This window comes from Paraburkholderia sp. BL18I3N2 (assembly GCF_003001875.1).
In the GTDB taxonomy this organism is placed as follows: domain Bacteria; phylum Pseudomonadota; class Gammaproteobacteria; order Burkholderiales; family Burkholderiaceae; genus Paraburkholderia; species Paraburkholderia phytofirmans.
The window spans coordinates 172,549-228,912 of record NZ_PVNC01000007.1 but is presented as its reverse complement, the minus strand read 5'-3'; the positions used below and the strand labels follow the sequence as shown (position 1 = coordinate 228,912).

Annotated in this window: 53 protein-coding genes and 2 tRNA genes (2 of these 55 cut by a window edge); 34 read left to right on the top strand and 21 right to left on the bottom strand. The window is 62.6% G+C overall.

The window, feature by feature from the left end; all coding sequences use genetic code 11:
- Positions 1-792 carry the final stretch of a methyl-accepting chemotaxis protein gene (locus tag B0G75_RS20840; RefSeq protein ID WP_106309615.1) on the top strand. The gene continues 882 nt to the left of window position 1, outside the view, so 792 of the gene's 1,674 nt are visible here — the last part of the coding sequence; its start codon lies beyond the left edge, outside the window; it ends in the stop codon at positions 790-792.
- A gap of 711 nt (positions 793-1,503) precedes the next feature.
- On the opposite strand, the gene B0G75_RS20830 is transcribed toward B0G75_RS20840, so the two are convergent.
- The 4 genes from B0G75_RS20830 to B0G75_RS20815 are packed head-to-tail and all read right to left on the bottom strand — an operon-like array spanning position 1,504 to position 6,544.
- A complete protein-coding gene (locus tag B0G75_RS20830) occupies positions 1,504-2,382 on the bottom strand; it encodes an HlyD family secretion protein (protein ID WP_012433768.1) in 879 nt (292 codons plus the stop codon).
- 13 nt (positions 2,383-2,395) lie between these two features.
- A complete protein-coding gene (locus B0G75_RS20825) occupies positions 2,396-2,596 on the bottom strand; it encodes a DUF1656 domain-containing protein (protein WP_012433767.1) in 201 nt (66 codons plus the stop codon).
- Positions 2,586-4,805, bottom strand: coding sequence for an FUSC family protein (locus B0G75_RS20820; RefSeq protein WP_106309612.1), 2,220 nt, complete (start codon positions 4,803-4,805; stop codon positions 2,586-2,588). The genes B0G75_RS20825 and B0G75_RS20820 overlap by 11 nt, the downstream gene beginning before the upstream one ends.
- Positions 4,806-4,807: 2 nt before the next feature.
- Positions 4,808-6,544: an efflux transporter outer membrane subunit gene (locus B0G75_RS20815; protein WP_106310066.1), complete on the bottom strand. Its 1,737-nt coding sequence runs from the start codon at positions 6,542-6,544 to the stop codon at positions 4,808-4,810.
- A gap of 155 nt (positions 6,545-6,699) precedes the next feature.
- On the opposite strand from B0G75_RS20815, the gene B0G75_RS20810 reads away from it, so the two are divergent.
- Both B0G75_RS20810 and B0G75_RS40740 read left to right on the top strand, forming a co-directional pair.
- Positions 6,700-7,638, top strand: coding sequence for a LysR family transcriptional regulator (locus tag B0G75_RS20810; RefSeq protein WP_106309609.1), 939 nt, complete (start codon positions 6,700-6,702; stop codon positions 7,636-7,638).
- A gap of 221 nt (positions 7,639-7,859) precedes the next feature.
- Positions 7,860-8,018 (top strand): hypothetical protein, encoded by a 159-nt coding sequence (locus tag B0G75_RS40740; RefSeq protein ID WP_181309316.1) that lies wholly within the window; start codon positions 7,860-7,862, stop codon positions 8,016-8,018.
- Positions 8,019-8,192: 174 nt separating this feature from the next.
- Here B0G75_RS40740 and B0G75_RS20805 read toward each other — a convergent pair whose 3' ends face one another.
- The 5 genes from B0G75_RS20805 to wrbA form a co-directional block, all read right to left on the bottom strand.
- Positions 8,193-8,915: an SOS response-associated peptidase gene (locus tag B0G75_RS20805; protein WP_106309606.1), complete on the bottom strand. Its 723-nt coding sequence runs from the start codon at positions 8,913-8,915 to the stop codon at positions 8,193-8,195.
- A gap of 145 nt (positions 8,916-9,060) precedes the next feature.
- Positions 9,061-9,867: a metallophosphoesterase gene (locus B0G75_RS20800; RefSeq protein ID WP_106310063.1), complete on the bottom strand. Its 807-nt coding sequence runs from the start codon at positions 9,865-9,867 to the stop codon at positions 9,061-9,063.
- 51 nt (positions 9,868-9,918) lie between these two features.
- Positions 9,919-11,337, bottom strand: a complete 1,419-nt coding sequence (locus tag B0G75_RS20795) for an FAD-binding oxidoreductase (RefSeq protein ID WP_106309603.1) — start codon at positions 11,335-11,337, stop codon at positions 9,919-9,921.
- A 54-nt stretch (positions 11,338-11,391) separates the two neighbouring features.
- On the bottom strand, positions 11,392-11,853 hold the full coding sequence (locus B0G75_RS20790) for a DUF2069 domain-containing protein (RefSeq protein WP_106309600.1): 462 nt from the start codon (positions 11,851-11,853) through the stop codon (positions 11,392-11,394).
- A 58-nt stretch (positions 11,854-11,911) separates the two neighbouring features.
- Positions 11,912-12,514, bottom strand: a complete 603-nt coding sequence (gene wrbA / locus B0G75_RS20785; RefSeq protein WP_106309597.1) for an NAD(P)H:quinone oxidoreductase — start codon at positions 12,512-12,514, stop codon at positions 11,912-11,914.
- 118 nt (positions 12,515-12,632) lie between these two features.
- On the opposite strand from wrbA, the gene B0G75_RS20780 reads away from it, so the two are divergent.
- On the top strand, positions 12,633-13,946 hold the full coding sequence (locus B0G75_RS20780; RefSeq protein WP_181309315.1) for a YihY family inner membrane protein: 1,314 nt from the start codon (positions 12,633-12,635) through the stop codon (positions 13,944-13,946).
- A 44-nt stretch (positions 13,947-13,990) separates the two neighbouring features.
- On the opposite strand, the gene B0G75_RS20775 is transcribed toward B0G75_RS20780, so the two are convergent.
- The 3 genes from B0G75_RS20775 to B0G75_RS20765 all read right to left on the bottom strand — a co-directional run bounded on the left by B0G75_RS20775 (position 13,991) and on the right by B0G75_RS20765 (position 16,672).
- A complete protein-coding gene (locus B0G75_RS20775) occupies positions 13,991-14,311 on the bottom strand; it encodes an Mpo1-like protein (protein WP_012433756.1) in 321 nt (106 codons plus the stop codon).
- 178 nt (positions 14,312-14,489) lie between these two features.
- Positions 14,490-15,323, bottom strand: a complete 834-nt coding sequence (locus B0G75_RS20770; protein ID WP_106309594.1) for an alpha/beta fold hydrolase — start codon at positions 15,321-15,323, stop codon at positions 14,490-14,492.
- Positions 15,320-16,672 (bottom strand): O-acetylhomoserine aminocarboxypropyltransferase, encoded by a 1,353-nt coding sequence (locus B0G75_RS20765; protein ID WP_106309591.1) that lies wholly within the window; start codon positions 16,670-16,672, stop codon positions 15,320-15,322. Before B0G75_RS20765 ends, B0G75_RS20770 begins: the two co-directional genes overlap by 4 nt.
- A gap of 240 nt (positions 16,673-16,912) precedes the next feature.
- On the opposite strand from B0G75_RS20765, the gene B0G75_RS20760 reads away from it, so the two are divergent.
- The 4 genes from B0G75_RS20760 (at position 16,913) to B0G75_RS20740 (ending at position 22,596) form a co-directional block, all read left to right on the top strand.
- Complete coding sequence (locus tag B0G75_RS20760) at positions 16,913-17,374, top strand: CBS domain-containing protein (protein WP_012433753.1); 462 nt, start codon at positions 16,913-16,915, stop codon at positions 17,372-17,374.
- A gap of 280 nt (positions 17,375-17,654) precedes the next feature.
- Entirely contained in the window at positions 17,655-19,592 is a 1,938-nt protein-coding gene (locus B0G75_RS20750) for an MFS transporter (protein ID WP_106309585.1), read from the top strand.
- 374 nt (positions 19,593-19,966) lie between these two features.
- Complete coding sequence (gene aroC, locus B0G75_RS20745; RefSeq protein WP_106309582.1) at positions 19,967-21,067, top strand: chorismate synthase; 1,101 nt, start codon at positions 19,967-19,969, stop codon at positions 21,065-21,067.
- A gap of 53 nt (positions 21,068-21,120) precedes the next feature.
- Positions 21,121-22,596 (top strand): tetratricopeptide repeat protein, encoded by a 1,476-nt coding sequence (locus B0G75_RS20740; RefSeq protein WP_106309579.1) that lies wholly within the window; start codon positions 21,121-21,123, stop codon positions 22,594-22,596.
- Between the two features lie 61 nt (positions 22,597-22,657).
- Here the strand turns inward: B0G75_RS20740 and B0G75_RS20735 are convergent, their stop codons facing one another.
- Positions 22,658-24,331, bottom strand: coding sequence for an electron transfer flavoprotein-ubiquinone oxidoreductase (locus B0G75_RS20735; RefSeq protein ID WP_106309575.1), 1,674 nt, complete (start codon positions 24,329-24,331; stop codon positions 22,658-22,660).
- Between the two features lie 187 nt (positions 24,332-24,518).
- On the opposite strand from B0G75_RS20735, the gene B0G75_RS20730 reads away from it, so the two are divergent.
- Both B0G75_RS20730 and B0G75_RS20725 read left to right on the top strand, forming a co-directional pair.
- Positions 24,519-25,295, top strand: coding sequence for an SDR family oxidoreductase (locus B0G75_RS20730; RefSeq protein WP_012433748.1), 777 nt, complete (start codon positions 24,519-24,521; stop codon positions 25,293-25,295).
- Positions 25,296-25,483: 188 nt separating this feature from the next.
- Entirely contained in the window at positions 25,484-25,915 is a 432-nt protein-coding gene (locus tag B0G75_RS20725; protein ID WP_041758509.1) for a thioesterase family protein, read from the top strand.
- Positions 25,916-26,058: 143 nt separating this feature from the next.
- Here the strand turns inward: B0G75_RS20725 and B0G75_RS20720 are convergent, their stop codons facing one another.
- The gene (locus tag B0G75_RS20720) at positions 26,059-26,604 is read right to left on the bottom strand and encodes a LuxR C-terminal-related transcriptional regulator (RefSeq protein ID WP_106309572.1); all 546 of its coding nucleotides are present in this window, start codon (positions 26,602-26,604) and stop codon (positions 26,059-26,061) included.
- A 243-nt stretch (positions 26,605-26,847) separates the two neighbouring features.
- Between B0G75_RS20720 and B0G75_RS20715 the strand changes: the two genes are divergently transcribed.
- The 17 genes from B0G75_RS20715 (at position 26,848) to B0G75_RS20630 (ending at position 42,021) form a co-directional block, all read left to right on the top strand.
- Entirely contained in the window at positions 26,848-27,552 is a 705-nt protein-coding gene (locus B0G75_RS20715) for a CoA transferase subunit A (protein ID WP_106309570.1), read from the top strand.
- Between the two features lie 2 nt (positions 27,553-27,554).
- A complete protein-coding gene (locus B0G75_RS20710; protein ID WP_106309567.1) occupies positions 27,555-28,196 on the top strand; it encodes a CoA transferase subunit B in 642 nt (213 codons plus the stop codon).
- Positions 28,197-28,484: 288 nt separating this feature from the next.
- A complete protein-coding gene (locus B0G75_RS20705) occupies positions 28,485-29,399 on the top strand; it encodes an alpha/beta fold hydrolase (RefSeq protein ID WP_106309564.1) in 915 nt (304 codons plus the stop codon).
- A gap of 83 nt (positions 29,400-29,482) precedes the next feature.
- Complete coding sequence (locus tag B0G75_RS20700; protein WP_106279733.1) at positions 29,483-29,836, top strand: RidA family protein; 354 nt, start codon at positions 29,483-29,485, stop codon at positions 29,834-29,836.
- Between the two features lie 58 nt (positions 29,837-29,894).
- A complete protein-coding gene (locus B0G75_RS20695; RefSeq protein WP_106309561.1) occupies positions 29,895-32,138 on the top strand; it encodes a bifunctional (p)ppGpp synthetase/guanosine-3',5'-bis(diphosphate) 3'-pyrophosphohydrolase in 2,244 nt (747 codons plus the stop codon).
- Positions 32,139-32,269: 131 nt separating this feature from the next.
- A tRNA-Val gene (locus tag B0G75_RS20690) sits at positions 32,270-32,346 on the top strand.
- A gap of 252 nt (positions 32,347-32,598) precedes the next feature.
- Complete coding sequence (thrS, locus tag B0G75_RS20680) at positions 32,599-34,506, top strand: threonine--tRNA ligase (RefSeq protein ID WP_106309558.1); 1,908 nt, start codon at positions 32,599-32,601, stop codon at positions 34,504-34,506.
- A 49-nt stretch (positions 34,507-34,555) separates the two neighbouring features.
- Positions 34,556-35,080, top strand: a complete 525-nt coding sequence (gene infC / locus B0G75_RS20675) for a translation initiation factor IF-3 (RefSeq protein WP_074263967.1) — start codon at positions 34,556-34,558, stop codon at positions 35,078-35,080.
- Between the two features lie 246 nt (positions 35,081-35,326).
- Positions 35,327-35,524 carry a 50S ribosomal protein L35 gene (gene rpmI, locus B0G75_RS20670; protein ID WP_012433738.1) on the top strand — a complete coding sequence of 66 codons (198 nt, stop codon included), beginning with the start codon at positions 35,327-35,329 and terminating at the stop codon, positions 35,522-35,524.
- A 29-nt stretch (positions 35,525-35,553) separates the two neighbouring features.
- Positions 35,554-35,913 (top strand): 50S ribosomal protein L20, encoded by a 360-nt coding sequence (gene rplT / locus B0G75_RS20665; RefSeq protein ID WP_006052502.1) that lies wholly within the window; start codon positions 35,554-35,556, stop codon positions 35,911-35,913.
- 158 nt (positions 35,914-36,071) lie between these two features.
- Positions 36,072-37,085: a phenylalanine--tRNA ligase subunit alpha gene (gene pheS / locus B0G75_RS20660; RefSeq protein WP_181309313.1), complete on the top strand. Its 1,014-nt coding sequence runs from the start codon at positions 36,072-36,074 to the stop codon at positions 37,083-37,085.
- A 162-nt stretch (positions 37,086-37,247) separates the two neighbouring features.
- Positions 37,248-39,683: a phenylalanine--tRNA ligase subunit beta gene (gene pheT, locus B0G75_RS20655; protein WP_106309555.1), complete on the top strand. Its 2,436-nt coding sequence runs from the start codon at positions 37,248-37,250 to the stop codon at positions 39,681-39,683.
- 69 nt (positions 39,684-39,752) lie between these two features.
- Positions 39,753-40,163, top strand: coding sequence for an integration host factor subunit alpha (locus B0G75_RS20650; RefSeq protein WP_012433735.1), 411 nt, complete (start codon positions 39,753-39,755; stop codon positions 40,161-40,163).
- Positions 40,164-40,209: 46 nt separating this feature from the next.
- Complete coding sequence (locus tag B0G75_RS20645) at positions 40,210-40,623, top strand: MerR family transcriptional regulator (protein ID WP_106309552.1); 414 nt, start codon at positions 40,210-40,212, stop codon at positions 40,621-40,623.
- Between the two features lie 63 nt (positions 40,624-40,686).
- A tRNA-Pro gene (locus B0G75_RS20640) sits at positions 40,687-40,763 on the top strand.
- 315 nt (positions 40,764-41,078) lie between these two features.
- Positions 41,079-41,246 carry a hypothetical protein gene (locus B0G75_RS20635; RefSeq protein ID WP_258194596.1) on the top strand — a complete coding sequence of 56 codons (168 nt, stop codon included), beginning with the start codon at positions 41,079-41,081 and terminating at the stop codon, positions 41,244-41,246.
- A gap of 202 nt (positions 41,247-41,448) precedes the next feature.
- On the top strand, positions 41,449-42,021 hold the full coding sequence (locus tag B0G75_RS20630; RefSeq protein WP_106310054.1) for a thioesterase family protein: 573 nt from the start codon (positions 41,449-41,451) through the stop codon (positions 42,019-42,021).
- Between the two features lie 44 nt (positions 42,022-42,065).
- On the opposite strand, the gene B0G75_RS20625 is transcribed toward B0G75_RS20630, so the two are convergent.
- On the bottom strand, positions 42,066-42,890 hold the full coding sequence (locus B0G75_RS20625; protein ID WP_106309550.1) for an IclR family transcriptional regulator: 825 nt from the start codon (positions 42,888-42,890) through the stop codon (positions 42,066-42,068).
- Between the two features lie 154 nt (positions 42,891-43,044).
- Here B0G75_RS20625 and B0G75_RS20620 point away from each other — a divergent pair, with 154 nt between their 5' ends.
- Genes B0G75_RS20620 through B0G75_RS20605 form a run of 4 tightly spaced genes read left to right on the top strand, consistent with a single transcriptional unit; the run spans position 43,045 to position 46,545 of the window.
- Positions 43,045-43,809, top strand: a complete 765-nt coding sequence (locus tag B0G75_RS20620; RefSeq protein WP_106309547.1) for an ABC transporter substrate-binding protein — start codon at positions 43,045-43,047, stop codon at positions 43,807-43,809.
- 29 nt (positions 43,810-43,838) lie between these two features.
- Positions 43,839-44,495: an amino acid ABC transporter permease gene (locus B0G75_RS20615; protein WP_012433729.1), complete on the top strand. Its 657-nt coding sequence runs from the start codon at positions 43,839-43,841 to the stop codon at positions 44,493-44,495.
- Positions 44,492-45,238, top strand: a complete 747-nt coding sequence (locus B0G75_RS20610) for an amino acid ABC transporter ATP-binding protein (RefSeq protein ID WP_106309545.1) — start codon at positions 44,492-44,494, stop codon at positions 45,236-45,238. The genes B0G75_RS20615 and B0G75_RS20610 overlap by 4 nt, the downstream gene beginning before the upstream one ends.
- A gap of 8 nt (positions 45,239-45,246) precedes the next feature.
- Entirely contained in the window at positions 45,247-46,545 is a 1,299-nt protein-coding gene (locus B0G75_RS20605; RefSeq protein WP_106309542.1) for an FAD-binding oxidoreductase, read from the top strand.
- A gap of 38 nt (positions 46,546-46,583) precedes the next feature.
- On the opposite strand, the gene B0G75_RS20600 is transcribed toward B0G75_RS20605, so the two are convergent.
- Positions 46,584-48,383, bottom strand: a complete 1,800-nt coding sequence (locus B0G75_RS20600; protein WP_106309538.1) for a cytochrome P450 — start codon at positions 48,381-48,383, stop codon at positions 46,584-46,586.
- A gap of 700 nt (positions 48,384-49,083) precedes the next feature.
- On the opposite strand from B0G75_RS20600, the gene bfr reads away from it, so the two are divergent.
- On the top strand, positions 49,084-49,560 hold the full coding sequence (gene bfr, locus B0G75_RS20590; RefSeq protein WP_012433725.1) for a bacterioferritin: 477 nt from the start codon (positions 49,084-49,086) through the stop codon (positions 49,558-49,560).
- 223 nt (positions 49,561-49,783) lie between these two features.
- Here the strand turns inward: bfr and B0G75_RS20585 are convergent, their stop codons facing one another.
- The 4 genes from B0G75_RS20585 to B0G75_RS20570 all read right to left on the bottom strand — a co-directional run bounded on the left by B0G75_RS20585 (position 49,784) and on the right by B0G75_RS20570 (position 54,883).
- A complete protein-coding gene (locus B0G75_RS20585) occupies positions 49,784-50,257 on the bottom strand; it encodes a MarR family winged helix-turn-helix transcriptional regulator (protein WP_106309532.1) in 474 nt (157 codons plus the stop codon).
- Between the two features lie 70 nt (positions 50,258-50,327).
- On the bottom strand, positions 50,328-51,455 hold the full coding sequence (locus B0G75_RS20580; protein ID WP_106309529.1) for an acyl-CoA dehydrogenase family protein: 1,128 nt from the start codon (positions 51,453-51,455) through the stop codon (positions 50,328-50,330).
- A gap of 12 nt (positions 51,456-51,467) precedes the next feature.
- Entirely contained in the window at positions 51,468-52,676 is a 1,209-nt protein-coding gene (locus tag B0G75_RS20575) for an acyl-CoA dehydrogenase family protein (RefSeq protein ID WP_106309527.1), read from the bottom strand.
- 86 nt (positions 52,677-52,762) lie between these two features.
- On the bottom strand, positions 52,763-54,883 hold the full coding sequence (locus B0G75_RS20570; protein WP_106309524.1) for a 3-hydroxyacyl-CoA dehydrogenase NAD-binding domain-containing protein: 2,121 nt from the start codon (positions 54,881-54,883) through the stop codon (positions 52,763-52,765).
- A gap of 141 nt (positions 54,884-55,024) precedes the next feature.
- Here B0G75_RS20570 and B0G75_RS20565 point away from each other — a divergent pair, with 141 nt between their 5' ends.
- Both B0G75_RS20565 and B0G75_RS20560 read left to right on the top strand, forming a co-directional pair.
- Positions 55,025-55,933, top strand: coding sequence for a LysR family transcriptional regulator (locus B0G75_RS20565; protein WP_106309521.1), 909 nt, complete (start codon positions 55,025-55,027; stop codon positions 55,931-55,933).
- 62 nt (positions 55,934-55,995) lie between these two features.
- Complete coding sequence (locus B0G75_RS20560) at positions 55,996-56,187, top strand: hypothetical protein (RefSeq protein ID WP_106310050.1); 192 nt, start codon at positions 55,996-55,998, stop codon at positions 56,185-56,187.
- A gap of 12 nt (positions 56,188-56,199) precedes the next feature.
- Here B0G75_RS20560 and B0G75_RS20555 read toward each other — a convergent pair whose 3' ends face one another.
- Positions 56,200-56,364, bottom strand: the 3' end of a protein-coding gene (locus tag B0G75_RS20555) for a LysR family transcriptional regulator (RefSeq protein WP_106309519.1). Its footprint extends 738 nt past the window's final position; only the last 165 of its 903 coding nucleotides appear in the window; the start codon falls outside the window, past its right edge; its stop codon occupies positions 56,200-56,202.

Genomic DNA, 56,364 nt, shown 5'->3' with positions numbered 1-56,364 from the left:
GCGCTGCACGACATGCAAAGTGGGCTCGCCACGACGGTCGCCGACATTGCGTCGAGCGCTGATGCGATTGCGACGGCGTCAGGTGAGATTTCGATGGGCAATCTGGACCTGTCGCAGCGCACCGAGCAGCAGGCAATGGCGCTCGAACGCACGGCGAGCAGCATGGAGCAGTTGACGTCGACGGTTCGCCAGAACGCCGATAACGCGAAGCAGGCGAGCACGCTGGCCAATAACGCGTCGGAGATCGCGGAGAAGGGCGGCGCCGTGGTGAGCCGCGTGGTCGCGACGATGAACGACATCAACGATAGCGCACGCAGTATCGGCGACATCATTGGCGTGATCGAAGGGATTGCGTTTCAGACCAATATTCTGGCGCTGAACGCGGCGGTCGAGGCTGCGCGAGCCGGCGAGGAAGGGCGCGGTTTTTCGGTGGTGGCCGCGGAAGTGCGTAATCTGGCACAGCGCAGTGCCGCTGCCGCGAAAGAGATCAAGGGGTTGATCAGCACGTCGGTGGAGCGCGTGAGCAATGGCTCGATTCTGGCTCAGGACGCCGGACAGACCATGGACGAAGTGGTCAAGGCGGTGAAGCGCGTGACCGACATCATGGGGGAGATTTCTGCGGCTTCTTCCGAGCAGAGTGCCGGGATCGAGGAGATTAATCTTGCCGTGACGCAGATGGACTCTGGGACGCAGCAGAATGCTGCGTTGGTGGAGGAGGCTACTGCGGCTGCCAGGTCGTTGGATGATCAGGCGCGGGGGTTGAAGGTGATGGTGGGGAAGTTTAGGTTGTGAAATTGGTTTTACCCTGACGGGTGGGTTTGTTCGGGATGCTTAGGGTGTTGGCCTTTCCTTGATTTGCTTGTGGTTTATTAGCGTTGCCCCTGTGCGGGGCGGCACCTACTTTCTTTGCCGCGGCAAAGAAAGTAGGCAAAGAAAGCCGCTTCACACCGTTAGCCTATAAGCGGCCCCCCCGCGCAGTCGCGGTAGTGGTGCATCTGGAATCGGTGCTCTCGCACACTCCGCGTCAGTGACAAAGGGCTCATTCTTCCCGCCTCGCGCTGCGCGCTCGTCGGAGCGGTCCGGCTGGAAAAGCAGCGGCTTTGTTCGGGTATAGGGGCGTCGGCTCCCTCGGCACTGGCAGATGTCAAACTCGGCTGCTCAATCTTCGACGTTGCCCTTAGGCGCTGTACGGTAGGCTTCCTAACTATTCAAAGTAAAAAACCGAGGGTTGGTTTGCCGAACGACCGCGACGGCGCGCGCAGCGCCGCCGGAAGAATGAGCCCTTTGTCACTGACGCGGAGTGTGCGAGAGCACTGATTCCAGATGCGCCACTACCGCGACTGCGCGGGGGACCCGCTTAAGAGTTAGCGGTTTGAGCCGCTTTCTCTTGCCTACTTCTCTTTGCGGCGGCAAAGAGAAGTAGGTGCCGCCCCGCACAGGGGCAACGCTAATAGACCACTAACAAAGCAAGGAAAGGCCAAAAACATTAGAAAACCAAACAATTCAACCAGCAACCTTCCCACCTGCAGGCATAACAACAACAGTACAAGTAATCCCAGCAGCAAGCACAACATCATCCGGCACGGAATCAATCCTAACCCTCACAGGAACGCGCTGCGCCAACCGAACCCAATTAAAAGTAGGATTCACATCAGCCAGCAACTCCCGGCTCTCAGGATTATCCCGATCATAAATCCCACGAGAAATACTCTCGACGTGCCCTTGCAAGGTACCACCACTCATCAACCGAACTTCAGCCTTATCCCCGACCCGAACATGAGGAAGCTTAGTCTCCTCAAAATACCCATAAACCCAGAACGAGTGACTATCGACAATCGCCAGCTTGGCGGCCCCAGCGGTCGCATAATCCCCCCGAAACACACTCAGATTAGTGACGTACCCATCAACCGGCGACACAACCCGCGTCCGCTCGAGATTCAACTTGGCCGCATCCAGAGCAGCCAAAGCCTGCTGATAAGAAGCCTCCGCAGCCGAAGCCGTATGAGTGGCATTCTCACGACTCTCTTTAGACACAACCAGAGCATCCATATCCGCGCGCCGCTGCGCATCATCGCGCTTCATCTGCAATTCGGCCTTTCGCGCCGCCACCGCAGCCTGCGCTTGCTCAACAGCAATCTGATAATGCGACGGATCGATCTGCATCAACAGATCGCCTTTCTTCACCAATTGATTGTCCTTCACAGGCAGATCGACAACCGCGCCAGAAACATCCGGCGCGACATTCACGATCTCGGCGCGCACGCGCCCATCGCGCGTCCACGGTTCGTCCATGTAATGAACCCACAGCACGCGTCCAATCAAAATCGCGACGATAAAAATAACGGCTGTCGCGACGAAGCCCACAAGATTTCGGATGGTCATGTTTCGACTCTGATCAACGATAAACGGCAAGACCCAGCACGCCGCACACACACACGAGCAAGCTGGCCCGGAACAAGGACGGATGCCACACCACGCGATACACGCCCGTATAGGCAATCACGCGGTCCAGCACCCAGGTAAGCGCGGCGCCCGCGATGAACAGCAGCACGATGGCCGGCACGTAGGCGTCGAAAACGGCGATATCACGTGGCATGAACAACTCCCTCTGACGCGTCGGCACGTCCGCTCATCAGCGGTTCAAGCGGCGATTGCGGATCGAGCAGCGCGGTACGAATGAAATGCAGTTGACTCAAAATGCGTTGCAGCCGATGCCGTTCTTCGCGCGGCGGCGTGAAAGTGGCCAGCATCTGCTGGACGGCGGCGATGGCATCGCCGGTCGCGGCGAGCGCGCGGTCGAAGCGGTCCTCACGCGGCCGCTCGAAGAGCGCGGCCAGTGCATCGCGCATCGAACGCAACGCGACGCGCCACGGCATCGACTTCGCATAGCGCGCGTCGGCGGGTAGCGCCGCCACTTCGCGGCGCAGGTCGATCATCGCGTTGCCCACTTCGAGCACCGAGAAGAGCCAGCGCAAGGTGTCGCGTTTCAACTCGGGCTCGTTCTGCGCGAGCGCGTTGATCTGGAACATCAGATCGCGCGCGCCGCTCTCGAAGCGCGACCTCACGCGGCGCAAGCCCGCGCGGCTCGCCAGCACGACCTGGCGGCGCAGGTCCACCAGCAGGCGGTTGCGCAGCCACGGCGTCGAAGGCGGCAGCAACACCGCGAACGCGATCGATGACACCAGCATGGATAGCACCAGCGCCAGCGCGTCGTTCATGAAGGCGCTCGGGTCGTAGTGAATCACGTTGTCCGGGCCGGCCAGGAAACAGAAGAAGATGCAATAGCCGACACCGTAGCCGGCGAGCGCGGGCCGCGTCGTCATGAACACGCCGAGCAGCAGGAACGGCGTGAGGGCGGCGCACAGCAGCGGAAAACCGTCGATGTGCGGAAACACGCCGTACACCGCGATCATGCCCATCGCGGTGGCGACCAGCGTGCCGCCGGCCATCTGGAATGCGGTGCGCTTCGGATTCGGTGACGACGACGCCAGCGCGCAAACCGCCGCGGCATTCAGCGTCAAGGTCGAACCGCTCGGCCACGCGGTCGCGATCCAGAATGCGCCGAGCGCCATCATCACGATGGCGGCGCGCACGCCCGCGACGCCCGCCGCGATCGCGTTCGTCTTCGGTTCGTAACGCTCGATCCAGCGCTCGCGCTCGTGCGTATCGACGGCGAGCGACGCGTACGTGGCCGCGTACGCATGCAGATCGTCGATGAAGCGGTACAGCAGTTCGGCGCCGGTGTCGAAGTCGAGCAGTGGCGCCTCGGGATACGCTTCCAGTTGCGCGCGTGTCGCGCGCACGCGTTTGGGCAACTCGGCTTTGTAGGCCTCGAGTTGCGCGGCGGCGTGCGCGGCGTCGGCGGCGCTCAGCACGGGTTCGCCAGACTTCGCGAGGAGCGGGGCGATTTCCTTGAAGTACGGTTCGAGCGCGTCGATCGCGGTGGCCGCGCCGCTCGTGTTCGTGTTGCGCAAGCGGTTCATCAACTGATGCAGCGCGTGAAAGCGCGTCGACGCGGTCATGAACTCGCTGTTCAGACGCGCGAGACGTCCGCCGCGCATGCGCGAATCCGGGCCTTCGAACACGGCCACGCTGCGCGCCGCTTCGAAACCGACGATGTCGGCGACAAAGCGCGCATTGGTCGCTTCGATCTGCGCGCGGTCGTTGCGGCCGGCGAGCGACGCCGACACATACTCGACGAACGCCGAGAACCGCGCGCGTACAGTGCCGCGCATCTGCAAGCCGGCGAACTGCGGAAACACGAGGCCGCTCACCGCGCCCGCGCAGACGATGCCGACCACCACTTCGGCCACCCGCGTGAGCGCGCTCAGAAACGCGCCGTCCGGATGTTGCGAAGCGGGAATGCCGATCAGCGCCGCGGTATAGCCGGCGAGCACGAAACCGTACGAGCGGAAGTTGCGGTTGCGCGCGGCGCCGGCGGTACAGATGCCGACCCAGATCGCCGTCGTGACGATGAACAGTTCGGGCTGCTGCGCGAACACGCCGATCAACGCGAGCATCACGACGAGGCCGACCAGCGTGCCGCAGATCCGGTAGAAGCTCTTCGCGAACACCATGCCGCTTTGCGGCTGCATCACGATGAACACGGTGGTCATCGCGGTGCGCGGCTGCGGCAGATCGAGCTTCATCGCAATGCCGAGCGCGAGGAAGCAGGCGGCGAGCGCTTTGAAGAGGTAGATCCACGTGAGGCCGTCATTGCGGGCCCAGTCGGCGGCGGCCGCGTAGAGCGCGGCGAACTTCGCTGTCAACGCCGACCGCGACGCGGAAGCAGGGGAGGTGGACATGATCAGCTTCCCGACTTAGCCGGCCGGGCTGCGGCATTAGTGCTCGCCGACGTATTTGCGGGTATTGATGCAGCGCGCGACTTCGCCGCCGTGTTCGCGGGTGTGGATCCAGCGCTCAGCTTCGCCGCCGTGTTCGCCGACATCGGTCCAGCGCTCGACTTGGCCGCCCCGTTCGCCGGCATCGAAGCAGCGCTGAAACCCGCAGCCGTGTTCGCAGGCAAAACGCCAACGGTCGAACCCGCCGCTTTCCCCTTCCCATGCGCCGGCAGCGTCTCATTCGCCTGCGGACCATTAGCCGGGTCGTCGAGTCCACCGCCCAACGCGGTGACCAGCGACGCATGCGCACCCAGCCGCTCGGCCTGAATCTTCGCGACGCCTTCCTGCGCGCGCAGCAACTGATTCTGCGCAATCAGCACGTTGAGGTAGTCAGTCAGGCCGCGCCGATATCCTTCGCGCGACAGATCGTAGTTCTTGCGGGCCGCCGCAACCGAACGGTCGGCATCGTCGGCCTGAGTGGCGAGCGAGCGGATCCGGATCACCTGATCGGATATGTCCTTGAGCGCGCCGACAATCGACTGGTTATATCTCTCGACGGCTTCGTCATAGCCCGCCGACGCCGCGCCGAGTTGCGAACGCAACCGTCCGCCATCGAGGATCGGCAGCGACAGCGCCGGCCCCGCGCTCCAGCTATGCGATGGATTCTTCAGGAACTGGAACAGCGGCCCCATTGCCGCATAACCGCCGATCGACGCCAGCAGGTTGATGTCCGGATAGAAATCGGCCTTGGCGACGTCGATGCCGCGCGCTTGCGCCGCGACGGTCCAGCGCGCCGCGACCACGTCCGGCCGATGGCCGATCAGGTCCGCGGGCAAGGCGCTCGGCAATCCGGCAGGCCCCATCTCGAGCGACAGGCTCGGACGCTGGATCGAATCGCCCGCGCCCGGACCTTTGCCGGCCAGCGCGGCCAGCTGATTGCGGCCGAGCGCGATCTTCTCTTCGATTTCGTCGATCTGGCGTTCGTATTCGGGCAGCGGCGTTTCGGCCTGGCTCACTTCGAGCTGCGTGCCGATGCCGCCTTTCAGACGCCGGTTGGCCAGATCCGCGATCTGCTGCTGTTGCTGCAAGGTGGCCTTGGCGATATCGAGCAGCGCGTAGTTCAGCGACATCTCGATGTACGTGCGCACCACGTTGCCTTCCAGTTCGAGCTGGGCGGCGCGCGCATCGGCCGAACTCGCGTGCGCGGCGTCGAGCGCGCGCTCGGCGGCATTCTTGTCCTTGCCCCAGATGTCGAGGTGATACGACAGGCCGAGCGTGCCGGTGTTGTTCCACGACTGCTCGCCGGCCAGCGGTCCAGGGCCGTAATAAAGATTGTCGGCCCACTTCTGGCGCTGGATCGACAGACTGCCGTTGACTTGCGGCGACAACGCCGAGCGGGCGACACCGGCCATCGACATGGCTTCGCGCACGCGCGCCTGGGCGGCGGCGAGGCTCGGGTTGCCCGCTTGCGCGTCTTCGATCCACTGGTTCAGTTGCGGATCGTTATAGGCGCGCCACCAGTCGACCGCGGGCCATTGGGCGTCCGCGTTGGCGGCGCGGATCGCGTTGCCCGCGTCGAGCGAAGCGGGCTCGATTCCGCTAGCCTGCGGTGCGACGCTTCCGGTATTTGCACAGCCGGCGATTGTTAATAGGATCGTAAGAACCGCGGCTGCGGCGATCCCTTTCTGTACCGGAGACTGCACGATTTCCTCCAAAATTGGCTATAGAAGCATGTGCGTCATTATATTTTTCGATTGATTGGGGAATAACCGGTAAAGATGCAAGGCATTCTTACGCGATATGAGACAATCGCCTTTGCGAATCGTGTAACAATCGCTTCCGATTACTAGGGATAGTTATGGATACGCTTCAAAACATGCGCGTATTTGTCCGTGTCGTCGAAGCGGGCAGCTTCACGGGTGCCGCGCAGCATCTGAATACGACCACGGCCTACGCGTCGCGCGCGGTGTCCGATCTGGAAGCGCATCTGCGCACGCGCCTGTTGAACCGCACCACGCGGCGCATCGCGTTGACCGAAGCCGGCGAGCGCTATCTGCAGCGCTGCGAGCAGATTCTCGCGTACGTCGATCAGGCGGAGGCCGAGGCGAGCGACGCCCACGCCCGCCCGTCCGGCAAGCTGAAGGTCCACGCCATGACCAGTTTTGGCCAGCACTACGTGGTGCCGGCCGTCGGCCGCTATCAGGAGCGTTACCCGGACGTGCAAATCGAACTGACGCTCGCGCAGCGCATGCCCGATCTGCTCGATGAAGGCTTCGACGTGTCGCTCACGCTCGCCACCGGTCTGCCGGATTCGGGGCTGGTGTCGCAGCGGCTCGGCAGCGCGTTCAGCATTGCTTGCGCGTCGCCGGCCTATCTGGAACGGCACGGCGTGCCGCAAACGCCGGCGGACCTTGCGCGCCACACGTGTCTGCAAATGGTCACGCCCGTCTTCCCGAGCGAAAAATGGATTTTCGACGGCCCGAACGGCGAGGAAACCATTGCTCTGGGCGCGACCACCTTCCAGGTGAACGTCGCCGAAGCCATGGCGGTGGCGGTGTCGAGCGGCATGGGCATCGGGCTGATTCCGATCTACTCGGCGATCAGCGGTTTGCGAAAGGGCGAACTCGTTTGGCTGCTGCCGGAATACACGTCGCAGGCAATGAATCTGTACGCGTTGTACCCGTCCCGGCAGTATCTGGATGCCAAGATCCGCACGTGGGTCGAGTTCCTGCGCGACGAATTGCCCGCCACGCTAGCCGCGGATCAGGCGGAACTGCGCGAGTTCGCGCGCACTTGATACCGCGCCGCGCGGGCGTTCCGGCGATGATCGGCGGTCTGCCGGGAAATGGCGCGAGCGCCTGTTACATGGCTGCCGCGTCGCAACATTTCCTTACTTCTGCCGCGCGGTCGATTTGCTAACGTGTCGCTTATGCGCTGCGGTCTTGCACCGGACGCGCTGAGTTCGCCGCCGTTCGGCAAATCGCAACAAAATCGCAACGACAGAAGGACGAGGGATTCATGGATACGCATCTGATGATCGGCGTGGCCGTCATGTTTGGCTTGATCGCGATTGCCGCGTCGCGCGATTTGCTGCGCCGGTTGCGCGATCAGCAGCCGCAACTGGTGCCGGTCAAGGTCGAGCGCCCGGATTTGCAGGGGCAGCGGCGCGATCGTTAAGGTTTGTCGTGGCGCCTCGCTAGGAGGCAGCCGGTTTGTTTGTCCTTGGGCTGACGGGTTGATGCGGGTTCGCGTCCGGCGCTGACGTTCCATGTGCGGCGATTGGGCGCTTCCGCCTTGGGGCGTCGCGGTTTGCCCTCCTGCCGCGCTCATATCCGGCGCTCAAATTCAGATTCAGTTCACTGGTGCGATCAGACCCGGCTCGTCGGTGAGCGTGCGGTCCACTTCGTGGCTCACTCTGTGCCAACGAAAGCGCGCGGCGGCGATGCCGGCGGTGCGCGTCAACTGCTCGAGTTCATCGAGCGGTAATTCAGGGTCCAGCCAGCGGCGCGCCGCGTCCGGCGCGAACGCCAGCGGACGGCGGTCGTGCACGTCGACGAGACCCGCGTCGGCGATGGCCGTCACGATTACCATCCCCATGCCTTCCGTTTGCGGTTCAGTGCCGCGCACGCTCGAAAGCGCCGCGAGATACATGGGCGCGTCGCTCTTCAGATGCACGAAGTAGGGTTGGCGGCCTGATGGCTCGTCCAGCCGGTCTTTACTGTCCGCGATGTTGGCCAGGGGCGCGGTTTCCATGCGCCACTCGAACCAGCCGTCTGCCGGCACCAATACCCTTCCGGTTTTCCACAAGTCCTTGAAGTAGCGCCCGTTCGGCGCGGCGTCGGCGCGCGCGTTGATCGTCTGCGGCAGATGCTGTTCGCGTGCCCAGTCAGGGCAATAACCCCAGTGGATCGCGTGCACCGTTTGATCCGGGTAGATGGCGAGCGGGTGAGTGCCGGGCGCGAGGTTGTAGCCGGGGCGGCGGTCGGCGGCATCGAAGAGCATGAGCGGGTCGGCGAGGCCGAGGTGCTCGGCGTAGAAATGCGGATCGCGGTACTGGCTGATTCGACCACACATGAGCGACCTCCGGGGACGACCGGCGTGGGTTTCGATAGCCGCGGCTGGATAACCGCGATTCGACAACCTCGATAGCGTAGTGCGTGCTGTGCGGGCGCGCTATTCAGATCGGCCCCAAGCCACCTCAAGCGACTTCAAGCCACCGCTATATCTCTACGACCTTATCCCACGCAAAAAGCGGATTCTCTAACCGGCCAGTGCGCCGGTCGAGATAGCCGCGCGGATTGCAGACCACACGCGTGCCGTTCACGCTGTAATCGAACGGCGTATGCGTATGCCCATGAATCCACAACGCGACAGGCGGGCCGACCAGGTCCGGCAAATGATTGACGAAGCCCGCCGACACGAGGTCTTCCGCATAGCGCTCGGCCAGACTCAGCCGATGCGGCGCATGATGCGTGACGACGATCGTCTTGCCGCCAAACGGCCTGGCGAGTTCGCTTTCGAGCCAGGCGCGCGCTCGCCGGTGCAGTGCGAGCGAGTCGTCGGGCGTGAAGTCGCGCGTTGCGTCGTGGGTGTCGTGCGGCCAGTTCGTCTGGATCAGTCCGCGGAAATCGAGCATCACCTTGCGCGACGCCTCGATCGAGTCGGCGAGCACGTCCGGGTCGTTTCCGTACAACGCGAAGTCAGTCCACAGGGTCGTGCCGAGCACGCGCCACCGGCCTTGCGGGTCGACCAGCGCGGCGTTGTTCAGCACGTGCACGTTCTCGACCTGCGCGGCCGCGTCGTAGAGCGCTGCGTCGAGCGCGCTGAACTCGCCGTCGTAGTATTCGTGATTGCCGGGCACGTAGACCACCGGCACGGCGCCGTCGAAAGTCTGCGCGGCCCAGCGCGGTCCGGCCGCGTGATTGTGGATGTCGCCGGCCAGCACGATCAGATCTGCCTGCGCATGCGGGATCAACTCGGGCTCGTCGTTCTCCAGATGCAGGTCGGACAGCACTCGAATCTTCACGACCACGACTCCTTGAAATGGCCTCCGCGGGGGAACGCGAAGCTTCAGACGCTAGCGTAGCACCTTGCCCGGATTCATCAGGTTCAGCGGATCGAGCGCACGCTTGACGGCACGCATCAACTGCACTTCGACGTCCTGCTTGTAGTGCATCGCCTCGTCGATCTTCAACTGGCCGAGCCCGTGTTCCGCGCTGATGCTGCCACGATGCCGGTGCACGCTGTCGTAGACGATCTGGTTGATCGGGCTCTGGTATTGCGTGAGGAACGCTTTCGCATCGACGCCCTCGGGCGCCTGCACGTTGTAGTGCAGATTGCCGTCGCCGAGATGGCCGAACGTCACCATGCGCGCGCCGGGCACGGCCTGCGCGATCGCCGCGTCGGTTTCCTCGATGAAGTGGCCGACACGCGAGATCGGCACCGCGATATCGTGCTTGATGTTCAGGCCTTCCTCGGCCTGGGCGAGCGGAATGTGTTCACGCAGATTCCAGAACGCCCGCGACTGGCTGAGATTTTCCGCCACCACCGCGTCTTGCACCAGGCCGCTTTCGAGCGCCGTTTCCATTAGGCGCTCGAACAGTTCGCGTGCGTGCTCCTCGCTTTCGCTGTCCGACAGTTCGAGCAGCACGACCTGCGCGTGCGGCTCGGCGAACGGATAGCGCATCTGCTCGAAATGCCGGCCGACCAACCGCAGGCAGAAATCGGACATCAATTCGAAACCGGTCAACAGCGGCCCGGCGACACGCTGCGTGAGCGACAAAAAGTCGAGCGCGGCATGCGGCGACGCGAGCGCGGCGAGCGCCGTGACGCGCGCGGCCGGTTGCGGATGGAGCTTGAGCACGGCGGCGGTAATGATGCCGAGCGTGCCTTCCGCGCCGATGAACAGGTCGCGCAGATCGTAGCCGGTGTTGTCCTTGCGCAGTCCGCGCAGGCCGTCCCACAGTTCGCCCTGCGGCGTGACGACCTCCAGCCCGAGACACAGCTCGCGCGCGTTGCCGTAGCGGAGCACGCCGGTGCCGCCCGCATTGGTGGCGAGATTGCCGCCTATCGTGCAGCTGCCTTCGGCGGCGAGGCTCAAGGGGAAGAGGCGGCCGGCCTCGTCGGCGTGCTTCTGCACCTCGGCGAGAATCACGCCGGCTTCGACCGTGATCGTATTGTTGTGCGGATCGATGTCGCGCACCCGGTTCAGACGCCGCAAGCTGATGACTGCCTGCGCGCCGCTTGCGTCCGGCGTGGCGCCGCCGGCGAGGCCCGTGTTGCCGCCTTGCGGAACCAGCGCGATGCGATGTTCGACGGCAAGCTTCACGAGTGCGGCGACTTCGTCAGGCGTGGCCGGGCAGAGCACCGCGCACGCCTCGCCGGTGTAGCGGCGGCGCCAGTCGGTCAGGTACAGGGCGGTGTCGTGCGGATCGGTCAGCACCTGCGCGGCGCCGATGGCGTCGCGGCAGGCGGCGAGGAAAGCGGTTTGGGTCATGTTGGTCGGTCAGCGTATTCGGGCGGAAATGTCGGGTGAGGCGGAGCGTTTTTGTCAGCGAGACGAATTGGCGTGGTCGGCGGGCTCGCTTCCGGCGTGATTCGCGGGCCGGGCTGAAGCCTGAATGGCAGCCTGCTTTGCCGCTCGTTTCGCCGCGCGTTTGAACGGCCCGACGTAGGCCAGCGTGCAGACGAAGAAGACCACGGAGAGCGCGGCTTCCAGCCAGCCGAGCCCTGCGCTCAGCCCGCGCTCGCTCCAGCCACGCACAATGCCCTCGGCAAAATACAGCAGGATCAGCATCGACGCCCATTGCAGCGTATATAGCCGTTGCCGCCAGACGCCGGGCAGGGCGAGCAGCAATGGTACAGCCTTGAGCACGAGCGCGGAACCGCCGGGACGCAGCGGCGCCAGCCACCATTCCCACACGATGGACAGGACGATCAGCGCAACCAGAGCAGTGGTGGCGCCGAGCGCGGCGGCGCGATTTCGTGGCACGGGCGCAGCGGCGGTGGTCATGGGGCCTGCGTTGCGGTGTCGGCGTTCGACGCGGCGGCCGGGTGCGCGTGCGGCTCGTTCACGGCCTTTCACTCATGGATGCCGCCGTGCGTGCAACGCGTGCGCCGAGCGCGATGGCGAGCGTCTTCTCGTCGGCGGAGATGCCGTGTTCGGCGCTGCCCGCGCGCGCGAAATGCGACGCGCCATACGGGGTGCCACCGGTTTGCGTGGTGCTCAGTGCGCTTTCCGTGTACGGAATGCCGACGATCAGCATGCCGTGATGCAGAAGCGGCAGCATCATGGAAAGCAGTGTGGACTCCTGGCCGCCGTGCAGACTTCCTGTGGACGTGAACACGCATGCGGGTTTGCCGGCGAGCGCGCCGGACAGCCACTGCGGCGTGGTGCCGTCGAGAAAGTATTTGAGCGACGCGGCCATGTTGCCGAAGCGGGTAGGCGAACCGAGCGCGAGACCGGCGCAATCTTCGAGGTCGCGCAGTTCGACGTAGGGCGGGCCCTCGGCGGGAATATCGGGCTGGGTCGCTTCGCAGACGGTGGAGACCGCCGGCACGGTACGCACGCGCGCCTGCATGCCGGGAACGCTGTCGACGCCGTGCGCGATCGCCAGCGCGAGCTCGCGCGTGGCGCCGTGACGGCTGTAATAGAGCACGAGAATGTCTTTCATAGGCCTCATCGGTGAACGGGTATTATAGGGGCTGGGTCCGCTCCACAGGCCGCCCATAGCCATTCGGCCAGGTCTCGCGCGGTCCTGTCATACCGGTGCATGCAGCAAGGAGGTGGGTTTGTTGTCCAGGGTGCGTTTCGATCTCGACACGCTCAAACGGCTCGCGCAATTTGCCGCGCAGCGCAGCAGCGAAGACCGCATTCCGCAGGTGGCCGGCAGCCTCACGTTCACCACCATGCTTTCGCTCGTGCCGCTCGCGACGGTCGCGTTCGCGTTGTTCACCGCGTTTCCGATCTTTGCTTCGTTCCAGATGTCGCTGCAGATTTTTCTTGCCGACCATCTGATGCCCGCGCAGCTCAACAGTCAGATTTTTAACTATCTGAATCAGTTTGCGTCGAAGGCGAAGGGCCTCACGACTATCGGCATGATCTTTCTGTTCGTCACCGCCGTGATGACCATGATGACGGTCGAATCCGCCTTCAATGTGATCTGGCGCGTGCGCAAAGCGCGGCCGATCGCGCAGCGCATTCTGGTGTATTGGGCAATCATCACGCTGGGCCCGATTCTGATCGGCGTCAGTTTGTCGATATCGTCGTATCTGTTCACGCAGTCCATGACCTTCACGGCGGCGCAGCGCATGACGCCCGTCATCGAGTGGGCGCTCACCGGCGCCGCGCTGCCGCTCACCGCGGTCGCCTTCACGATTCTCTACGTCTACCTGCCGAATTGCCGCGTGGAATGGCGCGACGCGGTGATTGGCGGCGTGACCGCGGCGATCGCCTTCGAACTGGCGAAGCGCGGCTTCGGCTATTACGTGCGGCGCATTCCGACCTACACCGCGGTGTACGGCGCATTCGCGGCGGTGCCGCTATTTCTGGTGTGGATGTACCTGTGCTGGTTCATCACGCTCGCGGGCGCGATGATCGCGTCCGCGTTGCCGGCCATTCGCATCGGCCAGTTTCACCGGCCCACCTTTGAAGGCAGCAATCTGTTCGACTCGCTCGAACTGCTCGCACGGCTCTCGGAAGCGCGTGAAGCAGGCAAGCGCGGCTACACCGTACCCGAACTTTCGCGGATGCTTCGGCGCGATATGGACACCACGATCAACCTGCTGCAAAAGCTCGAGGAGATCGAGTGGATCGCGCGCTTGCAGGAGGACGGCATGCGTCCGCATTTCCTGCTGCTGGCGAATCCGGCGCAAATCACAGTGGAGCGCCTGTTCGAACTGTTCGTGATCGACTGCGCGGAACTCGAGTATCAGCTCCAACTGGCGTCCACCCGCGTGGATGGCCAGATGCTGCTGGCGGCGCTGGAAAACGACAAGCTGAAAGTCACACTTGCCGCGTTGCTGGCGGCGCGCGCGGCCGCACGGGCGGCGCGTGCCGAGCAGAGCGAACCCGGCACGCCTTCCATGCCGCATCAGGCGGCTTGAGTCGCGCGGAGTGCTTACTGGCCGGCGCTGAAACTAGCGCCTCGCTATAGCGAAATCTTGCCGACGCAGATGTCCTTGAACATCACCCAGTCGCCCATCAGGCTGTAAAGCGGATGCCGGAAGGTAGCGGGCCGGTTCTTCTCGAAGAAGAAATGTCCGACCCAGGCAAAGCCGTATCCGCAGATCACGGCAGCGGGGAGCCATAGCCAGTCGCCGGTGGCGAGCGCCATGGCGAGACAGCCGATCACGCCGAGCGATCCGACGAAATGCAGCCGCCGCGAGACCGTGTTGCGATGCTCGCTCAGGTAGTACGGATAGAACTCCGCGAAACTCGCGAAGTGATCGGTGTGCGCGGTTTGAGCCATCACGGCCTCCGGATTGCGACGCTTCCCGATGCTTCGGTGTGCGCCAACATGCCAGGCACGCGCGCTCGAAACAGGACAGGCTTGATCCATTGTGCGGCTATCGGGCGACGCGCGCAACCTGGCCATTCGGCCGATGGCGCGCCGCTCTTCACGCCATTATCGTGACGGCTCGTGACGTTTATCGGGCCTCGCGAGGCGCTCTGGAAGCGAAGCTGAAGAGGGCGTCGAGCGTGGCGTCGGGCTGCTCGGACATGAGCGCGTGCCCGGCTTCGAGTGTGACCGTGTCGACCGGTACACCGGCTTGCGCCAAGGCGCCGGCAAGCGCTTTGGCGGCGCGCGGCGACGTCATCGCATCGCGTCGGCCGACGATCAGGCGTGCGGCGCAGCGCACCTGCGCGGCGCGGGCGAGGCCGTCCGCGTAGCTGTTGCAGGCGGCGAAGTCGGTGTGGAACAGGTTCGGCTCGCCGTTTGCCGAGACGCGTTCCATCAAGCGCTGGTTCATGCCGTGCAGCCAGAAGCCGGGGCCGGGGCAGGAGGGCTTGGCCGCGAAGGTCGAATGCGACCACTGATTGACCATGCCGATCGCTTCGGGCTCGCGGTGCAAGGCGGCGTCGAGCAGCGCGTCGGAGACGGCCATTGGAATCGCCGTGGCGAGCAGGGCGAGATGCGTTGCCCGCTCCGGATAGCGGCCGGCGAAATCGAGCGCGATCAGCGAGCCCATGCTGTGGCCGGCCACGAAGGCGCGTTGCACGCCGGCGGCGTCGAGCAGCGCTGCCAGCCAGTCGGCCATGGCCGGCACGGTGGTCAGCGCCGGGCCGCCGCTGCGGCAGTGACCGGGCAGATCCACGGCCAGCACGCTGAAGCCGTGATGCGCGAAGTAGCGGGTTTGCAGCGCCCAGACGCTGTGATCGTGCTCAGCGCCGTGGATGAATACGGCGGTCGGCAGGCTCGCATCGAACGCTTTGCCGCCGGTGTAGGCGTAGGCAGGTTTGCCTTGAACGGTCAGGATCATGCGGACTCCGGGCGAGGTTGGGCGGCCGCGCCGGCGGCGCCACCGTGCGGCGCGCTCGAAGCGCTCGCTTTCTGTGCAGCTTTCAACGCGCGCTTGAGGTCGTCGATCAGATCGTCGGGATCTTCGAGGCCGATCGAGAGGCGGATCGTACCTTCGGCGATGCCGGCCGCGGCGAGCGCGGCGGCGTCCATGCGAAAGTGCGTGGTCGATGCGGGATGGATCACCAGCGAGCGCGCGTCGCCCACGTTCGCGAGATGCGAGAACAGCGAGAGCGTCTCAATGAAACTGCGCCCGGCGGCGCGGTCGCCGCGCAGATTGAAGCTGAACACCGCGCCGGCGCCGCGCGGTAGCAGGCGCTTCGCAAGGGCGTGATCGGGGTGCGTCGGCAACTCCGGATAGGCAACGGATTCGACTGCCGCGTGACCGGCGAGGAATTCGACCACGCGGCGTGTGTTGGCGACGTGCCGTTCCATCCGCAGAGGCAGCGTTTCGACGCCTTGCAGCAGTTGCCACGCGGCCTGCGGATGCAGGCAGGCGCCGAAGTCGCGCAGGCCTTCGCGGCGTGCTCGCAGAAGGAACGGTGCGACGGTGCTTTCCTCGCTGAACACCATGCCGTGAAAGCCGTCGTAAGGCTCGGTGAATTCGGAGAAGCGCCCGGAGGCTTCGAAATCGAACGTGCCGCCGTCCACCAGCACGCCGCCGATCGTCGTTCCGTGGCCACCGAGGAATTTGGTGGCCGAGTGATAGACGAAGTCCGCGCCGTGTTCGAACGGTTTGAGCAGATAAGGCGTGGTGAAGGTCGAGTCGACCAGCAGCGGCACGTGGTGCTCGTGCGCGATCTGCGCCACGGCGGCGATATCGAGCACGTCGAGGCCCGGGTTGCCGAGCGTTTCGCCGAACAGCAGTCGTGTATTCGGGCGCAGCGCGGCGCGCCACGCGTCGAGGTCGCCGGGCTTGACGAAGGTCGTCTCGATACCGAAGCGCCGCAACGTGTAGTGCAGCAGATTGTGCGAGCCGCCGTACAACGCGCTGGAGGCGACGATATGCGAGCCCGCGCCCATCAGCGTGGCGATGGCAAGGTGTAAGGCCGCCTGGCCGCTTGCCGTGCCGATCGCGCCCGCGCCGTTTTCCAGCGCGGCGACGCGTTCCTCGAACACGGCCACGGTCGGGTTCGAGATGCGTGAATAGACGTGGCCGGCGCGCTCCATATTGAAGAGCGCCGCGGCGTGGTCCGAGTCGCGGAACGAAAACGAGGTAGTCTGGTAAATCGGCGTGGCGCGCGCGCCGGTTGTCGGGTCGGGAGCAGCGCCGGCGTGCAGCGCAAGCGTGTCGAAACGGTTGGCGGACATGCTGGACGGCGAGGCCACGGACGGCCTCGCGAAAGGTGAAAGTGGCGGCCATCCTATCACCGGCATGCGGCGCATCAAGCGCGGTTTTCCCGATGCACGTGCGCGCGCAAGCACGGCTTCGAACCTGCGAACGCCCGCTGCGCCTTGGTGGGCGGGCCGCTTTCCTTTTATGGGTCTTTCCGCTAGGATCGAAAGACATCGATGCATTACCAGCTTAGCGGGCACTACGGGAGACAGATCATGCGAGTCAGCGACATCCTCAAAGTCAAAGGCAACACCCTATTCACGGTCACGCCGGATACCACGCTGCACGACGCAGTCAACGCCATGGCCGAGCACGACATCGGCTCGCTGGTGGTGATGGAATATGGCGACCTCGTCGGCATGCTCACATTCCGCGAAATCATGTTGACGCTGAGCAAGAACGGCGGCAGCGTCGGCACGTCGACGATCCGCAAGGTAATGGACGACCATCCGCTCACCTGCACGCCGGAAACGGACGTCAACGAAGTCCGCCGCATGATGCTCGAACATCACGTGCGTTATCTGCCGGTGCTCGAAAGCCGTACGCTGATGGGCGTGATCTCGTTCTACGACGTCGCCAAGGCGGTGGTCGAAGAGCAGGGCTTCGAAAACCGCATGCTCAAGGCCTATATCCGCGACTGGCCGGAAGAACAGCAGGAACAGCAGCCGGCGCGTTAATGCGCGGCGATTCACTGCGACGCGCTAGCCGTTGCCGTGAGCGCGAAAAGGCAGTCAAGGCGCGCGCGAAAGCGTGCGCTTTTTTTGTGTCCGGCGCTGGGTTCGGCCTCATGTGGAGTCTTGTGTCCGGTTCGGCAGCCGGCTCGACGCCAGGGCCGGTGCTAGTCCGTCTGACGGGTTTGCAGTCTGGCACCGCGCGCCGCCCGGCGACTCGCCCGTACGCGACACCGCGCATCGCACTTTCTTACTTGTCGTTCTTTTAGCCTGCTTCCGGAACTCCATGAGCGATCGTCCGTTACCTGCTGCCCGCCGCGCCGCGCGTCAACACGAGGCGCACGAATCCCAGTTCCGGCTGCTCAGCCAGCGCCGTTTCGCACCGTTTTTCTGGACCCAGTTCCTCGGCGCGATGAACGACAACGTGTTCAAGATCGGCTTCACGTCGCTCGTCACGTACCAAGCGGCGCGCTTTTCCGGAGTCGATCCGAAAACGGCGGCGTTCCTGATCTCGGCTATCTTCATTCTGCCGTTCGTGCTGCTGTCGGCCACCTCCGGTCAGATCGCCGACAAGTACGACAAGGCGATGCTTACGCGCTTCGTCAAGAGCTTCGAAATCGTCGTGATGCTGATCGGCGGCGCGGGTTTCTGGCTGCATAGCGCGCCGCTTTTGTACCTATGCACGTTTCTGATGGGCGTGCATTCCACCGTGTTCGGGCCGGTCAAATACTCCTATTTGCCGCAGCATCTGTCGAAGGCGGAACTGGTCGGCGGCAACGGCATGGTTGAAATGGGCACCTTCGTGGCGATCCTGATCGGCACGATCGTCGGCGGCGTGGGCGCGGGTTTCGCCGAACATGGCGCGGTGGTGCTGGCTTGCGCGTGCGTCGCGATCGCGCTGGTGGGGCGCGTGGTGTCGAGCTTCGTGCCTGTGACGCCGGCGCCGCAGGCCGATCTGCGCATCAACTGGAATCCGGTCAGCGAGACGTGGCGCAACCTCAAACTGGCGCGCGAGAACCGCACCGTGTTTCTGAGCCTGCTTGGGATTTCCTGGCTGTGGTTCGTCGGCGCGATCTTCCTGTCGTCGTTTTTCACCTTCGCGAAGAATGTGCTGTCCGCCGATCCGGACGTCGTGACCGTGCTGCTCGGCACCTTTTCGATCGGCATCGGCCTCGGCTCGCTGATGTGCGAAAAGCTTTCGAAGCGGCGCATCGAAATCGGCCTCGTGCCGCTCGGTTCGATCGGCATAAGCGTATTCGCGATCGATCTGTTTTTCGCGAGCCACGCGTTGCCGCTGCCGGGACATCTGCTGAGCGTCGGCGAGTTCATTGTGCGGCCCGCGCACTGGCGCGTGCTCGCCGATCTGTTCCTGCTCGCCATGTTCGGCGGCCTCTACAGCGTGCCGTTGTATGCGTTGATCCAGAGCCGCAGCCAGCCGAGCCACCGTGCGCGCATCATCGCGGCGAACAATATTCTGAACTCGCTGTTCATGATCGTCTCGTCGCTGATGGCCGTGGCTCTGACCTCGGCGGGTTTCAGCATTCCGGCGATTTTCCTCGTCACCGCGTTGCTCAACATCGTGGTGGCGACCTACATCTACTCGCTGGTGCCGGAGTTTCTGCTGCGCTTCATCGCGTGGGTGCTGGTGCACACGTTCTATCGGATTCGCCTCGTGCATGCCGAGCGGATTCCGGAAGAGGGCGCGGCCGTGCTGGTCTGCAATCACGTGAGTTTCGTCGACGCGATCGTCATCATGGCCGAGAGCCCGCGGCCGATCCGTTTCGTGATGGACCACCAGATCTTCAAATCGCCGTTTGCCGGCTGGGTGTTCCGTCACGCCAAGGCGATTCCGATCGCGCCGGCGCATCAGGACCCCCAGGTGCTGACGCGCGCCTATGAGCGCTGCGCGCAGGCGCTTGCCGAGGGCGATCTGGTCTGCATCTTCCCGGAGGGCAAGCTGACCAGAACCGGCGACATGAATCCGTTCCGTCATGGCGTCACCGAGATCATCCGGCGCACACCGGCGCCAGTCATTCCCATGGCGCTGCGCGGCCTGTGGGGCAGCGTGTTTTCGCGCGCGGGCGACGCGCGCTGGCCGCGGCCGATCCAGAAGGGCGTCATGAGCCGTCTGACGCTGGCGGTAGGCGAGCCGATCGAACCGCAACTGGCGACGCCGGAGAAGTTGCAGCAACTCGTCACCGAGTTGCGCGGGGCGCGTAAGTAGCGCGGCCGCAGCTGCGAAGCCCGCGCGCGGCGTCACGGAAAACGAAAGATGCCCGCGCGGACGCCGGACAGGTGCAAGGTGCTGGAATGCCAGCGCCGCCTGAACGCCGATTGCTCGCGCAAGTAGCGCGCAATATCGGCGCAGAAATTTCTGACTTGCGATGTTTTGCGCGCCGCGCCGAGTGACCTGGGTAGAGGTGGCGATGCGAACAGTCCTACACGGCGCAGCGAACGTCCCGACAAGCCAGGTGATCCGGCGGGAAGCGCCTGCCGATGCACCCCTTGGCCGATGGGCCAACGCGACTGCGCGGCGCGGTCCAGCCGCCACGGGGCTGGCATAATAGCGTCTTCCCCGCATTTCTTTGGACGACGCCCATGTCCGGCAACACGCTCGGTACGCTTTTCACTGTCACGACCTTCGGCGAATCGCATGGCCCCGCTATCGGCTGTGTGATCGACGGCTGCCCGCCGGGCATGGCGCTTAACGAAGCCGACATCCAGTTCGAACTCGACCGGCGCAAGCCCGGCACGTCGCGCCACGTCACGCAGCGTCAGGAAGAAGACAAGGTCGAGATTCTGTCGGGCGTGTTCGAAGGCCAGACCACCGGCGCGCCGATCGCGCTCTTGATCCGCAACACGGACCAGCGCAGCAAGGACTACGGCAACATTGCCGACACGTTCCGCCCCGGTCACGCCGACTACACCTATTGGCAGAAATACGGCATCCGCGACTATCGCGGCGGCGGCCGTTCGTCGGCTCGTCTCACGGCACCGACGGTAGCCGCGGGCGCGGTTGCCAAGAAGTGGCTGCGCGAGAAGTTCGGCACCGAAATTCGCGGCTATATGGCCGCGCTTGGCGAGATCGACGTGCCGTTCGTCGATTGGGCACACGTGCGCGAGAACCCGTTCTTCGCGCCCAACGCGCAGATCGTGCCGCAACTGGAAGCGTACATGGACGCGCTGCGCAAGGACGGCGACTCGATCGGCGCGCGCATCAACGTCGTGGCGTCCGGCGTGCCGGTCGGCCTCGGCGAGCCGCTGTTCGACCGCCTCGACGCGGACATTGCGCACGCCATGATGGGCATCAACGCGGTGAAGGGTGTCGAGATCGGCGCGGGCTTTGCCAGCGTCGCGCAACGCGGCTCGGTGCATGGCGACGAATTGACGCCTGAGGGCTTCGTCGGCAATCACGCGGGCGGTGTGCTCGGCGGTATTTCGACTGGACAGGACGTGACGGTATCCATCGCGATCAAGCCGACGTCGAGCATTCGCACGCCGCGCCGCTCGATCGATAAGGCGGGGCAACCAGTCGTCGTCGAAACGTTCGGACGGCATGATCCGTGCGTTGGCATTCGCGCCACGCCGATCGCTGAATCCATGCTCGCGCTGGTGCTGATCGACCATGCGCTGCGTCATCGCGCGCAATGCGGCGACGTGGCCGTCAGCACGCCGAAGATCGCGGCGAGCGCGCCTTAACGGGCCTGCTTCAAGCGCCTCTGTAGCCGTTCTGCGTGGGCAGTGCTGTCTCCATGACCGATCTCAATTCCGGGCCGTCCGCGAGCGCCCTCGCGGGCCTGCGTGCGCGCGCCGCCGCACCCGATGCCGCCGCCGGCGACTGCCTGACGTTCGGTCAGGCGCTGCTGCAACACCCCGGCCGCGACAAGGCGAGCCAGCGCGAGGCACTTGCTGCGCTGGTGCGCGCCTATCAACTCGATCCTTCCTGCGATCCCTCACTGCTGCATACCATTGCGCAAACGGCGTTCGTATTGCGCGACTGGGCGCTGGTCGACTCGGCCACCGGCCTGCTGCTCGCGCGCCATGCCGAAGACGCCAACGCGCTGATCTGGCGCGCGGCCGTCCAGCAGCGCGATGACTTTGCCGCGGCCGAGGCGCTATTGCGCGAAGCCGTGCGCGTCGTGCCGGGCAACCCGGTGGCGCTTCACAAGCTGGCGTTGTGCATCAAGGAGCAGGCGCGCTTCGCCGAGGCCGAGGGTTTGCTGCGGCAAGTGCTGACGCTTTCGCCGGACAATGCCCACGCGCTGTTCGATCTGTCTGAACTCGAGATTCGCAGTGGGCGTCTTGCCGAAGGCTGGGCGCATTACGAGTCGCGTATCGCGTTTGCCGCGGGCGAACTGAATAATGCGCAGCAAGCCCTCGCGGCGATCAGCGCGCATTGGCAGGGCGAATCGCTTGCCGGCAAAACGCTCGTGGTGTACGGCGAGCAAGGCAATGGCGATTGCCTCTGGGCGGTGCGGTTTTTGCCGCTGCTCGCCGAGCGGGCGCGGCGCGAGGGCGGCCGGGTGATTTTCGGCCACGACGGACCTTTGCGGCATCTATTCGAACGAATGCTGCCCGCCGATTTGCCGCTCGAAACGAGTCTCGAGACACAGCCGGATTTTCATTGCGGGCTGATGAGCCTGCCGCTGCGGCTCGGTATTGTCGACGCAACGGGGTGGGGCGCGCCGTACTTGAGCGCTGATGCCGCGCTTGAGCGGATATGGCGTGAGCGAGTCGAAGCGCACACGGCCGGCAAGCGGAGTAATCGCAAGGTCGGTCTGGTGTGGAACGGCAATCCGGACCATATCCGCGACATGCGGCGTTCGGTGCCGGTCGAGCAAATCGAACCGCTGTTGGATGTAGCCGGTGTGACCTATTTCGCTGTGTCGCCGGGGCGCGGAGAGACGGTCGCGGCGTGGCGCGCCAAGGGTCTCGACGTCGTCGATCTGACGCATCATTTTCAATCCGGCTTCGACGATGTCGCGGCGTTGCTGGCGAATCTGGATCTGGTAGTCACGATCGATAGCGGGCCCGCGCATCTGGCGGGGGCGCTTGGGGTGCCGACCTGTTTGATGATCGATCACGTCTCCGCCTGGTTCTGGGGCGATGGATCACCGGAGACGGCCTGGTACGATTCGATTGAGCTGGTTCGACAGCCAAGCGTTGGTGACTGGGCGCCGGTGGTGGCGAGGGTGCGGGAGCGGATTGAAGCGGTGGGACGGCGTTGAGTTGCCTGCCTTCGCAGCGCCGGCATTCAGAGGCAGGCGCAGCGAAGGCAGGAAGCATCGATCACATGTTCGGATAGTTCGGACCGCCGCCGCCTTCAGGCGTGACCCATACGATGTTCTGCGTCGGGTCCTTGATATCGCACGTCTTGCAGTGCACGCAGTTCTGCGCGTTGATCACCAGCCGTTCGCTGCCGTCGTCGTTCTTTACGAACTCGTACACGGCCGCCGGGCAATAGCGTGACTCCGGACCGGCATAGGTCTGCCAGTTCACGTTCACCGGCACCGATGGATCTTTCAGCGTCAGGTGAGCGGGCTGATTCTCTTCGTGGTTGGTGTTCGAGATGAACACTGAAGACAGCCGGTCGAACGTGAGCTTGCCGTCCGGCTTCGGATACACGATCGGCTTGCATTGCGACGCGGGCTTGAGCATTTCGTGATCCCAATGCTGGTGATGCAGCGTCCACGGCACATTGCCGCCCAGCAGCTTCTGCTCGATGCCGACCATCAGCGTGCCGAGGTAGAGGCCCTTGCTCATCCACTGCTTGAAGTTGCGCGCACGGTGCAGTTCGGTGTGCAGCCACGACGTCTTGAAGCTTTCCGGATAGGCGGTGAGTTCATCGCTGGTGCGTCCTGCCTGAACGGCTTCAAAAGCCGCTTCAGCAGCCAGCATGCCGGTCTTGATCGCGGCATGCGAGCCCTTGATCCGCGACGCGTTCAGGAAGCCCGCATCGTCGCCCACCAGCGCGCCGCCCGGGAACACCAGCTTCGGCAGCGACATCAAACCGCCCGCCGTGATGGCCCGCGCGCCATACGACACGCGCTTGCCGCCTTCGAGCACGGCGCGAATCGCCGGATGCGTCTTGTAGCGCTGGAATTCCTCGAACGGCGACAGATAAGGATTCGTGTAGCCCAGACCCACGACGAAGCCCACCACCACCTGGTTGTTATCCATGTGATACAGGAACGAGCCGCCGTACGTGTCGTTCTCCAGCGGCCAGCCGGCCGTGTGCATCACCAGACCTGGCTTGTGCTTCGACGGATCGATTTCCCACAGTTCCTTGATGCCTATACCGTAGACCTGCGGATCGGCGCCTTCGCGCAGCTTGAATTTATCGTTCAGTTGACGACCGAGGTGACCGCGCGCGCCTTCGCAGAACAGCGTGTATTTGGCGTGCAGCTCCATGCCGAGCTGGAAGTTTTCGGTCGGCGCACCGTCCTTGCCGATGCCCAGGTTGCCCGTGGCCACACCTTTAACCGAACCGTCGTCGTTGTACAGGATTTCAGCCGCCGGAAAGCCCGGGAAAATCTCCACGCCCAGCGCTTCAGCCTGCTGACCCAGCCAGCGCGTGACATTCGCGAGGCTGATTACGTAATTGCCGTGATTCTTGAAGTTATCTGGCAGCGCCCAGGTCGGCACGCTCTTCGAGCCGGTTTCGGTGAGGAACAGGAACTTGTCTTCGGTCACATCCACCGTCAGCGGCGCGCCTTTTTCCTTCCAGTCGGGAATGAGTTCGGTGATCGCGCGCGGATCCATCACCGCGCCCGACAGGATATGAGCCCCGATCTCCGAGCCTTTTTCCAGTACGCACACGCCAATCTCGACGCTTTTCTCCGCCGCCAGCTGCTTCAGGCGGATCGCCGCGGACAGGCCAGCCGGGCCGCCGCCGACGATCACGACGTCGTATTCCATCGACTCGCGTGGACCGTATTGCTCAATGAGACTTGCGGGGGTCATTGATGCTCCTCTTACCGTTAGAATGCTTTTTTCGGGTTCGTATTGTGGGCGATGCACACCCGCACTGCAACCAGATGAGCAGAGATTAGCACGATCGTTCTATTTTTATGATACGGTATGACCCGTAGCGACGGGCTTACCGCACCCGTCAACCGCAGCCGTAACAACAACCGAACAAGGAACGACAATGGGCCGTTCGATCAATCTGGAAGGCAAAGTCGCGCTGATTACCGGCGCCTCGAGCGGGTTGGGAAAGCGCTTTGCTCAAGTGTTGTCGCAGGCGGGCGCCAAGGTCGTGCTGGCGAGCCGGCGGACCGAGCGTCTGAAGGAGTTGCGCGCCGAGATCGAGGCCTCCGGCGGCGCGGCGCACGTCGTTTCGCTCGACGTGACCGACTACCAGAGCATCAAGTCCGCGGTCGCCCACGCGGAAACCGAGGCCGGCACGATCGACATTCTGGTGAACAACTCCGGCGTGTCGACCACGCAGAAGCTCTCGGAGGTCACGCCCGCCGACTTCGAATACGTGTTCGATACGAACACGCGCGGCGCGTTCTTCGTCGCTCAGGAAGTCGCCAAGCGCATGATCATGCGCGGTAACGGCGCGCAGAAGCCGTCGTACCGCATCATCAATATCGCGTCGATGGCGGGCTTGCGCGTGCTGCCGCAAATCGGCCTGTATTCGATCAGCAAGGCGGCTGTCGTGCATATGACGAAAGCCATGGCGCTCGAGTGGGGCAAGCACGGCATCAACGTAAACGCGATCTGCCCCGGCTACATCGACACTGAGATCAACCACCATCACTGGTCGACGGAGCAAGGGCAGAAGCTCGTGTCGATGCTGCCGCGTCACCGCGTCGGCAAACCGGAGGATCTGGACGGGCTCCTGCTGCTGCTGGCGGCGGACGAATCGCAGTTCATCAACGGCTCGGTGATTGCCGCCGACGACGGTTTCGGGCTCTCCTGAACGCAAGACGGCGCAACCGGCGCTCGCGTTTTCAGGTCGCGAGGGCCCGGATTGGCGTCCGTTCGAAGAAACTGTTTTACGCGCTCCGGCCTTTGCGCCGCCTGAGGGCGCGCGTTATGTTGCTGTCTGTCTCTACGCCGGTCCACGCGCCGGCTTCAAACCTGATTTCAACCCGATAAAGAAGTACGATGAGCGATTTTCACGCAGTTTTCGAGATGTCGATGCCGATCCGCTGGGGCGACATGGACGCCTTCGGCCATGTGAACAACACGGTCTATTTCCGCTACATGGAGCAGGTGCGGATTTCCTGGTTCGAACAGCTGGGCCTGGCGGGTAATAACGCCGACGGCCAGGGACCGGTGATCGTCAATGCGTCGATGGAGTTTCTCAAGCAACTGCATTATCCCGGCGACGTGATTGGCCGGATGACGGTCGCTACGCCTGGCCGCAGCAGCTTCGACACGGGTTTCGAGCTGGTGCGCGCGGACGATCCGAATACCGTCTATGCACGCGGCGCCGCGCGCTGCGTCTGGATCGATTACGCGGCTGGCAAGTCGGTGCCGGTGCCGGACTTGCTGCGCGAAACCATCGAGCGGGCTGCGCTGGTCAAGGTGGCGTAATAGGCGACCTTCAGCCGACCCTCGTGGCGAACCGGCGGCGTTCGCTAACGTCGCTGCACATTGCCGACCGCCTCTGAGGCGGCTTGCCGAAGGCGCGACTCACCGTCGCGCGAACCAGCGGCCCGACACGCGCGCCCGCTGCTTCAATGCCCGAGCAGGCGCTGCAACAACTCCGTCGCGTTACCCGTATCGTATTTGCGCATCAGCCGCGCCCGGTAGACATCGACGGTGCGCGGGCTGATATCCAGCACCCGGCCGATCTGCTTGCTGGTTTTGCCCGTCACCAGTTGCGCGGCGATTTCGCGTTCGCGCGGCGTCAGTTCGACCGCCACGCGCCGCGTCGCGCTCAAGTCCTCGAAAGTCCAGACGCCCGCCGCATGCGGGTCGGCGCGTTCCTGCGCGCGGCCTGTCACGTGGCACCAGAATAATTCGCCGTTGGCCCGCTTCATGATGCGGTCGTCCGCGTAGCTGCCGTGTGCGGTCATGATCGGCGGAATCCGCGCGCCGATCCGCTCGAATTCGTCCGTCGACGGATACAGCACCTGGAACGACTGGCCGAGCAGCGACTCGCGCGTGCAGCCGAATATCGACGCGAGCTCGTCATTACAGTCTTCGATAGTCCGTTCGCGCGACAGCACGAGTCCGATCGGAGCGAGGTGAAACGCGGTTTGATAATCCAGTGCGGGCATGAATTGGCGGCGAGTACTTATGTATTTTTGCGTATTGTGCCGCATGGCGCGCCCAGCGTACTCTTTCGGGCACATGACAACGCGGCGAAGCCGTCCGCGGCGGGCTTTGTACGGCGCGCAGGGAAACCTGGGCGCAAAGCCCGCCGGGGATGACTAGAATGACGTGTCGGGCTCGGGCCCGCGCAACGTCATACCAGCCGCAACGATCCGAATTCGGGTTTCCATAAAGGAAGGGACATACTGATGAACAAGGTCTATCCAGGCGCCGCCGAGGCGCTGAAAGACATCGTCAAGGACGGGCAGACGTTCGCCGTCGGCGGCTTCGGGCTGTGCGGCATTCCGGAGGCGCTGATCGGCGCACTGCGCGATTCGAAGGTGCAGGGCATCACCTGCATCAGCAACAATGCGGGCGTCGACGGTTTCGGCCTCGGTCTGCTGCTCGAAACGCGTCAGGTCAAGAAGATGATCTCGTCGTATGTCGGCGAAAACAAGGAGTTCGAACGCCAGTATCTGGCCGGCGAACTCGAACTCGAATTCACGCCGCAAGGCACGCTCGCCGAGAAGCTGCGCGCGGGCGGTTCGGGCATTCCGGCGTTCTTCACCAATACCGGCTACGGCACGCTGATCGCCGAAGGCAAGGAAACCCGCCAGTTCGGCGAAAACCACTACGTGCTCGAACATTCGCTGACGGCCGACGTCGCTTTGGTGAAGGCGTGGAAGGCCGACAAATCGGGCAACCTGATCTACCGCCGCACCGCGCGCAACTTCAACCCGATGTGCGCGATGGCCGGCAAGATCACTGTCGCGGAAGTCGAAGAGATTGTCGAAACGGGCGAACTCGATCCGGACGCGATCCATACGCCTGGCATTTTCGTGCAGCGCATTGTGCTCAATGCGAATCCGGAAAAACGCATTGAACAACGCATTGTCCGCGCGAAAGGAGACTGATCATGGCATGGACTCGTGACGAAATGGCCGCACGCGCGGCGAAAGAATTGCAGGACGGTTTTTATGTGAACCTCGGCATCGGCCTGCCGACGCTGGTGGCCAATCACGTGCCGCCCGGGGTCGAAGTGTGGCTGCAGTCGGAAAACGGCCTGCTCGGCATCGGCCCGTCGCCGACCGAAGACGAAGTGGACGCCGATCTGATCAACGCCGGCAAGCAGACGGTGACCACGCTGCCGGGCTCATCGATTTTTTCGTCGGCGGATTCGTTCGCGATGATTCGCGGCGGCCACATCAATCTGGCGATTCTCGGCGCCATGCAGATCAGCAAGAAGGGCGATCTGGCCAACTGGATGATCCCGGGCAAGATGATCAAGGGCATGGGCGGCGCGATGGATCTGGTCGCGGGCGTCAAGCGCGTGGTCGTGCTGATGGAGCATGTCGCCAAGGGCGACCAGCACAAGATCCTCGAAGAATGCACGCTGCCGCTCACGGGCGTGGGCGTGGTCGACCAGATCATCACCGATCTCGGCGTGATCGAAGTCACGGACAACGGGCTAAAGGTGACCGAACTGGCGCCGGGCGTGAGCGTCGAGGAAATCAAGGCGAAGACGGGCGCGCCGCTCGATGTGAGCGCGGTTAGCTGAATGGCGTGCGGCGAGGCCATCTGAAGAGGTTCAAGGCTGTATGAGGCCGCCGCGCGGCCGGATGCGGCTGGTGTGAGCGGCAGGCGGCCGCGAGGCGGTTCCAAGGCGGGCGAGGCGTGAGTCTCGCCCGCTTTCTTTTCTGCAGAGGACGTTCGTTCGGAGCTGTCCTATGCCATCTGGCCGACTCTTGCCGCGCGGCAAAGCGGTTTACAATCGTTTGAAGATTGAACGCACGTCGATCCCTGCTGTGCCCACGCCGAACCCGCAGCGCTTTTGCAAGGAACCCAGATGACCGAAATCACGTCCGCTTCCACGGCAGGGCGGCTTGCGCCGCGTCAACGCTACGTGCAGTGCGCGAGCGCGGGAGGCTTGCATCGCATCGCTTACACCGAGTGGGGCGACCCGGCCAATCCGCGTGTGCTGCTGTGCGTGCACGGCTTGACCCGTTCAGGGCGCGATTTCGACCGACTCGCGGAGGAATTCGCCGGCACTTACCGCGTGGTGTGCCCGGATGTCGCGGGGCGGGGCTTGTCATCGTGGCTTGCCAACCCCAACTTCTATACGGTGCCGCAATACGTCGCCGACATGGTCACGCTGATCGCGCGCCTGAATGTCGAGACGGTCGACTGGTTCGGCACGTCGATGGGCGGCCTGATTGGGCTTGGACTTGCCGGCTTGCCCGAAACGCCGATCCGCAAGATGTTGCTGAACGATGTCGGTCCGCATCTGGAGCCGGCTGCGGTACAACGCATCGGCGATTATCTGGGCAAGCCCGTGCAGTTTGAAACGTTGCAGCAAGGTATCGATTACGCAGCCTTGCTCGCGCAGACTTTTGGTCCGCTTACGCCGGACGAGTGGCGCGAGATCAACACGCCGCTTCTGCACGAACAGGACGGCAAGTGGCTGTTCCGTTATGACCCGCGGATCGCGCAGCCCTTCACTGCGACCACCGAAGAAGCCGCCAAACTCGGCGAGGCCGCGCTGTGGCATTCGTTGGCCTCGTTCCAGGGGCCGGTGCTGGTGGTGCGCGGCGAGCTATCCGATTTGCTCTCGCGTGAAACCGTCGCGAAGATGGTGGAGACGGGGCGCGCGGTGTCGAGCGCGGAAATCGCCGGTGTCGGACACGCGCCGGCGTTTCTGTCGGCCGAGCAGATCGACATCGCGCGGCAGTTCTTTATCGGACCGGCCGCCGACGCGTCATAATATGCAGTTCCTCGCGGCGTTCTCAGTGGGGCGCGATGCGGAAGGCATCTTCGATCAATTTTCAAACCAACTCAGGATTCGTCATGGCAGTCATTCGTCACCACGTCGGCAAGCGCCTCTCGGAAATCGCCGTGCACAACGGCACCGTGTACCTCGCGGGCCAGATCGCTGAAGACGCGGATCAGGACATCACGGGTCAGACGCGCGAAGTGCTCGGCCACATCGACCGTCTGCTGGGCGAAGTGAACAGCGACAAGTCGCACTTGCTGTCGGTGCAGATCTACATCTCGGACATGGTGCATTTCGCCGGCATGAACGCGGTGTGGGACGAGTGGGTTGCACAAGGCGCCACGCCGCCGCGCGCTACGGTCGAAGCAAAGCTCGCCAATCCGAAGTGCCTGGTCGAAATCTGCGTGGTCGCCGCGCAGCGCGCTTAAGTCGGGCACGTGTAGTTGAATTTCCGTTGAATCGTCTGGCCCGGTGGGCCGTCGCACCATGAATACCGAAACTGTTACGAACGCGCCGAACCCCCTTCCTTCATTCGATGAAGCGATGGCGTTCGTGCGCGAACATGCGGGCGAGGTGCGGCTGTCGTCGGGAGAAATGCTGGCGGATCACGCGGCGGGTACGGCGTCGATCATGCGCAAGCTCAACGTCGATCCGCCGGCGGTGCTGGCGGCGGCGCTGTTTGCATTGACGCCGCATCTGCAGGACCCGGAGCGCGTGATCGCCGACAACTTCGGCGAAGAAGTCGCGCAACTGGTCGGCGACGTGCGCAAGTTGCTGCGTCTTGGCACCGTGAGCTTGCGTGCCGCACAGAATGCCATGCCCGAAGCCGGGCGCGATGCGCAGGCCGCACGCCGCGCGCAGGTCGAGGCGCTGCGCAAGATGCTGCTCGCCTTCGCGCAGGATATTCGGGTGGTGCTGATCCGGCTCGCGTCGCGATTGCAGTCGCTGCGTTACTACGCGGCGGCGAAAATCACACCTTCACCGGATGTGGCACGCGAGACGCTCGATATCTATGCGCCGCTCGCCAATCGCCTGGGCATCTGGCAATTGAAGTGGGAACTCGAGGATCTCGCGTTACGCTTCGAAGAGCCGGTCACGTATAAGCGCATCGCCAAGTTGCTCGACGAGAAACGCGTCGAACGCGAGAGCTATGTCGCGCAGGCTATCGAACGCCTGCAAAAGGAATTGGCCGCGGCGAATATTCGCGCGGAAGTGAGTGGTAGGCCGAAACACATCTACAGCATCTGGCGCAAGATGCGCGGCAAGGAGCTGGATTTCGCCGAGCTCTACGACGTGCGAGCGTTTCGCGTGATCGTGCCGGACATCAAGGATTGCTACACGGTGCTCGGCATCGTGCACAACCTGTGGCAACCGGTGCCGAAAGAGTTCGACGACTATATCTCGCGACCGAAGCCGAATGGCTACAAGTCGCTGCACACGGTGGTGATCGGTGACGACGGCCGCGCGTTCGAAGTGCAGATCCGTACGCAGGAAATGCATCAGTTCGCCGAATACGGCGTGGCCGCGCATTGGCGTTACAAGGAAGCCGGCACGCGAGGCTACGGCGGCCAGTTCGCCGCCAACGAGAAGTACGACGAGAAGATCGCGTGGCTGCGTCAATTGCTCGCGTGGAAAGACGAAGTCTCCGAGGGCGAGCACGGTGAGAAGCGCGCGTCGCAGCCGTGGGAACAACTGCGCCAGGCCACGCTCGACGACGATCACATCTATGTGCTGACGCCGCAGGCGCGGGTGATCCCGTTGCCGCACGGTGCCACGCCTGTCGATTTCGCGTACCACCTGCATAGCGAGTTGGGGCACCGTTGCCGCGGCGCGCGCGTCGACGGCGCGATGGTGCCGTTGAACACGCCTTTACAAAACGGTCAGACGGTGGAGATCGTCGCGGTGAAGGAGGGCGGTCCGTCGCGCGACTGGCTCAACCCGCAACTTGGCTATCTGCAAAGTCCGCGAGCGCGGCAGAAGGTGCGCGCGTGGTTCAATGCGGTCGAAGTGCAGGAACATATCGCGAGCGGCCGAGCGATGGTCGAAAAGACCTTGCAACGCGAGGGCAAGACCTCGGTCAATCTGGATCAGCTCGCGGCCAAGCTCGGCTTCAAGACCACCGACGATCTGTTCTCGGTGGTGGGCAAGGAAGAATTCAGTTTGCGGCTCGTCGAGCAGGCGCTGCATGATGCGCCGCCGCCGGAACCGGTGGTCGAAGCGCCGGAGCAGTTCGAGAAGCGCAGCAGCGGCGCGAGCGTGGCGCGTGGGGCGTCCACGGGCGTGCTGGTGGTCGGCGTGGATGCGTTGCTCACACAACTCGCGCGCTGCTGCCGGCCCGCGCCGCCCGACGATATCTGCGGCTTTGTTACGCGCGGCAAAGGCATGTCCATTCACCGTAGCGATTGCCCGACGTTTCTGCGCATGGCAGACCGGGCGCCCGAGCGCGTGTTGCAAACGGCGTGGTCGGCGGAGGTGCTGAGCGGCCGTGGCCAGTCGGTCTATCCGGTCGATCTCTCGATCGATGCAACGGATCGGCAGGGTCTGCTGCGCGATATTTCCGAAGTGTTCGCGCGCGAGAAGATGAACGTGATCGGCGTGAAAACGCAGACGCGACGTAACGCTGCGTTCATGCAATTTACCGTCGAGGTGTCGAGCGCGGCGCAGATTCAGCGCGCGTGTACGCTGCTCGGCGAAGTCACTGGCGTGGTGCGCGCTTCACGCAAGAGTTGATGAGTGTGCGGCGCACGCATGGCCAGTCGATGTATCTGCTGGGCATGCGTGAGCGCGTGAGTAGAAATTTAAAGTCGGTGCATAAAAGTACTTGCCAAGCAGTGTGGCGCTCCATATAATCTCGTTTCTTCAGGCTCGTAGCTCAGCTGGTTAGAGCACCACCTTGACATGGTGGGGGTCGTTGGTTCGAGTCCAATCGAGCCTACCAACGAAAGAGAAATTCCGGCTTTGCCGGGGTTTCGCAAGCTGCAGTCAGCGCCTTTGGCGCAAAAGGCGAATACGGTTATGACACCGCGAACGTTGACCGAAACTACTTCGGAGCGACGCTAGTCGAGGACCACTTTCGCCACTGTAGTTAGCAGGAAATGTGAATGCGGCCCCTCGAAAGCGGGGCCGCATTTTTTTTGTTTTTTTGACCTGGTTGTATGTGCCGCCGCCGGTCGGCACCACGGAGAACGCAATGGTTTCGATACGTCTGCCTGACGGTTCTGTTCGACAGTACGAGCATCCAGTGACCGTCGCCGAAGTGGCCGCCTCGATCGGCCCGGGCCTCGCGAAAGCCGCGCTCGGCGGCAAGATCGACGGTGAACTGGTCGATACGTCCGCACTGATCGATCACGACGTGGCGTTGGCCATCGTCACCGAGAAAGACGCAGACGGTCTCGATATCATCCGCCACTCCACGGCGCACTTGCTCGCGTACGCGGTGAAGGATTTGTATCCGGAAGCGCAGGTCACGATCGGCCCGGTCATCGACAACGGCTTCTACTACGACTTCGCGTACAGCCGCCCCTTCACGCCTGAAGATCTCGAGAAGATCGAAAAGCGCATGCAGGAACTCGCGAAGAAAGACGAGCCCGTTTCGCGCCGCGTGGTGTCGCGCGACGAAGCGGTGGACTATTTCAAGAGCATCGGCGAAAAGTACAAGGCCGAGATCATCGAATCGATTCCCGCTACCGACGACATCAAGCTGTACTCGCATGGCGGGTTCACCGATCTGTGCCGCGGTCCGCACGTGCCGTCCACCGGCAAGCTGAAAGTCTTCAAGCTGATGAAGGTCGCGGGTGCGTACTGGCGCGGCGATTCGAAGAACGAACAACTGCAGCGCATCTACGGTACGGCCTGGACGAAGAAGGAAGACCAGGAAGCGTATCTGCACATGCTCGAAGAGGCGGAGAAGCGCGATCACCGCAAACTCGGCAAGCAACTCGACCTGTTTCACATGCAGGACGAATCGCCGGGCATGGTGTTCTGGCATCCGCGCGGCTGGACGCTGTGGCAGCAGGTCGAGCAGTACATGCGCCGTCGCGTGAACGACGCGGGTTACCTCGAAATCAAGACGCCGATGATTATGGACCGCTCGCTCTGGGAAGCGTCGGGCCACTGGCAGAACTATCGTGAAAACATGTTCACGACGGAATCGGAAAAGCGCGACTATGCGATCAAGCCGATGAACTGCCCGGGTCACGTGCAGGTGTTCAACCACGGTCTGCGCTCGTATCGCGATCTGCCGCTGCGTTACGCGGAATTCGGCTCGTGCCACCGCAATGAATCGTCGGGAGCGTTGCACGGCCTGATGCGCGTGCGCGGTTTCGTGCAGGACGACGCGCACATTTTCTGTACCGAAGACCAGTTCATCAGCGAATCGATCGCGTTCAATACGCTGGCGATGAGCGTCTACAAGGATTTCGGCTTCGATAATGTCGAGATCAAGCTGTCGCTGCGCCCGGACGCGCGCGCCGGTACGGACGAAACGTGGGATCGCGCGGAGCAGGGCCTGCGCGAGGCGCTGACGGCCTGCGGCGTGACATGGGAAGAATTGCCGGGCGAGGGCGCGTTCTACGGCCCGAAGGTCGAGTACCACATCAAGGACGCGCTTGGCCGCTCATGGCAATGCGGCACGCTGCAGCTCGATATGGTGCTGCCGGAGCGTCTGGGCGCCGAGTACGTCGCCGAAGACAACAGCCGCCGCCGTCCGATCATGCTGCATCGGGCAATCGTCGGATCAATGGAGCGTTTCCTCGGCATTCTGATCGAGCACCATGCCGGTGCAATGCCCGCATGGCTCGCGCCGATGCAGGTCGTGGTGATGAATATCGCGGAAAGTCAGGCCGAATATGCACAATCTTTAGCCCAATCGTTGCAAAAACAAGGGGTTAGAGTGGAGGCCGATTTGCGCAACGAGAAGATTAGCTATAAAATACGCGAGCACACGCTGGAAAAGGTGCCGTACCTGCTTGTGGTCGGCGACAAAGAGCGTGAAGCCCAAACGGTAGCCGTGCGTGCCCGTGGTGGTGTCGATCTGGGCGTGATGCCTCCCGACACTTTCATTGAGCGTCTGCGCCAGGACGTGCAGTCGTTCAATTGAGCCACTTGGCAGCGCGGCTCGTTTTTTTAATTTTTAGAGGAAACGTAACATCGCTACTGATAAGTCTGCGCACCGCATCAACGGTGAAATTACGGCACCCGAGGTGCGTCTGGTCGGCGTCGAGAACGAACCGCTCGGCATCGTGAAACTCGCTGATGCGTTCCGCATGTCGGAACAGCAGGACGTGGATCTGGTCGAAATCGCTCCGCAAGCGGTTCCGCCGGTTTGCCGATTGATGGACTACGGCAAGTTCAAGTACTCGGAAGCGAAGAAGCAACACGAGGCCAAGCTGAAGCAGAAGATCGTCCAGGTCAAGGAAGTGAAATTCCGCCCGGGCACGGACGACGGCGACTACAACGTCAAGCTGCGCAACCTCATCCGCTTCCTCGACGACGGCGACAAGACGAAAATCACGTTGCGTTTCCGTGGCCGCGAAATGGCTCACCAGGAAATCGGTATGCGCATGCTCGAACGCCTGCGCACGGACCTCGACGAAGTCGGTCAGGTCGAGCAGATGCCGAAAATGGAAGGGCGCCAGATGATCATGGTGCTCGCTCCGAAGAAAAAGAAGTAAGCAAGCAGAGCAGCGGCGCGCCATGTGGCGTGCGTTCTGTTTGTGAAAAGATTGAACGACGCGGCGCTGGGTGTCCGGTGCTGTGTCAGCAGGTTTCGGAACGACGTGTGTACAATGCGCGTCGTTTCCCGAAAAGCGGCTGCCGGCAGTTCAGGCGGTCTGCATACCAAGTGGAGTGGGTTTCGAAGGGCGGGTAATGGCCAATGGCCGACCGCACACCCATATCCATCTAATAATGGAGTTGTCATGCCGAAGATGAAGACCAAGAAGAGTGCTGCAAAGCGCTTCGTGGTGCGTCCGGGCGGTACCGTCAAGCGCGGTCAAGCCTTCAAGCGCCACATTCTTACCAAGAAGACCACCAAGAACAAACGCCATTTGCGCGGTTCGACGGCAGTTCATGATGCAGATATGAACTCCGTGCGCGCAATGCTGCCGTTCGCTTAACCCTTAACCGACACTCATAGGAGCAAGACATGCCTCGAGTAAAACGTGGGGTTACCGCACGGGCCCGTCACAAGAAGATCATCAAGCTGGCCAAGGGTTACCGCGGCCGTCGCAATAACGTCTATCGCATCGCCAAGCAGGCGGTCATGCGTGCAGGCCAATACGCCTATCGCGATCGCCGCAACAAGAAGCGTGTGTTCCGTGCATTGTGGATCACGCGTATCAACGCGGCGGTGCGTCAGCACGACATGACGTACAGCGTGTTCATCAACGGCCTGAAGAAGGCTTCGATCGAACTCGACCGCAAGGTGCTGGCCGACATGGCTGTGTTCGACAAGGCTGCTTTTGCTGCGATCGTTCAGCAGGTGAAAGCCGCCGTTGCAGCCTGATTGCGCTTCTGGCAATTAATACTGCGTGGTTCGTTGCAGCGAAGATCCGGTAGTCTCGGTGACGCTGCAGCAAAAACGGGGCTCCTCACCGAGCCCCGTTTTTGTTGGTAGAACCAGTTTTGCTTCGATTGAACACTGACGTTGAAATGATGGGATCAATGGATCTGGACCAGATTGTCGCCGACGCGCAAAAAGCCTTCGCAGAAGCCTCCGACGTCACCACCCTCGAGAACGAGAAAGCACGCTTTCTCGGCAAATCGGGTGCGCTGACCGAACTATTGAAGGGCCTCGGCAAACTCGATCCCGAAACGCGCAAGTCCGAAGGCGCACGGATCAACCTCGTCAAGCAACAAGTGGAAGCCGCGCTGACGGCGCGCCGTCAGGCGCTGGCCGACGTGCTGCTGAATCAGCGCCTCGCCGCTGAAGCCATCGACGTGACGCTGCCGGGCCGCGGCACCGGCGCAGGCAGTCTGCACCCGGTAATGCGCACGTGGGAGCGCGTCGAACAGATTTTCCGTACGATCGGATTCGACGTGGCCGACGGCCCCGAAATCGAAACCGACTGGTACAACTTCACCTCGCTGAACAGCCCGGAAAATCATCCGGCCCGTTCAATGCAGGACACCTTCTACGTCGACGGCAAAGATGCCGACGGCCGCCAACTGTTGCTGCGTACGCACACCAGCCCGATGCAGGTTCGCTACGCGCGCACCAACTCGCCGCCTATCAAGGTGATCGTGCCGGGCCGCACCTACCGTGTGGACAGCGACGCGACGCATTCGCCGATGTTCAACCAGGTCGAAGGCCTGTGGATCGACGAGAACATCAGCTTCGCGGATCTGAAGGGCGTCTACACCGACTTCCTCAAGAAGTTCTTCGAGCGCGACGACATTCTCGTGCGCTTCCGTCCGTCGTATTTTCCGTTCACCGAACCGTCGGCCGAGATCGACATGTTGTTCGAAACGGGCAAGAACGCCGGCAAATGGCTCGAAATTTCGGGCTCGGGCCAGGTTCACCCCACGGTGATCCGCAACATGGGCCTCGACCCGGAGCGTTACATCGGCTTTGCTTTCGGCAGCGGCCTCGAGCGGCTCACCATGTTGCGTTATGGCGTGCAAGACCTGCGTCTGTTCTTTGAAAACGACCTGCGCTTCCTGCGTCAATTCGCCTGAACCGGCGCGTACGAACGCAACGAACATAGAGTGCGGCAAGGCATGCAGTACATGCCGCCACAGCGTCCCCGGCAGTCTCCGATGATTCGCTCGCATGAACATCGCGCCGAGTCAAAGCTTTGCCGGACGTGGACCTAACCTGATCAGAACGTACACAGAACCATGCAATTCCCGGAATCCTGGCTGAGAACCTTTGTCGACCCGCAACTGACGACCGACGAACTGTCGCACGCGTTGACGATGGCGGGTCTCGAAGTCGAAGACCTGCGGCCGGCCGCGCCGCCGACCTCGAAGATCGTTGTCGGCCAGGTGCTGGAAGTCGTCAAGCACCCGGACGCGGACAAGCTCAACGTCTGTCAGGTCGACGCCGGCACGGGCGCGACGCTGAACATCGTGTGCGGTGCGCCGAACGTAGCGCCGGGCATCAAGGTGCCGGTCGCGCTGGTCGGCGCGCAACTGCCGCCCGCCGAAGAAGGCGGCGCGCCTTTCGCGATCAAGCTCTCGAAGCTGCGCGGCGTGGAAAGCCAAGGCATGCTGTGCTCGGCACGCGAACTGAAGCTCTCCGAAGATCATAGCGGCCTGATGATCCTGCCGGAAGATACGCCAATCGGCCAGGACATCCGCGAAACGCTCAATCTCGACGACACGGTTTTCGAAATCAAGCTGACGCCGAACAAGGCAGACTGCCTGTCGGTGTTCGGCGTGGCGCGCGAGACCTCGGCAATTACCGGTGCGCCGCTGCATCCGTTGGAAATCAAACCGGTCGAAGTCAAACTCAACGAGACGTTGCCCGTCAAAATATCGGCTCCTGATCTGTGCGGCCGGTTCTCGGGCCGCGTGATCCGTGGCGTGAATGCACGCGCCAAATCACCGCATTGGATGGTCGAGCGACTGGAGCGTTCGGGACAGCGCAGCATCTCCGCGCTCGTCGATATCTCGAACTATGTGATGCTCGAGTTGGGCCGTCCGTCGCACGTGTTCGATCTGGACAAGATCCACGGCAGCATGGACGTGCGCTGGGGCCGCAAGGGCGAAACGCTCAAGCTGCTGAACGGCAATACCGTCGAGCTCGATGAAACCGTCGGCGTGATCGCCGATGAGCAGCACATCGAGAGTCTCGCGGGCATCATGGGCGGCGACAGCACGGCCGTCACGCTCGACACCACCAACATCTATCTCGAAGCCGCCTTCTGGTGGCCCGACAGCATCCGCGGCCGCTCGCGCAAATACAACTTCTCGACCGACGCTGGCCATCGCTTCGAGCGCGGCGTCGACTACGCGACCACCGTCGAACATATCGAACGCATCACGCAACTGATCCTTGACATCTGCGGCGGCGAAGCCGGTCCGGTCGACGATCAGATCGTCAACGTGCCGAAGCGCGAGCCCGTGAAGATGCGTGTGTCGCGTGCGAATCGCATCATCGGCATCAAGATCGACGCCGATGAGATCGCGCAAATTTTCACGCGCCTCGGCCTGTCGTTCGAGCGCAGCGAAGACACGTTCTCGGTGATGCCGCCGTCGTATCGCTTCGATATCGAAATCGAAGAAGACCTGATCGAAGAAGTGGCGCGCATCTATGGCTTCGAGAAAATTCCGGCGCGTCCGCCGGTCGCGACCAGCGAAATGCGCGCGACCAACGAAACGCAGCGCTCGATCCACGTGATCCGTCACGCGCTCGCCGCGCGCGACTACGCGGAAACGGTCAACTTCAGTTTCGTCGATGCGGAGTGGGAGCAGGACTTCGCCGGCAACGACAAGCCGGTACGTCTGCTGAATCCGATTGCAAGCCACTTGTCGGTGATGCGCACCACGCTGTTCGGCAGCCTGATTCACGTGCTGCGTACGAACCTGAACCGCCGCGCGGCGGATCGCGTGCGCGTGTTCGAAGCCGGCCGCGTGTTCCTGCACGATCCGTCGATCAAGGCCGGCGAGCTGACGGTCGAAGGTTTCGCGCAGCCGAAGATGATCGGCGCCCTCGCGTACGGTCCCGCGCTCGAAGAGCAATGGGGCGCGCCGACGCGCACGGTCGACTACTTCGACGTGAAGGGCGATCTGGAAGCCGTGCTGGCACCGGCGGTCGCGCGCTTCGTGAAAGCGGAACATCCGGCGTTGCATCCGGGACGCAGCGCGCGTATCGAACTGAATGGCCGCGCAGTCGGCTGGATTGGCGAATTGCATCCGCGCTGGATGCAAAAATATGATTTACCGCATGCGCCGATTCTGTTTGAAATCGAAGCGGAAGCATTAATGCAGCGCGTATTGCCCATTCCGTCTGAGGTGTCTAAATTTCAGCCGGTGCGTCGTGATATTGCGGTGGTCGTCGATCAGAAAATCGAGGCCCAGGCACTGCTGGATGAGCTTCAGAAGGCCCAGTCCGAACCCGCCTGCAAGACTGTTCAAAAGGTTGTGCTTTTCGACGAATTCCGTCCAAAATCAAACACTTCCGGTGGTCTGGGCGCTCACGAGAAAAGCCTTGCGTTCCGTGTGACCTTGCAAGATACTGGCGGAACCCTTCAGGATGAAACGGTCGATCTGGCTATTCAAACTCTGGTGGAACGTCTGGCTCGAGTATATGGCGCACGGTTGCGCGGATAACCCGCATTTAACAATTGCACGGCTGTTTCCGCATCCATTGTTTTCTGCTTGGCGCGCCATTTGATAGATATGAATGAAATGAACTCGAGTGATTTCGAAGCCCTTCTTACGGCGCAACGCAGCGCCATGATTCGCGAAATTCCGACATCACCCGCCGTCGTTTCTACTGAAACGCCGACGCTTACCAAGGCGGAACTTGCTGAGTTGCTGTTCGACAATGTCGGACTCAACAAGCGGGAAGCGAAAGACATGGTCGAAGCGTTTTTCGAGGTGATCCGCGACGCGCTGGAGAGTGGCGACAGCGTGAAGCTGTCGGGGTTCGGCAACTTCCAGTTGCGCGACAAACCCCAGCGTCCCGGCAGAAACCCGAAGACTGGCGAGGCGATTCCGATTGCCGCGCGCCGCGTTGTGACGTTCCATGCAAGTCAAAAGCTGAAAGCACTGGTCGAGAACGGCGCTGAAGCGAGCTTCACGCGCTAACCGACTGGCGCGTTCCTGCGCAACCCACCACGACGGCTAACTGACGATGACAGCGACGATCGAAAAAGTCGTCTTGCCTCCGATTCCGGCGAAGCGCTACTTCACGATTGGTGAGGTCAGCGAACTATGCGGCGTGAAGCCGCATGTCTTGCGCTACTGGGAACAGGAATTCACGCAGTTGAGGCCGGTCAAGCGGCGCGGCAATCGTCGCTACTACCAGCATCACGAGGTGCTGTTGATCCGGCGGATTCGTGAGTTGTTGTATGAGCAGGGTTTCACGATCAACGGCGCGCGCAACCGCCTCGATTCACACGGCGGCGGGGCGCACGGTGCGCCGGGCAATGTGATCGACGAAGGCGAGGGCGCAGTGTTGCCGGCGGCAACCACAGCAGCCGCGTCGGTGGACGTCGAGCAGTTGCGTAAAGAATTGCTGCACGTAATCGATTTGTTGGGGCACTAGTCGCCTTTGTTGGCAGATGGCGGTTCTAATCGAATAAAGTGTCTGTTATAATTTTGTGCTGTTCGGGGCGTAGCGCAGCCTGGTAGCGTACCTGCATGGGGTGCAGGTGGTCGGAGGTTCAAATCCTCTCGCCCCGACCAAAGAAATCAAGGCCTCACAAGCACTGCTTGTGAGGCTTTTTTTTGCCGGGATTTTACCCCTCTTTTTACCCCACCCAGTTCTAGCGAAGACAGGGCCACGGTTTCAGCTAATGCTGACCTGAGAGATCGACATGGTTGGCGCATCGCCATCGGGCGTCGTGGTCAGTGACGCGGGGGACGCTTTACCGTACATGTAGTAGCGCTGCGAAGCGCTAACTCACACGGGGTATATGCTGCTGTGACGCGTGATGTACGATTGTTGATAGATCGGCAAAGAAGTGTCACCTGCGTCACCCGCACCGTATTCATCGAGACGTGACTCTTCAGATCGGCGGCACGGCGCCGCTCGTCGCCACGCCGTTGATCGGCGCAAGGGGCAGCAAGCTCGCGCCAGCATGGTATCTGGTGGGCGCGGCGGGTGTCGTGCTCGTGGCGATGCTGGCGAGCAAGGAGACGTCGCGTAGTCCGTTGGCGGATTATTGAGGGGGAGAGGCTTGGCCCCGGCTCGCTCGATCCGGAGCAAGCCAGTGCGCGGAGTTGCGACGAGCGGCTCAACCGCAGCCGCTCGTTTTCGAATAAGCGCTCTATAGATTTACCCATCACCCGCATCCCGTATCCCACGCGCGCGTCTACCATGCACGTTTGCCCGCCGCGTGCGGCGCGTCGTGATCAACGGGTTTTCCGCATGAGTCTGCTACTTCGTTTGTTGCTTCTGATATTCACCAGCCGGCGCCGCAGCCGGCTGCATGTGCTCGATACGTGCGTCACGCCGTTTCGCGTCTGGTTGAATGACCTCGACGTGTTGCTTCACATGAACAACGGCCGTTATTTCACGATCCTCGATCTGGCGCGCGTCGATCTGATGATGCGCAGCGGCTTGTGGCGTCAATTGAAGGCACAACGCTGGTATCCGGTCGTCACGCTGGAAACGATGCGTTTTCACCGCTCGCTCGAACTCGGCAATCGCTATGACGTCCGGACCCGCGTGATCGGCTGGGATGACAAGCATATCTTCATCGAGCAAGGGTTCGTGCGCGACGATGCGCAAGTCGCGCTGGCCGTCGTGCGAGCGCGCTTCCTCAAGCGAAGCGGTGGTGTCGTGACGACCGCCGAGTTGATGCAACTGTCCGGCGTGGCGCAGTCATCGCCGGCGTTGCCCGAATGGGTTGCCCGCTGGAGCGAGGCCGAAGGAGGAATGGTGTTTCCGTCGGCTTCTTCTTCAAGCCAACAGGATGCGAACACAGTCACGCTACGATGAGCATTCTGTAGCGTGGCCCCAAGCGCCGCACACGAGACATCATTTCAAACCAGTGTCCTGATCGAACTACTGATACCACGCGCGCAATCGATCACCGCTGGCGCCAGCCGCGCTTCCGCGTCCGCCAGCGTCCAGCGGCTCGTCGGCGCGACGACGTGAACCGCGCCGACCGGGCGGCGCTCGCCGTCGAGCACCGCCGCCGCGATGGTCATATCGCCGATAAACAACTCCTCGCGGTTCGACGCATAACCATTGCGCCGCCCAAGCACAAGACGCGTCCCGATCTCATCGAGATCCGTGACGGTGTACTGCGTGTGTGTCACGCGGTCGCTGGCCACCAGCAGCGCGCGTGACTCGTCGTCCGGCAGCGCCGCGAGATAAGCCCGCCCCGACGCCGTGCAGTACATCGGAATACGGCTGCCTATCGGCATATGAATCGGCACGAACTTCGTACAGACGAAGCGTGCAACGTAGACCATGTCGACGCCGTCCGGCTCGGTCAGATTGGTGGTCTCCCCGGTGACATTGGTGAGTTCGGACAGAAACGGGTTGGCGACGTCGATCAGCGTGTCGGCGGCAAGATAGTTGAAACCGATTTGCATCACACGCGGCGCGAGCTGATACCGCTTCGTACGCGGATGCTTTCTCACGTAGCCGAGCTTCTCCAGCGTGTAGATCATGCGCTGCGCAGAGCTTTTGGTAATCGACGTCGCTTCCGCGACTTCGGGCAGCGTCATCGACCGGCGCTGCGCGCTGAACGCGCGTAGCACCGCGATTCCCTTCTCCAGCGACTGATTGAACAGCGCATCCGGCGTCTCATCCGGTTCCGGAGAGGCTTCCGGCGGCGCGTCGGGCGTCTTGCGTGTCATGGAATTACCCAATTGTTTAGGTGTGGCATCGAGACTAGCATATCGAATATCGATACGCAATTTGTGTTAATCGATATTTTTGACTCGAATATCATAACTAAACCGATGGTGGCCGATATTCCTGTCGGCCCTCGCCAACTCCGTGGAGAGACTCATGTTCCAGTTCGCCAAACGCTTCGCTAGTGTCTTTGCAACAGGATTGCTGCTCGCCGGCGCGCCGGCCTGGTCGGTTGCCGCCACCACCTACGAGGTCGGTTCGACGGCCACCGGCGTGCCGTTCACCTTTCTCGACGTGAAGAGCAATTCGATCCAGGGGCTGCTGGTCGATGCGATCACGGCAACGGGCAAGGCGGCAGGCTTCGATGTGAAGATCGAGCAGACCACGTTCTCGTCGCTGATTCCGTCGCTGACCACCAAAAAGATCGACATCATTTCAGCAGCCATGCTGAAGACGCCGGCGCGCGAACAGGTCGTCGATTTCTCCGATACGGTCTATTCGTATGGCGAAGGCCTGATCGTTCGCGCCGACGACAAAGGTCAGTACACGTCCATGGACGATCTCAAGGGCGAGATCGTCGGCGCGCAGGTCGGCACCGCGTTCGTCGACGCCTTGAACAAGAAGGGCATCTTCAAGGAAGTGCGCACTTACGATTCGGTCGCCGACATCATGCGCGACGTCGCATTGGGCCGCATCAAGGCGGGCTTCGGCGATCATCCGATCATTGCCTATCAGCTTCAGCACAATCCCAATCCGCAACTGCGCCTCGTCGGCGGATATCAGCCTTCGGTGAAAGGCCAGTTGTGCTTTGTCGTGCGCAAGGGCGACACGGCCACGCTGGAGCAGTTGAATGCCGGCATCAAGAAGATCAAGGCCGACGGAACGCTCACGCAGATCGTCAAGAAGTGGCAGGTGGAATGACGCCGTTTTCAGAATAAGGACTGCCCGCCATGTTCTTCCAGAACGCCGTCGAATTCCTGCCGATCCTGCTGAAAGGCGCGGTCGTCACGATTGAGATCACTTTCTGCTCGTTCGTTCTGAGCACCGTGCTCGGGTTGCTGCTCGCGCTGATGCGCGTGTCCGACAACCGCGTCGTGTCGAACGCGGCCGCTACTTTCATCAACGTGATTCGCGGACTTCCGATCATCGTTCAGCTCTTCTACATCTACTTTGTGCTGCCCGATCTCGGTGTGCAGTTGTCCGCCTTCCAGGCTGGGTTTATCGGCCTCGGTATTGCGTACTCGGTGTATCAGGCGGAGAACTTCCGCGCGGGCATTCAGGCGATCGATCACGGGCAGATTGAAGCGGCGCAGTCCATCGGCATGCGCGGCGCGATGATCATGCGGCGCGTGGTGTTGCCGCAAGCGTTCCGGATCGCGCTGCCACCGTACGGCAACACGCTCGTGATGATGCTCAAGGATTCGTCGCTCGCCTCGACCATCACGGTTGCCGAAATGACGCGTGCCGGGCAGCTCATCGCATCGTCCACGTTTCAGAACATGACGGTTTTCACGCTGGTCGCGCTGCTTTATCTCGGACTCAGCCTGCCGCTCGTCTATGGATTGCGGCGGCTCGAACGCCGCCTTGGACTGAAGGGAAAACGATGATCAAGGTCGACTCGATTCACAAGCGATTTCACGATCAGCACGTGCTGAAGGGCGTCAGTCTGAATGTGGAACGCGGCCAGGTGGTATGTCTGATCGGTCCATCGGGCTCGGGCAAATCCACGCTATTACGCTGTATCAACGGGCTGGAACGGCATGACGCCGGAGAGATTGCCGTCGAGGGTCGCGCCGTCGATGCGAAATCGAAACAGATCCACGAACTGCGCGCGCAGGTCGGCATGGTGTTCCAGCGTTTCAATCTGTTTCCGCATCGCACGGCGCTTGAAAACGTGTTCGAGGGTCCCGTGTTCGTGAAGAGGCAAGCGCGCGCTCAGGCACGCGAGCGCGCGCGGCATCTGCTCGACAAGGTCGGGCTTGCGCATCGTATGAACGCGCATCCGGCGGAACTGTCGGGCGGACAGCAGCAGCGCGTGGCGATCGCGCGAGCGCTGGCCATGGAGCCCAAAGCGATTCTCTTCGACGAACCCACTTCGGCGCTCGACCCGGAGCTGGTTGGTGAAGTGCTCGGCGTGATGCGCCAACTGGCCGACGACGGCATGACGATGATCGTCGTCACGCATGAAATGGCGTTTGCGCGCGAAGTGGCCGACCGTGTGTGTTTTCTTCACGACGGAGCGATCCATGAAGAAGGCAGCGCGGCCGAGTTGTTCGACCGTCCGCGCCATGCCCGCACGCGCGAGTTTCTCGGCAAGATGCCCGCGCTGTCCGAAGCGCCCCGGATTTGAAGACCATCATGAGCCTGGCTGAAGTTCAAGTTGCAAAGCCGTTGCCGCCCTCGCTTTGGGCAGCGACGGCGGAACCCGCAGTTGTAACGCCTCCACTCGATAGCTCGACGATCGTCGACGTGGCGATCGTCGGCGCCGGCTATACCGGTTTGTCGACGGCGTTGCATCTGGCGGAGCAGGGCTTGCGCGTCTGCGTGATCGACGCCAACGAGCCCGGCTGGGGAGCGTCCGGCCGGAATGGCGGCCAGGTCATTCCCGGCCTGAAATACGATCCCGATGAACTCATCCGACGCTACGGTCCGCGCGACGGTAATGCGCTCGTGCAAATGGCGGGCGGTGCTGCGGATACGGTTTTCGATCTGGTCGCGCGCCACGGCATTCGCTGCGATGCAACGCGCGCGGGCTGGATTCAGCCGACCCATTCGCACAAGCTGCTGAAGACGCTGTACGCTCGCGCGGGACAGTGGGAAGCGCGTGGCGCGCCGGTCGAGTTGCTCGACCGTGCGCAGGTATCGAAACGGCTCGGCACTGACGCGTTTGTCGGCGGCTGGGTCGATCGGCGCGCGGGCAGCGTGCAGCCGCTGAGTTATGCACGCGGCCTCGCGCGCGCGGCGCAAGCGGCGGGCGCGCAGATTCATGGCGGGACTCGCGCCGCGGGCGTCGAGCGCGGCGCGAACGGATGGCGCATTCGCACGGCGCATGGTCCGGTCATCGAGTCGAAACAGGTGCTGCTCGCCACCAACGGCTATACCGACGGTCTCTGGCCGCGGCTGGCGCAATCGGTGATCGCGGCAAACAGCTTCATTGTCGCGACGAAGCCGCTCGCGGACGATGTCGGCGCAACGATTCTGGCGGGCGGCGAAGTGGCTTCCGATTCGCGGCGTCTGCTGCTGTACTTTCGCAAGGATGCGGATGGACGTTTGCTGATGGGCGGACGCGGTCCGTTTCGCGAACCTCGCAACGCGGCGGATTGGGCGCATCTCGAGCGAGCCGCCCAGTTGATGTTTCCGCAGCTGAGGGGCACCGAATACGAATTCCGCTGGGCGGGCCGTATCGCCATTACGCGCAACTTCTTGCCGCACGTGCATATGCCAGCGAAAGGTATGACTATCGCGCTCGGTTACAACGGACGCGGCATCGCGATGGCGACGACGTTAGGCAAACACCTGGCCGCGTATCTCGGAGGGGCGGCGAAGGGCTTGCCGCTCCCGCCGACGTCGATCGAACCGGTTCCGTTGCATGCATTGCAGCGGTTTTATATCAGCGCGGGGGTGGCGTGGTATGCGTTGCTGGACGCACTTTCGTAAGCATGCGGTTCAACTCGGTTTCCGTCTTCTATTCTCGACTAGCCGCGTCGACGCAATTCGATGCGCAGGTTTCGCGGCACCATCGAAAACGCGAACACTTCCTCCACCTCGGGCCCGCCGTCGACCAGCAGCAGATCGAAGTTGCGGCACAGCATGGCGACTGCCGATCTCACTTCCATCAAGGCGAGGCTGCGTCCCGGACACAAACGCGGTCCCGAGCCGAACGGCATGAACCCCGCTTGATGATGGCTGGCGGCACTCTCGCCCGTGAGCCAGCGGTCCGGATCGAATACGTCGGGTGCCGAATGGCCGCCTTGCTGCAAACCTGCCTCGCGCGTCAATAGCGACAGCACCGCGCCCTTCGGGATGGCAATGTCGCCCACTTGCACGTCGTAATTCGGCTCGACCGCCAGAACGGGCGTAACCGATTTGAGCCGCATGGACTCGCTGATGACCGCGTTCAGATAGAGGAGCGCGTCGCCGGCATCAAAATCTTCGAGCATGGCCGCGGATCCGATAACGGCATCGGCTTCTTCCTGCATTTTTCGCTGGACGTCTGGCAGAGACGCCATGAAGTACGCCACCCAGGCGATCGTGTTCGCCGTCGTGTCCTGTCCGGCCAACAGGATGGTGAACACATTGGCCAGCACTTCGTCGTCTGTCAGCGGTGCTTCTCCCTCCTGTTGCGCCATGAGCAACGCCTCGAGCAGATTCGTGGGTATCGGGTCCGTTTCCGAGCGCTGCGCGAGCCGTGCGCGGTTGGCGGCGATGAGGTCCTTCGTGAGCGCCTGAACCGCAATCAAGGCGCGATCCAGCGTCTTGTCGGCGGGTAGCTTCACGTAGTGCCAATAGGGAAACGGCGCGTTGATCCGCCGGTTGATCATCGGGAACACGACTTCGAGATGCCGCTGGATCACGTCGCCCTCGCTTTCGATGGTATCCATGTCATATCCGAACGCGAGATTGGTGGTGACGTCCACCGTGTATCGCATCAGGTCCTTCTGGATATCGATGGATTGCTGCTCGCGCTCCGCTTTCTCCCAGCGTTGCAGCAATCGACGTGTCATTTCGCAGAGCAACGGAAAGAAGGCACGCAGATGCAGAGGGTCCAGCGCCTTGGCGACGAGTTGCCGTTGCCGTCGCCAGGCCTCGCCTTCCATGGAGAAAACGCCGTTGATGCCCAACTCGCGCGCAACGGTTTCGATCACGTTCCAGCGGCGATAAGCTCCAGGGCGATCGCGCAACACCTGACTGATGAGAATCGGATCGGCGATCGCAACGAATGGGCGGCCGACCAATCTGAACGTGTACACGGGGCCGAATTCCCTGGACCACTGTTCGAGTACGAGGTGCAACTTCTCGGGACGTAGCTGCAACGTATTGCCGAGAAACGGAACGCGCTTGGGGCCAGGGAGTTGGGCAAGCGACCGCACGGGAGATTCGCGGCACGGGATTATCCCCGCCGGGGCGGGGCGCAGCGCATTCCATGCGCGCACCTCGTTGCGATCGACTTTAACTTCGCCGTTCTCGACGATTGGTTCGAAGCGCTTCAGATTCGAAATACTCGGTCCTTGCTTGCAGCCTGACGAGCAGTCGAACTGCCAACCGTGTGCCCGGCAGGCGAGCACGCCATCTTTTACTGTTCCTTCAGACAGGAGCGTGCCTTGATGCGGGCAGCGGCCCTGAAAGATCGAAATGGCGTTGCCGTGGCAAAGAACGATCAAATCGATTCCGTCGATGTTCGCCGCCTTGATGCCGTCGTCCTCGAGTTCTTTCGTGCGCGCTATCACTATCGTGTCCGGGGAACCCGAACGCACTGCCTGAAGACTCGCGTTCATTTTGTCGCTCCTTCGCGCCGGACAGGTATCGTTTCGTCGATCGCTCGAACACAAGAGACGGTCCGGCGTCTTGTCGACGGCGAACGCATTTGCGTTGCAGCGTGCAAACAGGTTCTTACGCGGCGTGAGGAAGCGGGCGCATTCAAGTCATGACGCACCGCATTTAATTGGCGTCGGGAGCGGGCATCAGGGCGGAATCCTGTGCCGGGTCTGCGCGACAGATGAGTCGCCATCCATGCTAATTCCCCGAGGTCCGAGGAGGGCGCTCACCAAACCATACTAGTCGTTTATCGAGGCGAGCCAAGCACTCTATCTAGTGTCGTGCCGCCTTTTCGGCGGCTCAGCAACCCGCCGTCGATTGCCGGATCGCGGGCGTTTGCCAAAGTCGGGAGTTTTCCGGCGCACTATGAAATCCGCAGCGCCTTGCGTGAATCGCCTTGGCTGTCGTCGCGGTGGCAAAACCTGAGCGGCCTGTGGCATGGCGCTTGCCGCGCCTCGTCCACGCTGACGTAAGCGTTGTCAGACATTGAGAACGATTATCATTTTTAGCCTTGCCGACTCGATGCGCTATGCTGGGATAACGGCGAAAAAAGATAAACCGCGAGGCAGGTTCCGTGCTGGTGCAATGCCACCGGGAAGCCGGCCCGTCCACTATGCTTCGCCGGCGCCGGGGTCTTCGCACACGAAACAGGGAGGTAACATGCAAGGCGACCCAAAGGTCCTGGAATACCTGAACGCGCAACTGAAGAACGAACTCTCCGCGATCAACCAGTATTTCCTGCATGCCCGCATGTACAAGCACTGGGGGCTCGACAAGCTCGGCAAGCATGAATATGACGAATCCATCGGAGAGATGAAGCATGCCGATCTGCTGATTGAGCGCATCTTCCTGCTAAACGGCCTGCCGAATCTGCAAGACCTCCACAAGCTGCTGATCGGCGAAGAAACCAAAGAGATCATGGAGTGCGATCTGAAGCTGGAACAGATGTCGCAGGCCACCTGCAAGGAGGCCATCGTCTATTGCGAGTCGGTCCGCGACTTCATCTCGCGGGAGATTCTGACCCATATACTCGACGACACCGAGGAACATATCGACTGGCTCGAGACGAATCTTGAGTTGATCGACAAGGTCGGCATCCAGAACTATCTGCAATCGGGAATGGATGCGCCGGAGTGAGTTCGCTTTAGCGAATGGCTGACGGGACGACGAATTGGACGCCGGCAGACCGCCTTAAGCGTGCAACGCCCCATGATCGAGCGGCTGGCGGCATCGGCCAAGCTGGCCAGAAAATGCCGGGCTGGCTACAAACGCGAGTACTTCTTTTTTTGCGCCCATCTTCGCCGAGCGTAAGCGCACGCTCACGTAGGTTCGCAAGAATCATGCTTGAGCTGACGAGTCCTCAATCCACCGGCACGTTGCTGATCCGGTGCAGATCCGCCAGCTTGCTCAACAGGCTTCGAAGCGTGCCCTGCTCTTTGGCATCCAGCGCGCTAAAGAAGTGGTCGTCATTTTCATCGGCAATCGACGCGAGATCCGGCAGCGCACGTTTTCCCTGCGGAGTCAGCGAAAGGAACTGCACGCGGTTGTCCTCCGCGCTCGTCGCGCGCGAAATCCATTTTTTCTCTTGCAGTTTGTCCAGCACCTTCGAGACCGCGCCACGTGTCATGCCCATCGCGTCGGCGAGTTGGACGGGCGTCATATCCGTCCATCTTTGAATCTGATTGAGCGCGACCCATTCGGCCACGGACGCGCTGTGTTCCTGCAGAGCACGAGCGAAGTTGCCTGAGACATGATTGGATACGAGCCTCAGCCAATAACCCAGATGCGTTTCGAGGACAGGCGAGGATGGCGCCCCTTTCTTCTGATTGCGCATGACCTTTCCCTCGCCTGGAGATTGACTTCCATGGAAATCATGGTGGTTTCCATGGAAAGTCATGTCAAGGTCAACGGCCCAGCGCGACGAACCGTTCGAGATGATGGTCCTCGTCGCCGAGTTGATGATCGATCATCACGAGGCGCTTCGCGTAATGTGCGAGCGGCAGCTCCCACGTCATGCCAATCCCGCCATGCAGCTGAATGCATTCCTCCGCGACTAGCGCGCCGATTCTCCCGATACTGTACTTGGCCGCCGACACCGCGCGCTCGCGCACCTTGCGTTCGGCGCCGAGTGCCGCCGCTGCATTGATCACCGCCGAGCGGGCCTGTTCGATCTCCAGCAGCAGATCGGCCATGCGATGCTGCAACGCCTGGAAGCTGCCGATCGGCACGCCGAACTGTTTGCGCGTGCGCAGATACTCGAGGGTGTAGTCCTTGGCGACATCCATCGCGCCGACGGCTTCGGAACACAGCGCGAGCACGCCGCAGCCGATCGCGTATTCGAGCGTCGCGAAGCCCGCGCCGGGCGTGCCGAGCAATGCGTCGTCGCTGAGCGTGACGTTGTCGAATGCCACTTCAGCAGCACGGCCGCCGTCGATCTTGCGATAGCCGCGCACGCTGACGCCGGCAGCATCGCGTGGCACGAGAAAGAGCGTTATGCCAGCGTCGCTATCAACATCACCGCTGGTGCGCGCCGAGACCAGAAAAAGCGAAGCGTGCTCGCCGTGCTGAACCACGGCCTTGGCTCCGTTCAGTTGCCACGTCGAGCCGCTTCGCTCCGCACGCGTCGTCACGCGGGACAGTTCATAGTGGCTGTCGGGCTCGCCGTGCGCGAGCGCGACGATCCGCGAGCCGTCGATCAATTCACCGAGCGCGGCTTTTTGCGCGTCGTTGCCGCTGCGCGCAATCGCGCGGCCGACAATCAGCGTATCGAGAAACGGCTCGACCACGAGACCGCGGCCCAAGCTCTCGAACACCACGGCGATATCGAAACCGCCGCCGCCGAAACCGCCGTCCGCTTCATCGAACAGTGCGCCGATAATGCCGAGCTCGGCAAAGCGGCTCCACAATTCGCCGCTATAGCCCTGGTCGGACTGAGCGATCCGGTCGCGCGTTGCGAAGCCGTACTGCTCGCTGACAAAACGGTTCAGCGTATCCGCCAGCATGCGGCGGTCTTCGGTGTGCTGGAAATTCATGACGTGCGTCCCTTACAGTCCCAGGATCATTTTGGAAATGATGTTCTTCTGGATTTCGTTCGAGCCGCCGAAGATCGACAGCTTGCGATTGTTGAAATACAGCGACGCGGCGCTCGCGGCTTCGTCGGGGCCGACCGGCGTGCCTTCGAAGCCGTCATGCAAGGCTTCCTCGATGAACGGCTGCGCGTACGCACCCATCGCGCGCCGTGTGAGCGACGAGATTTCCTGACGGATCTCGGTGCCGCGAATCTTCAGCATCGAACTTTCGGCACCGGGCACGCCGCCGCCCGCCACCGCCGCAATTACGCGCAGGTTGGTGGTCTTCATGTTCTCCAGATCGATCTCGACGCGCGCCATGCGCGCCGCGAACGCCGGGTCTTCCGCGAGCGGCCTGCCATTGCGCCGCTGTTTCGCGGCGATCTTGCGCAGGCGATTGAACGCGGCCACCGAGAAGCCGACGCCCGCGATATTGGTGCGCTCATACGTGAGCAGATACTTGGCGTAGGTCCAGCCCTTGTTCTCTTCGCCGACCAGGTTCTCGACCGGCACGCGCACGTCGGTGAAAAACACTTCGTTGACTTCGTGCTCGCCGTCGAGCGTGATGATCGGGCGCACTTCGACGCCCGGCGTCTTCATGTCGATCAGCAGGAAGCTGATGCCTTCCTGTTTGCGCACATCGGTCGCGCTGCGCACGAGGCAGAAGATCATGTTCGCGAAGTGGCCGAGCGTGGTCCACGTCTTCTGTCCATTGACGAGGTAGTGCTCGCCTTGCGCATCCATGCCGCGCACGGCGGTGGTTTTGACCGAGGCGAGATCGGAGCCGGCGCCCGGTTCCGAATAGCCCTGGCACCACCAGTCCGAGCCGTCGAGAATACGCGGCAGCCAATGGCGCTTTTGCGCTTCGCTGCCGTATTTGATCAGCACGGGACCGAGCATGTTGACGCCGAACGGCACCACGCGCGGCGCGCCGGCCAGCGCGCATTCGTTTTCGAAGATGAATTTCTGCACCGGGTTCCAACCCGGGCCGCCGTACTCTTTTGGCCAGTGATTGGCGAGCCAGCCTTGCGCGTTGAGAATCGCGTGCCACTCAGCCATGTCGTCGCGCGTGAGACGGCGGCCGCCGTGCACCTTGTCGGCGAGGCGCTGCGGGAGCTTGTCGCGCAGAAAGGCCTGCACGTCGGCGCGGAAGGCTTCTTCCTCGGGAGTGAAGTTCAGATCCATGGCGGGTATTCCGGATTGGGTTGAGCGACCGGCGCGCGCTGGGCGCGGCCGGTCATCATGATGCACGTCGACGATGGTGCGCGGTTTCAGACGCTCTGGTTCAGGCTCGCGAAATCGGCGCCGCGTTCCACCAGTTCGATCAGCAGCGGCGAGGGCTTCCAGAAGAGGGGATCTTCTTTGGCGAACTCGCGGATGTCGGCGAGGATCGTCGGCAGGCCGACCATGTCCGCATATTTCATCGGGCCGCCGCGATAACGCGGAAAGCCATAGCCGTACAGGAACGTCACGTCGACGTCCAACGGCCGCAGCGCGATGCGTTCATACACGACGTTGGCGCCTTCGTTGATCATCGCGGCCATGTAACGGCGGATGATCTCTTCGTCGGTGAAGCTGCGCGGCGTGATGCCGGCGCGTGCGCGTTCGGCGTCGATGATCGCCTCGACTTCCGGATCGGGCGTGCCGCTGCGCGATCCTTCGGGGTACAGATAGAAGCCGCGTCCGGTCTTCTGGCCGAACCAGCCGCGCTCGCACAGGCGGTCGGCGATCTGCACATATCGCGCGGCGGGATTGCGCGTCGCCGCTCGCCGCTTGCGTGCCGCCCAGCCGATGTCGCCGCCCGCCAGATCCACCACCTGGAACGGTCCCATCGGAAAGCCGAACGCGCGCACGGCCGCGTCGATCTGATAGGGCGAGGCGCCGTCTTCCATCATCGCGTCCGCCGCGCTGCGATACACGGCCAGCACGCGGTTGCCGATGAAGCCGTCGCACACGCCCGCGCGCACCGGCGTCTTGCGCAACTTTTTCGCCAGTTCGAACGCGGTGGCGACCACGTCGGCGCTGACCTGTCTCGGCACGACCACTTCCAGCAGCTTCATGATGTTGGCGGGCGAGAAGAAGTGCAGGCCGATCACATCGGCGGGACGCGAAACGCTCGACGCGAGCGCGTCGATGTCGAGATACGAGGTGTTGGTCGCGAGCACCGCGCCCGCTTTGCAGACGCGATCGAGTTCGGCGAATACGGCCTGTTTGACGGCGAGGTCTTCGAATACGGCTTCGATCACCAGGTCGGCGCCGGCGAGCGCGTCGTATGACGTGCTGCCGCTCCAGCGCGCCATGAGCGCCGCTTTCTTCTCCGCGCTCAGGCGGCCTTTGGCGATCAGGCCGTCGTAGACTTTTTCGATGTGCGCGCGGCCACGTGCGAGCGACGCGTCGTCGCGTTCGATCATCGTCACCGGCAAGCCCGCGTCGAGCACCGCGACGGCGATGCCCGCGCCCATCGTGCCGCCGCCCACCACGCCGATCGTATTCAAGGCGCGTGGTTTGGCATCGCGCGTTTCCGGCGCCTTGAGCACTTCGCGCTCGGCAAAGAACGCGTGAATCAGACCGGTGCGCTGCGGGCTGTCGATACATTCGAGGAACAGCTTACGTTCGACCCGCAGACCTTCATCGAAAGGCTGTTCGATGGCGGCCTCGACGGCATCGACGATTTTCAGCGGCGAGAACAGGCCGCGCGATTTCTTCGCAGTTTCGGCACGCGCCGTGGCGACGGCCGCGAGACTCGCGGCGCGGTCGCTGAGTGCCGCGGCGTCGCGCGTGCGGCGCACCGGCGCATGGGCGGCCAGCAACTCGTGCACGTAGGCAAGCCCTTCGGCGAGGATGTCGTCGCTGCTGCCGAGGCGGTCGATCAGACCGAACGCCAGCGCTTCCTTCGCGCTGGCGTGACGGCCGCTCAGGATCAGATCGAGCGCGGCCTGCGCGCCGATCAAACGCGGCGTGCGCTGCGTGCCGCCCGCGCCCGGCAACAGGCCGAGTTGTACTTCGGGCAAGCCGAGCTTCGCGCCGTCGACGGCAACCCGGTAATGCGCCGCGAGCGCCACTTCCAGGCCGCCGCCGAGCGCCGCGCCATGAATTGCGGCGACCACCGGCTTCGTGCACGCCTCGATGTGGTTGCACACGTCCGGCAGCGAGGGTGGCACCGGCGGCTTGCCGAACTCGCGAATGTCCGCGCCGGCGATGAAATTGCGTCCCGCGCCGACGATCAGCACCGCTTCCACGGCCTTGTCGGCATCCGCGGCTTCAATGGCGGCGAGCAGGCCGCGCCGCACGTCGGCGGATAGCGCGTTGACCGGCGCGTGGTCGATCGTCACGAGCAGCACCTTGCCGCGCAATTCGCGCGTGACAACGTCGGCCGAAGGATTGGGGGTCATGGCGTCTCCTGATTGTGATGGGTCGCATGGCAAAGCATGCCGGGTCTGGCGAACTGTCCCGATTGTGAGTCGGTCAAGGTTTATTGACAATCACATGGACGGTTGACAGACTGTCAAGGTTTCTTTGACAAAGGCGCTGCCATGGACGTCAACTCCTTGACCCTGCTGGTGGACATTCTGGACGCCGGCAATCTCAGCGAAGCCGCGCGTCGGCTGAAGATGAGCCGGGCGAACGTGAGCTACCACCTGAATCAGCTGGAGCGTTCCATCGGGCTGCAACTCGTGAGGCGCACGACGCGCCGCGTCGAGCCGACCGAGATCGGCCTGCGACTCTACGAACACGGCCGCACGATCCAGAACGCGCTGCTCGCCGCGCGCGAATCCGTCACCACGCTCGGGCAGAGCCTGCAAGGGCGCGTACGGCTGAGCGTGCCGAGCGGTTACGGGCAACTCGTCATGTCGGACTGGCTGATCGCGTTCAAGCGGCTTTATCCGGGCATCGTGCTGGATGTGATGTTCGAAAACCGCGTCGAGGACCTGATGCGCGATGAAGTCGATATCGCCGTGCGCGTGATGTCCGAGCCGCCGCAAAACCTCGTCGCGCGAGACATGGGGCCGGTGCGGTATGTGGCGTGTGCGTCGCCGGATTTTGCGGAGAAGCACGGCATGCCGCGGCAACTCGACGACCTGCGCACGGCGCCGCTGATTACCGCGGCAGTGGTCGGCCGGCAATTGCGGGTGGCCGCTTATTTGCGCGACGAACGGCATGAAGTGCTGCTGGAGCCGAGCATCATCTCGGAGAACTTTCTGTTCTTGCGCCAGGCGGTGCTCGCCGGACTCGGCGTGGGCCTCGTGCCGGACTATGTCGTGCAGGACGATCTGCGTCGCGGCGACGTGCTCACCACGCTCGACGAATGGCGCTTGAGCATCTTCGGCACGCACATGTACATGCTGTATATGCCGAACCGGCATCACACGCGCGCGGCGTCGACCTTCATCGATTTCATTTTGCAGCAGGCGCATGGCACGGGCCGAGGCTTGCCCGCGTAAACGACGAGGTTCATCTTGCATCTCGCGCGGGTATGCTACGCAAAAAAGAGCGGAGACAAGAGATGAAATGGATCGTCGGACTTCTAGCCGTGCCGGCACTCGCCGTAGTCGTTCTGTTCATCTCCCGCTTGCCGGGCGAAGACGCGATTCGTCTCGGCGGTTACGTGGGGACAGCCGCCTTTGCCGCGCTCGTCGGGTTTCTACTGCGCTGGCGCGCTAGCCGGACCCAACAGCGCAATAAGCGGGCAGGGTGAGCACACGTCTCGCTAGGCGGCGTGAACGCTCTCGCGCAACTCGTCGCCGAGAAACTCGATAAACGTCCTCAGCTTGGCCGACAAGCGGTGCCGCTCCAGATAGATGGCGTGAATGTCCGCGTTCGGCAGCGTCCAGTCGGCGAGAAGCGGCACCAGTTCGCCGCGCCGTAGATGGCC

Bases quoted from the DNA above. Each gene is read 5' to 3' on its own strand.
- B0G75_RS20760 (WP_012433753.1), top strand. From the start codon at position 16,913: ATGCGAGTCAGCGACATCCTCAAAGTCAAAGGCAACACCCTATTCACG.
- rplT (WP_006052502.1), top strand. From the start codon at position 35,554: ATGCCTCGAGTAAAACGTGGGGTTACCGCACGGGCCCGTCACAAGAAG.
- B0G75_RS20605 (WP_106309542.1), top strand. From the start codon at position 45,247: ATGAGCCTGGCTGAAGTTCAAGTTGCAAAGCCGTTGCCGCCCTCGCTT.
- B0G75_RS20575 (WP_106309527.1), bottom strand. From the start codon at position 52,676: ATGGATCTGAACTTCACTCCCGAGGAAGAAGCCTTCCGCGCCGACGTG.
- B0G75_RS20750 (WP_106309585.1), top strand. From the start codon at position 17,655: ATGAGCGATCGTCCGTTACCTGCTGCCCGCCGCGCCGCGCGTCAACAC.
- B0G75_RS20695 (WP_106309561.1), top strand. From the start codon at position 29,895: ATGAATACCGAAACTGTTACGAACGCGCCGAACCCCCTTCCTTCATTC.
- B0G75_RS20630 (WP_106310054.1), top strand. From the start codon at position 41,449: ATGAGTCTGCTACTTCGTTTGTTGCTTCTGATATTCACCAGCCGGCGC.
- B0G75_RS20710 (WP_106309567.1), top strand. From the start codon at position 27,555: ATGGCATGGACTCGTGACGAAATGGCCGCACGCGCGGCGAAAGAATTG.
- B0G75_RS20720 (WP_106309572.1), bottom strand. From the start codon at position 26,604: ATGCCCGCACTGGATTATCAAACCGCGTTTCACCTCGCTCCGATCGGA.
- B0G75_RS20825 (WP_012433767.1), bottom strand. From the start codon at position 2,596: ATGCCACGTGATATCGCCGTTTTCGACGCCTACGTGCCGGCCATCGTG.
- B0G75_RS20765 (WP_106309591.1), bottom strand. From the start codon at position 16,672: ATGTCCGCCAACCGTTTCGACACGCTTGCGCTGCACGCCGGCGCTGCT.
- B0G75_RS20705 (WP_106309564.1), top strand. From the start codon at position 28,485: ATGACCGAAATCACGTCCGCTTCCACGGCAGGGCGGCTTGCGCCGCGT.
- B0G75_RS20585 (WP_106309532.1), bottom strand. From the start codon at position 50,257: ATGCGCAATCAGAAGAAAGGGGCGCCATCCTCGCCTGTCCTCGAAACG.
- B0G75_RS20730 (WP_012433748.1), top strand. From the start codon at position 24,519: ATGGGCCGTTCGATCAATCTGGAAGGCAAAGTCGCGCTGATTACCGGC.
- thrS (WP_106309558.1), top strand. From the start codon at position 32,599: ATGGTTTCGATACGTCTGCCTGACGGTTCTGTTCGACAGTACGAGCAT.
- B0G75_RS20570 (WP_106309524.1), bottom strand. From the start codon at position 54,883: ATGACCCCCAATCCTTCGGCCGACGTTGTCACGCGCGAATTGCGCGGC.
- B0G75_RS20735 (WP_106309575.1), bottom strand. From the start codon at position 24,331: ATGACCCCCGCAAGTCTCATTGAGCAATACGGTCCACGCGAGTCGATG.
- B0G75_RS40740 (WP_181309316.1), top strand. From the start codon at position 7,860: ATGGATACGCATCTGATGATCGGCGTGGCCGTCATGTTTGGCTTGATC.
- B0G75_RS20610 (WP_106309545.1), top strand. From the start codon at position 44,492: ATGATCAAGGTCGACTCGATTCACAAGCGATTTCACGATCAGCACGTG.
- B0G75_RS20700 (WP_106279733.1), top strand. From the start codon at position 29,483: ATGGCAGTCATTCGTCACCACGTCGGCAAGCGCCTCTCGGAAATCGCC.
- B0G75_RS20820 (WP_106309612.1), bottom strand. From the start codon at position 4,805: ATGTCCACCTCCCCTGCTTCCGCGTCGCGGTCGGCGTTGACAGCGAAG.
- B0G75_RS20645 (WP_106309552.1), top strand. From the start codon at position 40,210: ATGACAGCGACGATCGAAAAAGTCGTCTTGCCTCCGATTCCGGCGAAG.
- B0G75_RS20615 (WP_012433729.1), top strand. From the start codon at position 43,839: ATGTTCTTCCAGAACGCCGTCGAATTCCTGCCGATCCTGCTGAAAGGC.
- B0G75_RS20790 (WP_106309600.1), bottom strand. From the start codon at position 11,853: ATGACCACCGCCGCTGCGCCCGTGCCACGAAATCGCGCCGCCGCGCTC.
- pheT (WP_106309555.1), top strand. From the start codon at position 37,248: ATGCAATTCCCGGAATCCTGGCTGAGAACCTTTGTCGACCCGCAACTG.
- rpmI (WP_012433738.1), top strand. From the start codon at position 35,327: ATGCCGAAGATGAAGACCAAGAAGAGTGCTGCAAAGCGCTTCGTGGTG.
- aroC (WP_106309582.1), top strand. From the start codon at position 19,967: ATGTCCGGCAACACGCTCGGTACGCTTTTCACTGTCACGACCTTCGGC.
- B0G75_RS20580 (WP_106309529.1), bottom strand. From the start codon at position 51,455: ATGAATTTCCAGCACACCGAAGACCGCCGCATGCTGGCGGATACGCTG.
- B0G75_RS20775 (WP_012433756.1), bottom strand. From the start codon at position 14,311: ATGGCTCAAACCGCGCACACCGATCACTTCGCGAGTTTCGCGGAGTTC.
- B0G75_RS20725 (WP_041758509.1), top strand. From the start codon at position 25,484: ATGAGCGATTTTCACGCAGTTTTCGAGATGTCGATGCCGATCCGCTGG.
- B0G75_RS20650 (WP_012433735.1), top strand. From the start codon at position 39,753: ATGAATGAAATGAACTCGAGTGATTTCGAAGCCCTTCTTACGGCGCAA.
- B0G75_RS20770 (WP_106309594.1), bottom strand. From the start codon at position 15,323: ATGATCCTGACCGTTCAAGGCAAACCTGCCTACGCCTACACCGGCGGC.
- B0G75_RS20565 (WP_106309521.1), top strand. From the start codon at position 55,025: ATGGACGTCAACTCCTTGACCCTGCTGGTGGACATTCTGGACGCCGGC.
- B0G75_RS20625 (WP_106309550.1), bottom strand. From the start codon at position 42,890: ATGACACGCAAGACGCCCGACGCGCCGCCGGAAGCCTCTCCGGAACCG.
- bfr (WP_012433725.1), top strand. From the start codon at position 49,084: ATGCAAGGCGACCCAAAGGTCCTGGAATACCTGAACGCGCAACTGAAG.
- B0G75_RS20600 (WP_106309538.1), bottom strand. From the start codon at position 48,383: ATGAACGCGAGTCTTCAGGCAGTGCGTTCGGGTTCCCCGGACACGATA.
- wrbA (WP_106309597.1), bottom strand. From the start codon at position 12,514: ATGAAAGACATTCTCGTGCTCTATTACAGCCGTCACGGCGCCACGCGC.
- B0G75_RS20560 (WP_106310050.1), top strand. From the start codon at position 55,996: ATGAAATGGATCGTCGGACTTCTAGCCGTGCCGGCACTCGCCGTAGTC.
- B0G75_RS20795 (WP_106309603.1), bottom strand. From the start codon at position 11,337: ATGACCCAAACCGCTTTCCTCGCCGCCTGCCGCGACGCCATCGGCGCC.
- B0G75_RS20740 (WP_106309579.1), top strand. From the start codon at position 21,121: ATGACCGATCTCAATTCCGGGCCGTCCGCGAGCGCCCTCGCGGGCCTG.
- B0G75_RS20805 (WP_106309606.1), bottom strand. From the start codon at position 8,915: ATGTGTGGTCGAATCAGCCAGTACCGCGATCCGCATTTCTACGCCGAG.
- B0G75_RS20715 (WP_106309570.1), top strand. From the start codon at position 26,848: ATGAACAAGGTCTATCCAGGCGCCGCCGAGGCGCTGAAAGACATCGTC.
- B0G75_RS20620 (WP_106309547.1), top strand. From the start codon at position 43,045: ATGTTCCAGTTCGCCAAACGCTTCGCTAGTGTCTTTGCAACAGGATTG.
- B0G75_RS20830 (WP_012433768.1), bottom strand. From the start codon at position 2,382: ATGACCATCCGAAATCTTGTGGGCTTCGTCGCGACAGCCGTTATTTTT.
- B0G75_RS20810 (WP_106309609.1), top strand. From the start codon at position 6,700: ATGGATACGCTTCAAAACATGCGCGTATTTGTCCGTGTCGTCGAAGCG.
- pheS (WP_181309313.1), top strand. From the start codon at position 36,072: ATGGATCTGGACCAGATTGTCGCCGACGCGCAAAAAGCCTTCGCAGAA.